Raw genomic sequence first — 57106 nt, 5'->3', positions numbered from 1 at the left:
CCGAACTTGATGAAGATAGGCCCCAAATCCTGCAACGCCAAGCGCAGGCTGGCGCCACGGCTCAACGGCGACGGCTTGCGGGGCAACCAGCGCCACGGCAGCACATAACGCACCGCCAGCAGGAACCACGGCAAGGGCAGGGCAAACAGCAGGTCATCGAGACGGTAGCGGATTACGACGCGCTGGATACGAAACAAACGGCGGACGGCGAGCAGCTTCATGCGTTATCGCTTGGATCAAGGGAACGGCTCAAGCGCTCGAAGCGGGCCTCGAGGCGTTCCAGGTCGATTTTGGCCTTGTCGAGCTCGCGAAAGCGCGCTTGCGCTTCCCGTTGCCCGACCAGGGTGCGCGATTCTTCGCTCAGGTATTCGGCAAGGTTCTGGTTGAGGCTGGCGAACCCTTGCTGGTACCAGCGCGAGCGGCTGCGCAGGTGCCCGCTGATCAACTGGGTGGCGACGGGGCCGATCCAGCGCGACAGTTCATATTCCCAGTCCAGCTCCAGGTCTTGCAGCACGGCGGCCAAGTCCATCAGCACCGCACTGTCGCCTTCCAGCTCCACCTCGGGGCTGTGGAGGATGGCGGTCTTGTTGCGGCTCAGTGCCAGGTGCAACAGGCTTGAGGCTGGTGCACGCAGGGTGCAGTCGGCTTCAGCGGCCCATTGGGTGGCGAGCAGCAGGCCTTCATCGCTGGGCAGGATAAACAGCTGCACTGCGGGGCTGCGGCAATCAACGGCAATGACTTTGCCGGTCAGGTGCGCGAGCCGCGCCAGGGCGGTGCTGTCCAGGCGCAGTACACGGTTGATACCGTGCTCAACGCTGGCGAGAAGACCTTGCAGCAGCATCAGGGCTTGATGCCGCGGTGTAGGGCAACGATGCCGGACGTCATGTTGTGGTAGGTCACGCGGTCGAAACCGGCCTCCACCATCATCGACTTCAGGGTTTCCTGGTCCGGGTGCATGCGGATCGACTCGGCCAGGTAGCGGTAGCTCTCGGCGTCGTTGGTGATCAGCTTGCCCATCAGTGGCATGAAGGCGAACGAATAGGTGTCGTAGACCTTGGACATCAGCGCGTTGGTCGGCTTGGAGAATTCCAGCACCAGCAGGCGGCCACCCGGCTTGAGTACGCGCAGCATCGAGCGGATCGCGTCTTCCTTGTGAGTCACGTTACGCAGGCCGAACGCGATGGTCACGCAGTCGAAATGGTTGTCGGGGAACGGCAGCTTCTCGGCATCGGCCTGGACGAACTCGATATTGCCGGCCACGCCTTTGTCGAGCAGTCGGTCGCGGCCAACCTTGAGCATCGAGCCGTTGATATCGGCCAATACCACCTGGCCGGTGGGGCCAACCAGCTTGGAGAACTTGGCCGCCAGGTCGCCTGTGCCACCGGCGATGTCCAGCACCCGGTTGCCGGTGCGTACGCCCGACAACTCGATGGTGAAGCGCTTCCACAGGCGGTGCATGCCGCCGGAGAGCACGTCGTTCATCAGGTCGTACTTGGCTGCCACGGAGTGGAACACCTCAGCGACTTTTTCCGCCTTTTGGCTTTCCGGGACGTTCTTGAAGCCGAAGTGAGTGGTGGGTTCGGCATCGCTGCCTTTGCGCTGATCAGTCATATCGCTGTCACCAAAAGAGAATGCGGGACATGATAATCCCCAAGGCCTGCTTTGTCTTGGCAAGGCTGCAGGTAAGATAGACGCTCATCGAGACCTTTTGCCGCATGGCGGGTGTTCTGAGTCGTTATAAAGAGGAGTCATTGCAATGGCCCGTATTACCGTTGAGCGTGAACATACCCTGGGAAAAGAACAGGCGCGGGCCAAGGCGGAGCAATTGGCGCGCAAACTCGAGGATAAATATGGGGTGGAGTCTTCGTGGGCTGGCGACACCCTGAAGCTCAAGCGCTCCGGGGTTAAAGGCACGGTATTGGTGGCCGATGATTCGCTGCGCATTGATGTGGAACTTGGCCTGCTGATGTCGGCCATGAGTGGCACGATCAAGTCCGAAATCGAAAAGGCCCTGGATAAGGCCCTGGCTTGATACGGCTGTGCTTAGGGTGCCGATTCTAATTTTAAACCTTACTTTGTGCCCAAGCCCTCAACTCTTGCGGGCCGTCCGCCACCCAATTCTGTGTGAGGTGCACCATGGCCAAAGTTATTTTGAAGAAAAAAATCGACGTTCAGACCACTCCCCTGAGTGAGGTTAAAAGCTACGCCCGCAAGATCTGGCTGGCGGGTCTTGGCGCCTATGCCAAGGTCGGCAGCGAAGGCGGCGAGTACTTCAAAGAACTCGTTAGAAGCGGTCAACGTGTTGAAAGTAAAGGTAAAAAAGTTGTAGTTGAACAACTTGATGCCGCCAACAGTCAGATTGACCAAGTAAAGAGTAACGTCTCCGGCGTCAAAGGCCTGGTCGAAGTTCAACTGGATAAAGTTGAAAAAGCTTTTGATACTCGTGTCGGCAGTGCCTTGAATCGGATCGGCATTGCGTCTAAACATGACGTGGAGACACTCTCTGCTAAGCTCGAAGAGCTGACGGCATTGCTCGAACGTGTCGCGCGTAAACACTAAGGAGACATCGGGATGGCTGTTAAAAAGACTACTCAGAAAGAAGGCAGCTCGTGGGTCGGGAAAGTTGAAGAATATTCCCGCAAAATCTGGCTCGCTGGTTTAGGCGTGTACTCGAAGATCGACAGTGACGGCAGCAAACTCTTCGAGACCTTGGTCAAAGACGGCGAGAAGGCCGAGAAGTTGACCAAGAGCACGGTCGGTAAAAAAGTCGACGCTGCCAAGGCGAGTGCGGGTTCCGCCAAATCGAGTATTTCGGATACTTGGGGCAAGTTGGAAGAAACGTTCGACAAGCGCCTCAACAGTGCTATTTCGCGACTGGGCGTACCGAGCAAGGCTGAGTTGAAGGCGCTGCATAGCAAGGTTGATACCTTGACCAAGCAAATCGAAAAGCTCACCGGCGCCAAAGCGGCTCCCGCCAAGACCGCCGCGGCCAAGCCTGCAGCAAAACCGGCGGCCAAACCTGCGGCTAAAACCGCCGCTGCAAAACCCACCGCCAAAACTGCCGCCAAGCCTCTGGTTAAAGCCGCCGCCAAGCCAGCTGCCAAACCCGCTGCCAAAGCGCCGGCCAAAGCCGCGGCGAAACCTGCGGCCAAGCCAGCGGCTAAAACTGCTGCCGCCAAACCGGCTACCAAGCCTGCCGCTAAGCCAGTGGCCGCTAAAGCCGCCGCGAAACCTGCGGCTAAACCGGCTGCCAAACCTGCGGCTAAACCGGCTGCCAAACCTGCGGCTAAAACCGCTGCCGCTAAACCTGCTGCCAAGCCCGCCGCTGCGAAACCAGCTGCCAAGCCTGCAGCGGCCAAAAAGCCTGCGGTAGCGAAAAAACCGGCAGCCGCAAAGCCTGCCGCGGCGGCCAAGCCAGCCACGGCACCAGCACCGGCCGCTTCTACCGCCAATTCGGTGTCCGCGCCGACGCATGCGGCTGCTACCCCGACTGCAACGCCGGTTACCCCGACGCCATCCAGTCAGTCCTGATTTTTACGGGACACATAAAACGCCCGGTCTGCGAAGATTGGGCGTTTTTTATGCAAGCCTCAAAAACGCCGCATTCCCCATTTTGTAGGAGCGAGCTTGCTCGCGAAAAACTCAAAGACGCCGCGTTTATTCAGGAGGGACTCGTTATCGTTGACGTTTTTCGCGAGCAAGCTCGCTCCTACATGTTTAATCGGTGTCATCCAGGTACTTCAAGGCGAACCGCTCGGTCGCCTGCCGCGCCGTTGGCAGCAGATGCGGCGCCACCAGCATCATGATCTGGTACACCACCACCCGTACCTCACCTTCACGGTCTAGAATCCGTTGGTAATCCAACGAAAACAGCAAGGTCAGGGTGATCTGCTCCACCAGTTGCCCCAACGCCTGGGTATCACTGACCAGTTGCCCCGCCGCCTTCAAGCGCGCGAGCAATGACGCCAGTGTGCGCTTGAGCGCCGTGAGCAAGTGGCGGATCCCCTTGGCCAGCTTGGGCAAGCGCCCCGCCAGGTTCGACAAGTCCTGGAACAGGAACCGATAGTGGGCCATGCGCTCGACAATCAGGTGCAAAAACAGCCAGTAGTCCTCAGCTTCCAGTTGCGCATCCGCAGGAGGGTCCAGCAGTGGCGCCAGCTCACACTGAAAACGCTCGAACAGCCCCAGCACCAACGGCTCCTTGCCATGGAAGTGATAGTAGAGGTTGCCGGGGCTGATCCCCATTTCATTGGCCACCTCCATGGTCGATACGTTCGGTTCGCCCTTGTGGTTGAACAACTGCAGGGCGCATTCAAGGATACGGTCGCGAGTCTTCATCCAGTCTTCTTAAAGTTGATTGCTGAGCTCAGCGCACACGCACGTAAGTACCCGGCGCCGCTTCCATCGGTGGGTAATTCTGGTTGCCCAGGGCGGTGAGGGTTTCGCGTTGTACGCCGGAGCGTTTTTGTACCCACTCCAGCCATTGTGGCCACCAACTGCCTTCGACGTGCTGGGCGTCGTAATACCAGGCCCGTGGGTCGCTGCTCAGCTTGAGGTTCTCGACATAGTTGGCCTTGGGGTTGCCCGGTGGGTTGAGGATGCTCTGGATATGCCCGCTGTTGGAGAGCACAAAGCGTCGCTCGCCGCCCAGCAGTTGCGTGGAGCGGTACACCGCGTCCCACGGCGTAATGTGGTCATTGATGCCGGCCACGCTGAAGCTGTCCACCGAGACCTTGCGCAAGTCGATGGGCGTGCCGCATACCTCCAGGCCACCGGGATGGCTCAGGGGGTTGTGCTTGAAGAAGTCCAGCAGGTCGCCGTGCAGGGCGGCGGGCAGACGCGTGTTGTCGTTGTTCCAGTACAGGATGTCGAACGCCGGTGGTTCCTTGCCCAGCAGGTAATTATTGATCCAGTAATTCCAGATCAGGTCGTTGGGGCGCATCCAGGCAAATATCTTGGCCATGTCGCGGCCATCCAGCACGCCTTGCTGGTAGGAGCGGCGCTTGGCGGCTTCCAGGGTCTGTTCATCGGCGAACAATGTAGCGGGGCTGTCGATCTGGCTGTCCAGCAGGCTCACCAGGTAACTGGCGCTGGAGATGCGCCGCAACTGGCGCTTGGCTTGCAGGTGGCCTTGCAGGGCGGCGATGGTCAGGCCGCCGGCGCAGGCGCCCATCAGGTTGACCTCGCGGGCGCCAGTGATGGCCCGGCATACGTTGAGCGCTTCTTCCAGCGCCGCCACGTAGGTGGACAGGCCCCATTCGCGATGCCGCACGTCCGGGTTGCGCCAGCTGACCATAAAGGTCTGCAGGCCGTTTTTCAGTGCGTATTGCACAAAGCTGTTGGCCGGGCTCAGGTCGAAGATGTAGTACTTGTTGATTTGCGGCGGCACTACCAGCAGCGGCTTGGCGTATTGTTTTTCGCTCATGGGCTTGTACTGGATCAGCTCCAGCAGTTCGTTGCGAAACACCACCGAACCGGGCGTGGTCGCCACGGTCTTGCCCACTTCAAAGGCGTGCTTGCTGACCTGGCGCGGCAAACCGTTGTTGTGCAGCAGGTCTTCGAACAAGTTGCTCACGCCGCGCACCACGCTGTTGCCGCCGGAGTTGAGCAGCTCCTTGATCGCCAGCGGGTTGAGCAGGGTGTTGGAAGGGGAGACAGCATCGTTGAGCAGGGCGAAGGCAAACTGCGCGCGGGCGCGATCATCGTCACTGAGGGTGCTGTCGTCGATCCACTGCCGTGTCTGTTTTTGCCAGCTCAGATAGGCTTGCAGGCTGCGCCGGTACAGCGGGTTGAGCTTCCAGGTGGGGTCGCTGAAGCGATGGTCCCTGGGGTTGGGTTCGTGCACGGTCTCACCCAGCAGCACGCGGCCCAGCTGGCCGCCCAGGGCCAGGGCGTGGCGGGCAGCGTGCACCGGGTTGCGCAGGCCGTGCGCGGCGACGGTACGCAGGGTCGACAGCAAGTCCCGGCCGCGCAGGCCGGTGATCGCATTTTGCGCGTTGATGAACGCAGCGGGGGTGGGCGCCGGGTTCGTCACGGGTCTTTCTCGCATGAGCCAACACTCCTTCGTCAAGTCATCAAGCAGGCACGCCAATCCAGAACCATAGTCGGTTCCTGGCAAGTTGCGCGGTGGTGTGTTCCTTCACACCGCCGGTCGCGGATGTATCACGGCGCGCAGGCGCTCCTCCTCCAGAAACTTCATGATGATCGGCGCCACGGCTTCGGCCCGGGTGATCAGGAACAGGTGGCCGTCATCGATGATGTGCAACTGTGCATTGGGGATGCGCCAGGCGAGCATGCGCATGTTGACCAGCGGGATCAGCGGGTCATCGTCCCCGGCCAGCACCAGGGTGGGCTGGCGGATCTTGTGCAGCCAATGAATGCTGGTCCAGCCCAGCCCGGCAAACAGTTGCCAGTAGTAGCCCAGCTTGCCGGCCGAGCGCACTTTGCTGGCGTGCTCGGCGGCCAGTTTGGAATCACGGCGGAACGAACCGCCATAAATCATCGGTGCAATGCGCACCACGTGGGACGGCTGGATATAACGCCTGGGGCTTGCCATCAGCCACAAGACCTTCGGTTTGCCCGGCACCATGAAGGCCCCGGCCGCGGTGGCCGCGAGGATCAATTTCTTGCAGCGCTCGGGGTAGTCATACGCAAATTGCTGGGCCAGCGCTCCGCCCCAGGACACGCCCACGGCGTTCACTTGGCCATAGTCGAGGTAATCGAGCATACGCGCGGTGAGTTTGGCCAGACCGGGGAAGCGATAGGGTCGGTTCGGCGTCGAGGAGCCGCCCACGCCGGGCACGTCGAAGGCGATCACTTCCAGGTCCGGGTCCAGGGCCTGGACGAACGGAAACACCAGCTCAAGGTTGGCGCCGATGCCGTTGAAGATCAGCAGCGGGGTCAAGTGCGGCTTGCCCGGGCGTACCGCCGTGCGGATGGTCTGGCCATCCAGGTCGATGGTGCGGAAGATGAACGGTTGCGCCATGCTCAAGCCCTGTGAAGTGGTGCTATTGGTCTGTAGGAACTCGGTCAGTGTGGGAGCTGACTTGCCTGCGATGGCATTCTTTCAGGCCGCGATTAGTGAGCAGGCCCATCGCTATCGCAGGCAAGCCAGCTCCCACATCTGATCTCATTTCAATCACAAGAATGCCTAGCGTTCATGTACATAGGTACCCGGCGCCGCTTCAGCGGCTGCATAGGTTTTATTGCCTAATGTCGTCGGGGCTTTTTTCAGTTTTCCCGCCCGCTCCGCCTGCCACACCTGCCAGTGCAGCCACCACGAATCGGTGTGCTTGGTCGCATTCTCCTGCCACTCCAACGCACTTCCGGCCAGGCCCTCACTGGTCTGGTAGCGTGCCTTGGGGTTGCCCGGCGGGTTGAGGATGCTCTGGATATGCCCACTGCTGGACAGCACAAACTCGACCTTGCCGCCGAACAACTGCGCTGATTTGTAGCAGGACTGCCACGGCGTGATGTGGTCGTTGGTACCGGCCAGAGAGTAGATATCGGCGGTGACCTGCTTGAGGTCGATGGGCGTGCCGCACACTTCCAGGGCGTTGGCGCGTACCAGTGGGTTGTTTTTGAACAGTTCGATCAGGTCGCCATGGAACGCGGCCGGCAAGCGTGTGGTGTCGTTGTTCCAGAACAGGATGTCGAACACCGGCGGCTCGTTGCCCAGCAGGTAGTTGTTGACCCAATAGTTCCAGATCAGATCGTTGGGGCGCATCCAGGCAAATACCTTGGCCATGTCGCGGCCTTCCAGCACGCCGGCCTGGTAGGAATGGCGCTTGGCCGCTTCCAGAGTCTGCTCGTCGACAAACAGCGCCACCTGGGTGTCCAGGGTGGTATCCAGCACGCTCACCAGCAGCGTCAGGGCGTTGACTTTCTTCTCGCCCAGCGCCGCGTAGTGGCCCAACAGTGCGGTGCAGGTGATGCCGCCGGAGCAGGCACCGAGCATATTCACATCCTTGCTGCCCGTAATCGCCGTGACCACATCCACTGCTTCCTTGAGCGCCTCGATATAAGTCGACAGGCCCCATTCGCGTTGGGCCTTGGTGGGGTTGCGCCAACTGACGATAAAGGTCTGCTGGCCATTGCGCAGGCAGAAGCGCGCCAGGCTTTTATCCGGGCACAGGTCGAAGACGTAGAATTTGTTGATCTGCGGCGGCACCACCAGCAGCGGGCGCTCATGCACCTGCTCGGTAATGGGCTTGTACTGGATCAGCTCCAGCACATCGTTGCGAAACACCACCGCGCCTTCGCTGGTGCCCAGGGTCTTGCCGACTTCAAAGGCGCCCATGTTGACCTGGCTGGGCATACCGCCGTTGTGCACCATGTCCTTGGCCAGGTGGGAAAGGCCGTCGAGCAGGCTTTTGCCGCCGGTTTCAAAGAAGCGTTTGACCGCCGCCGGGTTGGCCGCGCTGTTGGTGGGGGCCATGGCTTCGGTCATCAGGTTGATCACGAAGTGGCCGCGGCTGATGTCTTGTGCCGACAGGTTGCTGTCGTCGATCCAGTCGTGAAGCTCCTTGCGCCACGCCAGGTAAGTCTGCAAATAACGTTTGTAGAGCGGGTTCTGGCTCCAGGCCGGGTCGTTGAAGCGACGGTCGTCGCCCTCGGGCACCAGCGCGGATTTGCCGAACATCACATTCTTCAATTCAACGCCAAAGTGGGCGACGTGCTTGACGCTGTGCAACGGTTGCTTGATGGCTTGGGTCAGCACCATCTTGGCCGAGGCCAATAAATCCTTTTTGCGTAACGCGATGATCGGGTTCAACCCCAGGGTGTTTTCCGAGGCCTGGCGTTTCAAGTCATCGTTATTCTTGTTACTCATCTACGACGCTCCATTGTCCGAAAGACGAGTACCGGCGATTGCTGCGCACCCAATTTCGATACACGACACCAGCCTGGTACTGCGACTCGGGTGACCGTTGATACCGCATCGTCAAATGCAGGGAACTTGCCAGCTCCATTGGTTACCCGAGTTTATTTTTTTTCGCAAGCGGGCCAATCGTTGGCCACGCGACAGGGCATTCAAGCAGATGAAATTAGAAAATGCGCTCTAAACAGCAAGACCCCTGTGCTAGAGCATCAGCCGCACGACCGACTCACTCGGATCGCGGGTTTTTCCAGCGGCTTTGAGCTCGTCCAGGTAGTCGGCCCATAGCGCGTCCTGACGTACGGCTAATTGGTAGAGGTAGTCCCAGGTGAACAGTCCGCTGTCATGGCCGTCGTCGAAGGTCAATTTCAGTGCGTACTGGCCGGCGGGTTCCAGCTTGATCAACCGGACGTTGAGCTTGCCGAATTGCAGGATGGGTTTGCCGTGGCCCTGGACCTCGGCAGAAGGGGAGTGCACCCGCAGGAATTCGGCGGGCAACTGGTAGGTTTCGTCCGGCCCGTAGGTCAGGCCGAGGGTGTTGGAGGTTTTGTGCAGGTTTACTGCGGTAGGAAATTTCGACATTGGAGATAACCCTGAAGGAACCGGCCCAAAATGTGGAAGGGACCAACGTGGGAGCCGGGCTTGCCCGCGATGCAGGCACCTCGGTGTTTCAGGAACACTGAAGTGATGCTATCGCAGGCAAGCCAGCTCCCACACAAGCCACTCCCACATTGAGTGAGGCTTACAGGATATAACGAGACAAGTCTTCGTTCTGCGCCAATTCGCCCAAGTGGCTGTTGACGTAGTCAGCATCGATCTTGATCGCTTCGCCATTCTGCGCACCGGCCATGTCGCCGGCGCTGAAAGACACTTCCTCAAGCAGGCGCTCAAGCAAGGTATGCAGGCGACGGGCACCGATGTTCTCGGTCTTCTCGTTGACCTGCCAGGCGATCTCCGCCAGGCGCTTGATACCGTCAGCCTGGAATTCGATACCCAGCCCTTCGGTTTTCAGCAGCTCGCGGTACTGCTCGGTGAGCGAGGCATGCGGTTCGCTGAGGATGCGCTCGAAGTCGCCCGGCGTCAGTGCCTTGAGCTCCACCCGAATCGGCAGGCGGCCTTGCAGCTCGGGCACCAGGTCGCTCGGCTTGCTCAGGTGGAAGGCACCGGAGGCGATAAACAGGATGTGGTCAGTCTTGACCATGCCCAGCTTGGTGTTGACCGTGCACCCTTCGATCAGCGGCAGCAAATCGCGCTGCACGCCTTCGCGGGAGACATCCACGCCGCCGGAGTTACCACGCTTGGCCACCTTGTCGATCTCATCGATAAACACAATGCCATGTTGCTCGACCGCTTCCAGGGCCTTGGCCTTGAGTTCTTCCTCATTGACCAGGCGCCCGGCTTCTTCGTCGCGCACCAGCTTGAGCGCATCCTTGACCTTGAGCTTGCGGCTTTTCTTCTTGCCCTTGCCCATGTTGGCGAACAGGTTTTGCAACTGGCTGGTCATTTCTTCCATGCCAGGCGGGGCAGAGATATCCACGCCGGACACTTCGGCCACTTCGATCTCGATTTCCTTGTCATCCAACTGGCCTTCACGCAGGCGCTTGCGGAACAGCTGACGGGTGTTGGAATCCGACGAAGGTGCGGCGTCTTCGTTGAAACCCATGCGTGCCGGTGGCAGCAGGGCGTCGAGGATGCGCTCTTCAGCGGCGTCTTCGGCGCGATGGCTGACCTTGGTCACTTCCTGTTCGCGCAGCATCTTCAGGGCGGCGTCAGCCAGGTCGCGAATGATCGACTCGACATCGCGGCCCACATAACCGACTTCGGTGAATTTGGTCGCTTCGACCTTGATGAACGGTGCATTGGCCAATTTGGCCAGCCGCCGAGCGATCTCGGTCTTGCCGACGCCGGTAGGGCCGATCATCAGGATGTTCTTGGGCGTTACTTCAACGCGCAGTTCTTCCGGCAGTTGCATCCGGCGCCAGCGGTTACGCAGCGCAATGGCAACGGCGCGCTTGGCATCGTCCTGGCCGATGATATGGCGGTTGAGTTCATGGACGATTTCGCGGGGAGTCATGGACATAGTGTTTGGCGGCCTCAAGCCTGAATAAGCCCAGGGCTTATTCGGCGAGGTCCTGCTCCTCAATGGTCTGATTGTGGTTGGTGAACACGCAGATATCGCCAGCGATACCCAGGGCGGTCTCGACGATTTCACGGGCCGACAGGTCGGTTTTCTTCAGCAGCGCGCTGGCCGCAGCCTGGGCGTAGCCGCCACCTGAACCCATGGCGATCAGGCCATGCTCGGGTTCAACCACGTCGCCGTTGCCGGTGATGATCAGGGAAGCGTCTTTGTTCGCAACCGCGAGCATGGCCTCCAGGCGGCTGAGGGAGCGGTCGGTGCGCCATTCTTTGGCAAGTTCCACAGCGGCGCGCACCAGGTGGCCCTGGTGTTTCTCAAGCTGGCCTTCGAAACGCTCGAACAGGGTAAAGGCGTCGGCGGTTGCGCCTGCGAAGCCGGCAAGCACCTGGCCGTGGTACAGGCGGCGCACTTTCTTGGCGTTGCCTTTCATCACGGTGTTGCCCAGGGAAACCTGGCCGTCGCCGCCCATGACAACTTTGCCGTGGCGACGTACTGAAACGATGGTGGTCAAGGGGAGAGTCTCCACGCAGCGGGGCGAAAATGCCCTGATGGAAACTCATATGGGGGTGGCGAGGGGGATTTCAACCGTAGGAAGGCAGGGCAGACGAGTGGTGATCGTTCCCACGCTCCGCGTGGTAATGCCGCCTTGACGCTCTGCGCCTGCTCTGTGACGCAGAGCGTCAAGGGACACGTTCCCACGCGGAGCGTGGGAACGATCAGTGAGTATGAGTCAGCGGCTCTGGCGTTGTTGTAACAACAGGTTGCTAAACCCGGCGCCGGCCAATTGCTTTTGCGCCACGGTCAGCTGTTCGCGGTTGCTGAACGGCCCCACCAATACGCGATACCAGGTCGCGTCCTTCACCGTGCCGGACTCAACCGATACCGATTGGCCCAACAGAATGATCTGTGCGCGTACACGGTCCGCATCCGCCTGTTTCGGGAACGAGCCCGCTTGCAGGAAGAACTTGGTCACCGGCGCAGCCTTGGTGGCTGCCACTGGCGGTGCTGGCGGCGGCGTGATACCGGCCAGCGCGGCCTGGGCGCGCGCCGTGTCGATTTTTGCCGCTTCCGCTGGGGTTACCGGCGTGGTCGGCACTTGTGGCGTCGGCAGGGTTTTTTCCGGCACGGCGTCAGGCGGCACGATCACTTCCGATTCCGGCAGCAGCGTGTAGAAGTCGTACTTGGGCTTTACCGGTGCGGTCGGGCTCGGCGCGGTCTTGTTGGCTTCGGCGATTTTCGTGGCCTTTTGCTGCTCCTGTTTGACGCGCTTGACGTCATCGCCCTGGCCGGGCTCCAGCTTCATCAGAAACACGATAAATGCGCCGACCGTAAGGCCGATGGCCATCCACAGCCAACCCGGAATCGGTTGCTTCGCCGGGGCCTGGTAGCGGCTGGCGCCGCGCTTGGGTGCAGGTTTTTTCTTGGCAGCCAACTTACATACGCTCCAGAGTTTCCAGGCCCAAGAGTTCCAGGCCTTGCTTGAGGGTGCGTCCAGCCAAAGCGGCAAGGCGCAGGCGACTTTGTTTCTGGGCTTCGTCGTCGGCGGTCAGGATCGGGCAGTTCTCGTAGAAACTGGAGAACAGGCCGGCCACTTCGTACAAATAGGTGCACAGGATATGCGGCGTGCCTTTTTCGCCAACGCTGTTGAGCACCTCGCCAAATTGCGCGAGCTTGGCCGCCAGTTCCTGTTCATGGACGGCGTCCAGCGCGATCTGGCCTTCGACTTCGCTGAAGTCCTTGCCCAGCTTGCGGAACACCCCGGCCACGCGGGTGTAGGCGTACAGCAGGTACGGTGCGGTGTTGCCTTCGAAGTTGAGCATCAGGTCGAAGTTGAAGCTGTAGTCGCTGGTGCGGTGCTTGGACAGATCGGCGTATTTCACCGCGCCAATGCCCACCACGCGGGCGATGTTGCGCAGGTCGGCCTCGGCCAGCTCCGGGTTCTTTTCCTTCACCAGGTTGTAGGCACGTTCCTGGGCTTCGGTCAGCAGGTCGATCAGCTTCACGGTGCCGCCGTCGCGGGTCTTGAAGGGGCGGCCATCGGCGCCGTTCATGGTGCCAAAGCCCATGTGCTCCATGTGCATCGGGTGGGTGACGAAACCGGCGCGACGCGCCACTTCGAACACCTGCTGGAAGTGCAGGGCCTGGCGCTGGTCGACGAAGTACAGCGCACGGTCAGCCTTGAGCACGCCACTGCGGTAACGCACGGCGGCCAGGTCAGTGGTGGCGTAGAGGTAGCCGCCATCGGCCTTGACGATGATCACCGGCAGCGGCTCGCCGTCGGCGGTCTTGAATTCTTCGAGGAACACGCACTGGGCGCCGTTGCTTTCGACCAGCAGGCCCTTGGCCTTGAGGTCGTTGACCACGTTGATCAGGTCGTCGTTGTAGGCGCTTTCGCCCATCACGTCGGCCATGGTCAGTTTCACATTGAGCAGCTCGTAGATTTCCTGGCAATGAGACAGGGAAATTTCACGGAAGCGGTTCCACAGCGCCAGGCATTCTTCGTCGCCGGCTTGCAGCTTGACCACCAGGCCGCGGGCGCGGTCAGCGAACTCTTCGGATTCATCGAAACGCTTTTTGGCAGCACGGTAGAAATTTTCCAGGTCGGCCAGCTCGTTGCTGGTGATCGGGTTTTCCTGCAGATAGGCCATCAGCATGCCGAACTGGGTACCCCAGTCGCCCACGTGGTTCTGGCGGATCACGGTGTCGCCGAGGAATTCCAGCACCCGTGCCACGCCATCGCCAATGATAGTGGAGCGCAGGTGGCCCACGTGCATTTCCTTGGCCAGGTTCGGTGCCGACAGGTCGATGACCACGCGCTGGCTGTCGCCGGCCTTGCGTGCACCGATGCGCGCATCGGCCAGGGCGGCATCCAGGCGTGACGCCAGGGCCTGGGTGTTCTGGAAGAAGTTGATAAAGCCTGGGCCGGCGATTTCGGCCTTGGTGACACTGGCGTCAGCCGGCAGGGCTGCGATGATTTTTTCTGCCAGGTCACGCGGCTTCATGCCGGCCGGCTTGGACAGCATCATCGCGATGTTGCTGGCGAAGTCGCCATGGGTCTTGTCGCGGGTGTTCTCCACCTGGATCGCCGGCGACAGGCCTTCAGGCAACACACCTTCGTTGACGAGTTGGGTGAGGGCTTGTTGGATCAGCTGGCGAATGGTGTCTTTCATGGTGTTCTCTTTCGACCGCAAGCGGCGGCGCGCGATGCGCAGGTGGAAAAACTGGGCATTATCCGTGGCGAGGGCGGGCTTGCCAACCGTTCAGACTATATGGCGGACCTGCGGGCCTCTTCGCGGGCAAGCCCGCTCCCACATTTAAGGGTATTCACATTTCATAATGTGCGAGCTGGCTTGCCTGCGATGACGTAATTACCCTCAATACAAATCTACCGGGTCTACATCCAACGACCATCGCACCTGCCGACCGCTGGGCAGTTGCTCCAGCTCAAGCATCCAGCGACTTAATAGCCGATGCAGCGGGGCGCGGGAGGTTGCCTGCAAGAGTAGCTGAGCGCGATAACGTCCGGCGCGCCGCTCCATGGGCGCTGGCACCGGGCCGAGTAGTTCGATGCCACTGAGGGCCAGTTCGCCCAATAAACGTTCGGCGGCGCTGCAGGCCTCATCAAGAAAGCCTTCGGCCTGCCCGGGTTTGTGGGCTTCGGCACGCAGCAGCGCCAGGTGCGCAAAGGGCGGGAGGCCGGCGGCGCGGCGTTCGCTCAAGGCCTGTTCGGCGAAGGCAAAGTAGCCTTGTTCCGTCAGTTGAATCAGCAGCGGGTGGTCGGCCAGGTGCGTCTGGATAATCACCCTGCCTGGCTCTTCGGCCCGCCCGGCGCGTCCTGCCACCTGCACGATCAACTGCGCCATGCGTTCGCTGGCGCGAAAATCCCCGGAGAACAACCCGCCATCGGCATCCAGGATCGACACCAGGGTCACCCGTGGGAAGTGATGCCCCTTGGCAAGCATCTGCGTGCCCACCAGGATGCACGGTTGGCCTTTGTGGATGGTGGCGAACAGTTGGTTCATGGCGTCTTTGCGCGACGTGCTGTCGCGGTCCACCCGTAGCACCGGGTAGTCCGGGAACAGGATGCCGAGGCGTTCTTCGGCGCGCTCGGTGCCGGCGCCCACGGGCCGCAGGTCCACCTTGCCGCACTGCGGGCAATGGCGCGGTACCCGTTCCACATGGCCGCAGTGATGGCAGCGTAACTCGCCGTGGCGCTGATGCACCGTCATGCGCGCATCGCAGCGCTCGCACCCGGACATCCAGCCGCAGTCATGGCACAGCAACGTCGGGGCAAAGCCGCGGCGGTTGAGAAATACCAATACTTGCTGGCCGGCGGCCAGGGTCTGGCCAATCGCCTGTTGCATCGGGCCGGAAATACCGCTGTCCAGCGGGCGGCTTTTCACGTCCAGGCGCAGGAAGCGCGGTTGTTTGGCGCCGCCAGCACGCTCGTTCAGGCGCAGCAGCCCGTAACGGCCGGTGTAGGCGTTGTGCAGGCTTTCCAGGGACGGCGTGGCCGAGCCCAGCACAATCGGGATGTCTTCCTGGCGGGCGCGTACCAGCGCGAGGTCGCGGGCGTGGTAGCGCAAACCTTCCTGCTGTTTATAGGAGCCATCGTGCTCCTCGTCGACGATGATCAGCCCGGGGTTTTTCATCGGCGTGAACAGTGCTGAGCGCGTGCCGATAATAATGTCGGCCTCGCCATCCCGCGCCGCGAGCCACGACTCCAGGCGTTCACGGTCATTGACTGCCGAGTGCACCAAGGCGATCCGGGCATTGAAGCGTTGCTCGAAACGCGCCACGGTCTGCGGGCCCAGGTTGATCTCGGGGATCAGCACCAGTGCCTGCTTGCCCGCCTGCAGGGTTTCGCGGATCAGCTGCAAATAGACTTCGGTCTTGCCGCTGCCGGTGACGCCGGCCAGCAGGAATGCATGGAAACTGTCGAAACCGGCGCGAATCGCCTCATACGCGGCGCGTTGCTCGGGGTTCAGCGGCAACTCCGGCTGGGCCAGCCAGTGTTCGTGGCGCGGGTCCGGAGCGTGTTTGCGGATTTCCACCTGCACCAGGCCCTTGGCCAGCAACAGGTCGAGGCTGTCTTTGCTCAGCATCAGTTTGCTTAATAGCTGATGGGCCACGCCGTGGGGGTGCTGCGCCAAGGTGGCCAGGGCCTCACGCTGGCGCGGGGCGCGGGCGATGCGCGGGTCGTCGAGGCGTGCGCCCGGCACCATCGACCAGAAACGCTCCTGGCGCGCTTCGGCCAGTTCGCCCTGGCGCAGCAGCACCGGCAGCGCCCAGCTCAAGGTATCGCCCAGGCTGTGTTGGTAATACTGCGCGGTCCACAGGCACAGCTTGAACAGCGCGGGCGGCAGCGGTGGTGTGGCGTCGAGCAGGGCAATTGCCCGCTTGAGCTTTTCGGCAGGCACTTCGCTGTGGTCGGTGACTTCCACCAGAATGCCGATCATTTCCCGGCGTCCGAACGGCACGCGCACGCGCATGCCCGGTTGCAACTGCGCACGCGACACGCCGGGCGGGGCCCGGTAATCGAACAGGCGGCGCAGGGGCGAGGGCAGGGCTAGGCGCAAAATGGCGTCGGGCACGCGAGGATTCTCATCAATAAAGGCAAGCGGTGGCGCAGGGGCGCGAGCCTAGCAGACCGGGGGTGTCCCGTCTTCAGTACTGGAATCGGATCTTGCGGGAGCTGGCTTGCCTGCGAAAGCGCTAGTGCAGTAACAGATGCAGTGACTGACACACCGCCTTCGCGGGCAAGCCCGGCTCCCACATTGACGGCGGTGTGTGAGGAATATCTGATGAAAGGAAGTTTTCGACCACTACCGCCGCTTGCGTGATTAAAAAGGTCTGGTAGAATCCGCGGCCTAATTACGTGCGGTATTCGACAATAGTGTCGAGTGGCGGCACGCTAGCCCGAGGAAGTGCCATGAAAGCCGATATCCATCCAGCGTACGAAACCATCGAAGTCACCTGCAGCTGCGGCAACAAGTTCGAAACTCGTTCGAACCTGTGCAAGCCACTGGGTACTGACGTATGCAACGAGTGCCACCCGTTCTACACCGGTAAGCAGAAAACTCTGGACACCGGCGGCCGCGTACAGCGCTTCGCAGATCGCTTTGGTGCTTTCGGCAAGAAGCCTGCTGCTACTCCAGCAGAGTAAGGTTCAAGAGCCTTATGGGCTTTTACCTGCTGTTGAAAAAGGCGTCCCTTGTGGGCGCCTTTTTTGTGCCTGGGATTTGGCTGGCGACCGCTCAGGCCAACCCCTTCTGCCCCGCCCCGGCGGCCGTCGTGCGTGTGGAGGTACAGCGTGTGGTGGATGGCGACACGGTACGCCTCAAGGACGGTCGCAGCGTGCGCATGATCGGCCTCAACGCGCCGGAAACCAGCAAGAAGGGTCGCCCTGACGAGCCATTCGCTGTCGCCGCCCGCCAGCGCCTGCAGGCGTTGGTCAAGGCCAGCGATGGGCGTGTCGGCCTGGTGGTGGGGCGCGAAGGCAAAGATCATTACGGGCGCACCCTGGCTCACCTCTACGGAGCCAATGGCGAGAACCTGGAGGCGCAACTGCTGGCCGAGGGCCTGGGGTACCAAGTGGGCGTGGCGCCGAATGTGGACCTGGTTGCCTGCCAGCAGGCGGCCGAAAACAGCGCCCGCCAGGCACGGCTCGGCCTGTGGCGCCAATCGCCAGTGCACAGCGTGGCGAATCTCAAGCGCTCCGGGTTTGCCCTGGTGGCCGGTCGGGTCAGCAAGATCGAGCGCAATCGCGGTGGAATCTGGATTGAACTGCAGGGTTCACTGGTATTGCGTATTGCGCCCGAGCTGATCAGCCAGTTCGATACGGCCATGCTCGATGGTCTGCAAGGCCGCACCATTGAGGCGCGCGGTTGGGTGCAGGATCGAGCCCGCCGTGGCGGCCTGAAAAAAGGCCAAGCGCGCTGGCTGTTGCCAATAACCGACCCCGGCATGCTGAAATCGGCGCTTTGAATAAAAAAATTGTAGACATTTTTTATTTCGATTGTGAACAGTTGAGCCCTTGTATCCCGTGGCTCTTGGCCAAAAGTCGTAGCGCAGGGCCCTTGACACCTGTGACTGCCCAGTCTTGTAGGGACTTTACGACACGCGTATCCTCGGCGGTCCGTCGACCAACAGTAAAAGCGGAATGCCGATATGTCTGATTTGAAAACTGCCGCTCTCGAATACCATGCCAATCCTCGTCCAGGAAAGCTGAGTGTAGAGCTCACCAAAGCCACTGCCACTGCCCGCGACCTGTCGCTGGCCTACAGCCCTGGTGTTGCCGAACCCGTACGTGAAATCGCCCGTGACCCAGAGCTGGCGTACAAGTACACCGGCAAAGGCAACCTGGTTGCAGTGATTTCCGATGGCACCGCGATTCTGGGCCTGGGTAACCTCGGCCCATTGGCTTCCAAGCCAGTCATGGAAGGCAAGGGCGTGCTGTTCAAGCGCTTTGCCGGCATCGACGTTTTCGACATCGAAGTCGATTCCGAAAGCCCGCAGGCGTTCATCGACACCGTCAAGCGCATTTCCATCACGTTCGGTGGCATCAACCTGGAAGACATCAAGGCACCTGAGTGCTTCGAGATCGAAAAGGCCCTGATCGAGCAGTGCGACATTCCGGTATTCCACGATGACCAGCACGGTACCGCGATCGTTACCGCAGCCGGCATGATCAACGCTCTGGAAATTGCTGGCAAAACCCTGGGCGAGGCGAAAATCGTCTGCCTGGGCGCCGGTGCCGCGGCCATTTCCTGCATGAAGCTGATCATCAGCATGGGCGCCAAGCTGGAAAACATCTACATGGTCGACAGCAAGGGCGTGATTCAGTCCGAGCGTACCGACCTGAACCAGTACAAGGCGATGTTTGCCCATCCGTCCTCCAAGCGCACCCTGGCTGACGCTCTCGACGGTGCTGACGTGTTCGTTGGCCTGTCCGGCCCGAACCTGCTGAGCGCTGAAGGCCTCAAATCCATGGCGCCGAACCCTATCGTGTTCGCCTGCTCCAACCCGGATCCGGAAATCTCTCCTGAGCTGGCCCACGCCACTCGCAGCGACGTGATCATGGCCACCGGCCGTTCGGACTACCCGAACCAGGTCAACAACGTATTGGGCTTCCCGTTCATCTTCCGTGGTGCCCTGGACGTTCGCGCCAAGCGCATCAACGAAGAAATGAAAGTGGCCGCTGCCAACGCCCTGCGTGAACTGGCCAAACTGCCGGTACCTCAGGACGTGTGCGACGCCTACGGTGGTGCCAAGCTGGAATTCGGTCGTGAGTACATCATTCCGAAACCAATGGACAAGCGCCTGATCACCCTAATCTCCGATGCCGTGGCCAAGGCCGCTATCGAGACTGGTGTGGCTACCCTGCCGTATCCAAAGAACTACCCGCTGCAAAGCGTGGATGATGTGTTCAACGGCTAAGCCGTTGTAGACACACCCGCAAAAAAAGCCCCGACTGAGTGATCAGTCGGGGCTTTTTTGTGGCTGATTGTCCCGTGGCTGATCGTTCCCACGCTCTGCGTGGGAGCGCCCACCTGGACGCTCCGCGTCTGCTTTTAAGGTCGTGACGCAGAGCGTCACAGGATGCATTCCCACGCGGAGCGTGGGAACGATCGGCCGATCAGCGTGATCAGGTCAGAACAAATCGATCGGCGCGCCTTCATCCGCCGGCAGCGGGCTGCCCGGCACTGCGCCGTTGCCCAGTTCGTTGACCGATGGCGGTGTGTCTTCGCTCTTGAACAGCTCGAAGTACGCATTCGGCGTGCTCGGTGAAGCTGCGCGGCCACTGATCGGGTCGATGCGCAGGCTGAGGATGCCTTCTGGCTCTGGCTGGGTGTGCAGCGGCTTGTCCTTGAGCGCTGCGCCCATGTAGCTCATCCAGATCGGCAGGGCGACGGTGCCACCAAACTCGCGGCGGCCCAGGCTTTCAGGCTGGTCATAGCCGGTCCACACGGTGGTCACGTAGTCGCCGTTGTAGCCGGAGAACCACGCGTCCTTGGACTCGTTGGTGGTACCGGTCTTGCCAGCGATATCCGCACGGCCCAGAGCCAGTGCGCGGCGGCCGGTGCCCTTCTTGATCACGTCTTGCAGGATGCTGTTGAGGATGTAGGTAGTGCGGCCGTCCACGATGCGCTCGGCAACCGCTGGCGCTTGCGGTTCGGCCGGTGCGCCGGCGTTTGCGGCCGACGGTGTGCCTGGCGTCGCCTCGATGGTGATACCGCCGTTGCTCGGTACCGCAAGCCCGTCGGTCGCGGCCACACCATTGACCACATCGCCGGGTACCCGTGGCGGGTTGGCGGTGAACAGGGTGTCGCCATTGCGGCTTTCGATCTTGTCGATCAGGTACGGCGCGATCTTGTAGCCGCCGTTGGCAAAGGTGCTCCAGCCGGTGGCGATTTCCATCGGCGTGAGGGTCGCGGTACCCAGGGCCAGGGACAGGTTTGGCGGCAGGTCCGACTTGGCGAAGCCAAAGCGCGTCATATAGTCGATGGTCTTGCCTACGCCCATCGCCTGCAACAGGCGGATCGACACCAGGTTGCGTGACTTGTACAGCGCCTCGCGGATACGGATCGGGCCGAGGAACGTGTTGGTGTCATTCTTCGGGCGCCAGACCTTGTCCAGATATTCATCGACGAACACGATTGGCGCGTCGTTGACCAGGCTGGCGGCGGTGTAGCCGTTGTCCAGCGCGGCACTGTAGACAAACGGCTTGAAACTGGAGCCCGGCTGGCGCTTGGCCTGGGTAGCGCGGTTGTAGTTGCTCTGCTCGAAGGCAAAGCCGCCGACCAGTGCGCGGATCGCACCGTTCTGCGGGTCCAGGGACACCAGGGCGCCCTGGGCGAGCGGCACCTGGCTGAATTTGAGGCTGTCATCCTTTTGGCGTTGCACGCGGATCAAATCACCCACCTGGGCCACGTCGGATGGCTGCTTGGGCATCGGGCCCATGCTGTTGGTGTTCAGGAACGGGCGTGCCCACTTCATGCTGTCCCAGGCTACATGGGCTTCGCCAGAGCGGGTCAGCACTTGGATGCCGTCCTTGGTTACCTGGGTGACGATGGCCGGGTCCAGGCCGCTGATCGAACGCTGTTTGCCCAATTCGGTGGTCCAGGCACTCAGGGTCTTGCCCGGCAGGCGCGACTCGGGGCCACGGTAGCCGTGACGCTGGTCATAAGTGATCAGGCCTTCATGTACCGAATGGTTGGCGATTTCCTGCAAGTTGCTCGGCACCGTCGTGGTGACGCGGAAACCTTCGGTGTAGGCCTCGCTGCCATAACGGCCAACCATCTCGGCGCGGGCCATTTCGGCGATATAGGGTGCATTCACTTCTGGGGTCGGCACGTGATAGCTGGCGTTCAGCGGCTCGGCTACGGCACTTTCATAAGCGGCCTGGTCGATCTTGCCCAGTTTGTACATGCGGCCCAGGATCCAGTCACGGCGTTCTTTACTGCGCGCCGGGTTGGCCAGCGGGTTGAAGCGCGACGGTGCCTTGGGCAGGCCGGCGATCATCGCCATTTGCGCCAGGCTGGCGTCACGAATCGACTTGCCATAGTAGACCTGGGACGCGGCCTCGATGCCGTAGGCGCGGTTGCCCAAGTAGATCTTGTTGACGTACAGCTCGAGGATTTCATCCTTGGTCAACTGGCGTTCGATCTGCAGCGCCAGCAGGATTTCGGTGGCCTTGCGGGAAAAGCTGCGTTCGCTGGTGAGGAAGAAGTTCTTCGCCACCTGCATGGTGATGGTGCTGCCACCCGATTGAATGTGTCCACTTTTTACCAATTGCGTGGCTGCACGCACCAGGCTGCTGGGGTCTACGCCGTAGTGGTTGGCGAAATTATCGTCTTCGGCAGACAACAAAGCGCTGATGAAATTGGGTGGAATGTCGGCGAAACGGATCGGTGTGCGGCGCATTTCGCCGAACTCCGCGATCAGTTTTTCATCGCTGCTGTAGACCCGCAAAGGAATCTGCAACTGGATACTTCTGAGGGCCTCTACGGAGGGCAAACCCGGACTAAGGTAGAGGTAGGCCCCGCTGAGTACGAGCAGCAGCCCGCAAACGATGGCGACAATGGAGTACCCGAAAAACTTCAGCAGACGAATCAAGGCTTTTGGATTTCCAGAGAAAAGAATGAGTTACGCGTCGGGGATGCATGGCAAACGATGGATCGACCCGGGCAGCAGATAAAAAGCGGGAAAAAACGCTGGGCATTAAAGCATTTTTCAGCTTGGGGCGTCATTCGCGAGCCTTGAACAAGCCGACCGAATGCAAGGTGCCTGGCAGCAATCAGGCGAGATGACAGCCGGTATGACAGGGAAAGTTTTGGGGAGTTTTATGGGAAAGGGATTTTTCAGGCGAAAAGTCGACACGGTGTTGGGGGTCGATATCAATGACAGCGGCATCAAGCTGATCGAACTGGGCCGTTCATCAGGCGGTTTCAGCGTCCAGGGCTACGTTATGCAAATTCTGCCGCCCCAGGCGGTGGTGGACGGCACCTTGCTGGACCTTGAGGGTGTGGGCCGTATGCTGCAACAGGCACTGTCGCGCCTGGGTACCTCGGCCCGGTACGCCGCCGTGGCGGTTGCGGGCCCGTCGGTAATTACCCGGCTGATTGACATGGACGCCGGCCTCAGTGATGAGGAAATGGCCTGGAAGATCCAGATGGAAGCCGACCAGTTCATCCCCTATCCATTGGACGAGGTGGCCATCGACTTTCAGGTTCAAGGGCCATCGGCTCAAGGCCCGCAGTGGGTAGAGGTGATGCTGGCGGCGTGCCTGCGTGAGCAGGTCGAAGCGCGCGAGGCGGTTTTGGCCCTGGCGGGGCTGGTGCCGCGGGTGGTCGATGTAGAAGGGTTTGCATTGGAGCGCGCTTGCCTTCAGGATTTTGCCAGCTTCACGCCGGGTAATAGAGTCGATGGTGCACAATGGGCCTTGGATGCCCAAGGGATGGGAGTGGCTTGCGGGCTGGCCCTTAGGAGTTTCGCTGGATGACACGAATCAATCTTTTGCCTTGGCGCCAGGCCCTCGCGGAGCGCAGGCGCAAATACCTGTTGGTGCTATTGCTGGCGTTTGCCTGCGTGGCGCTCGCGGCACTGTGGTTGGCTGATCAAGTGATCGACCAGGCGATAGACCGGCAGGTAAGCCGCAACAGCCGCCTGGAAGAGCACATCGCTACCCAGGACTCGCGGATCAGGACTATCGACGACTTGCAGGCGCGAAGCCAGCAACTGGCCGAACGCATGAAGGTGGTTCAGGACCTGCACGATGCCCGCTCTTCCGGTGCCCGATTGTTCGAGCAATTGGCTCGCTCGGTGCCTGAAGGTGTCCATCTGCATGAGGTGGTTGCGAACGGCGACACCATCAGCATTCGCGGCACGGCAGAAAGCAACCAGGATATCGCCCGTTTGATGCAGCAACTCAAGCCAATCCACGGCTCCAGTTCGACCCGTCTGCAGCGCGTGCAAACCGAAGGTGCACGCGGCGAAAGTGAATTCCAGCTGATGGTGCGCCAGGGAGAGTCCAGCGGGGCGCAACCATGAGCCTGCCCAGGCTCGATTTTTCCACGCTCTCTTACAACGCTGCCAAATGGTCCCTGCCGGGCAAGGTGCTGCTTGGCTGTGCGCTGGCCGGCATGGTGTTAGTGCTAGGCGAGGTTTCGCATGGGGGGCCGCAGCGGGAGCGATTGCACGGGCTTGAGGCGCGGGAGCAGGCGCTGCAGCAGCAACTCACAGAAAAGATCGGCCTGGCCGCGAGCCTTGAGCTGCGCACCCGGCAAGTCCGGAGCATGGAAGACAATCTCGCCAGCCTTCTAGGGCAATTGCCCGGCGAGTCCGAGGTGCCTGCCGTGCTGGAAGACATCGCCCGGCTGGCGGCTGTTCATGGGGTGTGGGTCGAAGGCATCACCGTGCTGGATGAAGCGCCTCGGCAGCTTTATATCGAACAACCCATGCAGATAAGCGCGTCCGGGGTTTACCACGACCTGGCGACGTTTGTCAGTGCCTTGGGTGGGTTGCCACGGGTCGTTACCGTGCAGGATATTGCGCTCGGGCATCAGGGCGCCTTGTTGCGTCTGAACATGCTCGCCAAGACCTATCGCAGCAACCTGCAAAACGGCAAGGCCCGTCAGGTGCTCGACCCAGGGCCGCAATTTGTCTACGAACCCTCGTCCTTGCGCGACCCGTTCACGCCGCCCGCCTTGCAGGCACCGCACGTTCCGGGCCGCCCGGCCCTTGCCCCGGATTTCACCCGGCCACGGGGACTGTTGGAGGGTATGCGCCTCGATCAGTTCGAAATGGTCGGCACGTTGTCCCGTGGTGCGCAGGCCTTTGCCTTGTTGCGGGCTGGGGCCAGGGTGTATCGGCTGGCGGTGGGTGATTACCTGGGGCCGGACCATGGCCAGGTCACGGCCATTCAAGACGCTGCTGTCGAGCTGGTGGAGCTGTTTCCCGATGGACAGGGCGCCTGGCTGGAACGCCCGCGAACCCTTGTGCTGAACGTCAACTCATAACGGAATCAAACAATGAAAAGGACCTTCTCGTCCTTCGGTGTGGCGCTATGGATAGCGTTGACGGCACCGATGGCTGCTGCTGTGCCCAATCGCCTGGACCTTATCCAACTGCCGCCGCCCGACAGTGCCCAGCCGTTCAGCTATACAGGCGCCAAGCTGACCCTGAATTTCCAGGACATCGACCTGCGCGCGGTCTTGCAGCAAATTGCCGATGTCGCCGGGCTCAACCTGGTGACCAGCGATGATGTGCAGGGCTCGATCACCCTGCGGCTCAAGGATGTGCCCTGGGACCAGGCTCTGGACCTGGTACTGCAAACCAAGGGCTTGGACAAGCGAGTCAAGGCGGGCGTGTTGCTGGTGGCGCCCGCCGATGAATTGGCTGCTCGCGAGCTGTTGATGCTGGAGTCGCGCAAGCAGATGGCCGAGCTGGCTCCCTTGCGTCGGGAGCTGCTGCAGGTCAATTACGCCAAGGCCGCCGACCTGGCCAAGCTGTTTCAGTCGGTGACCGGCTTTGAGGGCTCCACCGATGAGCGCGGTTCGGTGGCGGTGGATGACCGCACCAACAACATCATCGCCTACCAGACTGGCGAGCGGCTCGAAGAGCTGCGGCGCATCGTGGCGCAACTGGATATCCCGGTACGCCAGGTCATGATCGAGGCGCGGATTGTGGAGGCCAATGTCGACTACGACAAAAGCCTGGGTGTGCGCTGGGGTGGGCGGCTCACCCGCGGCAACAGCGGGGTTGGCGGTATTGGCAAGCCGCTGGCGGAGGGTGCCGAGCCGCCGCAAAACCCACCCAGTTCACCCTTTGTCGACTTGGGGTCGCTGGCCGGAACCTCGGGCCTGGGGATCGCCTATATCACCGACAACCTGTTGCTGGACCTTGAGCTGACCGCCATGGAAAAAACCGGCAACGGTGAGATCGTCTCGCAGCCCAAGGTCGTCACCTCCGACAAAGAGACTGCACGCATCCTCAAAGGCACCGAGATTCCTTATCAGGAATCCACCTCCCAGGGTGCCACCTCGGTATCGTTCAAAGAGGCCTCGCTGTCGCTTGAAGTCACGCCGCAAATCACTCCCGACGACCATGTGATCATGGCGGTCAAGGTCACCAAGGATGAGCCCGACTACCTGAACCGACTCAATGACGTGCCGCCGATCAAGAAAAACGAGGTCAACGCCAAGGTTCTGGTCAGGGATGGCGAGACCATCGTCATTGGCGGGGTTTTCTCCAACACCCAAAGCAAAGTGGTAGATAAAGTGCCATTTTTGGGCGATGTGCCGTATCTTGGCCGCCTTTTCCGGCGCGATGTGCTGGCGGAGAAAAAATCCGAGCTGCTGGTATTCCTGACTCCGCGTATCATGAATAACCAGGCGATTGCTGTGAGTCGTTGATTCTGTGCGAAATTTGATTCTTGTAGGGCCGATGGGGGCTGGAAAAAGCACCATCGGCCGTTTGCTGGCCAAAGAGCTGCGCCTGCCGTTCAAAGATTCCGACAAGGAAATTGAATTGCGCACGGGTGCCAATATCCCATGGATCTTCGATAAAGAAGGCGAGCTGGGCTTTCGTGACCGCGAGCAGGCGATGATTGCCGAGCTGTGCGGCTGCGATGGCGTGGTATTGGCGACCGGCGGTGGCGCCGTCATGCGCGATGAAAACCGTCGGGCGCTGCATGCCGGTGGTCGGGTGGTGTATTTGCACGCGTCGGTCGAACAGCAGGTGGGCCGTACCGCCCGTGATCGCAATCGCCCGTTGCTGCGCACCGCCGACCCGGCGAAAACCCTGCGGGACCTGCTGGCGCTGCGCGATCCGCTGTATCGGGAAATCGCCGATCTGGTGGTGGAAACCGATGAGCGGCCACCTCGGATGGTCGTACTTGACATCCTTGAGCGCCTGCAACGGTTGCCACCCCGTTAAAGCCTGGCCCGAAATGCGCTATTCTCGGCGGCGCGCCATGACCTTATAAGGTATGGCGTAGAGCCACCAGGCGGTGTCGAGATGTCGACAGTGCCGGTCGTTAATACATCTTCAACGCGGGGACACATGCAGACACTTAAGGTCGATCTAGGCGAGCGCAGCTACCCGATCCACATTGGCGCAGGTCTGTTGGACCAGCCCGAACTGCTTGCGCCGCATATTGCCGGCCGACAGGTGGCAATCATCTCCAACGAAACGGTCGCGCCGCTGTACCTTGAGCGTCTGAGCCGCAGCCTGGCGGCGTACTCGGTGATCTCCGTGGTGTTGCCTGACGGCGAAGCCCACAAAAACTGGGAAACCCTGCAACTGATCTTTGATGGCCTGCTGACTGCGCGCCATGACCGTCGAACCACTGTGGTCGCCCTGGGCGGCGGTGTGATTGGCGACATGGCCGGGTTTGCCGCGGCCTGCTACCAGCGCGGCGTGGATTTCATCCAGGTGCCGACCACCTTGCTGTCCCAGGTCGATTCGTCGGTGGGCGGCAAGACCGGCATCAACCACCCGCTGGGCAAGAACATGGTCGGCGCGTTCTACCAGCCTCAGGCTGTGCTGATCGACACCGCTACCCTCAACACCTTGCCGCCGCGCGAGCTGTCGGCGGGTCTGGCGGAAGTCATCAAGTACGGCCTGATTTGCGATGAGCCGTTCCTGACCTGGCTGGAAGAACACATGGACGCCTTGCGCGCCCTCGATCAGGTAGCCCTGACCGAAGCGATTTCCCGCTCCTGCGCGGCCAAGGCGCTGGTGGTCAACGCCGACGAGCGTGAGTCCGGCGTGCGGGCCACGCTGAACCTGGGCCACACCTTCGGCCATGCGATCGAAACGCACATGGGCTATGGTGTGTGGTTGCATGGGGAAGCCGTAGCGGCTGGCACCGTGATGGCATTGGATATGTCGCAGCGCCTGGGCTGGATCAGCGCCCAAGAGCGCGATCGCGGTATCCGCCTGTTCCAGCGTGCCGGTTTGCCGGTTGTTCCGCCCACGGAGATGACCGAGGCGGATTTCCTTGAACATATGGCGATAGACAAGAAAGTGATCGACGGTCGACTTCGACTGGTACTGCTGCGCCACATCGGCGATGCCGTGGTGACCGACGATTATCCAAAAGAGATTCTACAGGCCACGCTGGGAGCGGATTACCGCGCCCTGGCCCAGCTCAAAGGTTAATAAGACCCGATGACTAGTTTGCATGCCGACGAGGCGTTCCTCGGCCATTATCACTTGAGCCACGACCCCTTCGCACCACGGGTGCCGGGTTTCAAGTTCTTCCCCGCCCAGCGCAAGCCGGTACTTGGGCAGTTGCATCACCTTGCGCGCTACAGCCAGTTGCTGCTGGTGGTGACCGGCCCTCTGGGCAGCGGCAAGACCTTGCTGCGCCAGGCGCTGGTGGCCAGTACCAACAAACAATCGGTGCAGAGCGTGGTGGTATCTGCCCGCGGTGCCGGTGATGCGGCTGGCGTACTGCGCGAGGTGGCGCAAGCGTTGAACGTCTCCAACGCCGAGCCGAACGCGATTCTCAAGCAGGTGGTGCAATTGGGCCTGACCGGCCAGGAAGTCTACCTGTTGGTAGACGACGCCGAGCAGCTCGACGAATCGGCCCTGGAAGCCTTGCTGGCGCTGGCAGCGGGTACGCCGGAAGGTCGCCCGCATGTGTTCCTGTTCGGTGAGTCGTCGTTGATCGCCGATCTGGAGCAGATCAGCGGTGAGCAGGAGCTGTTTCACGTCATCGAGTTGCAGCCGTACGAAGAGGAAGAAACCCGCGAATACCTTGCACAACGTCTTGAAGGCGCAGGGGCGGGTATCGAACTTTTCACCGCTGCGCAGATCTCTGATATTCACGAAAGCTCCGATGGCTGGCCTGGAAATATCAACCAGGTTGCCCGCGATGCCATGATCGAAGCCATGATTGCCAGCCGCTCTGCGGTCAAGCGTCCAAAGATGGGGTTCACTATGCCTAAGAAGCACGTATTGGCTATTTCCGCCGTTGTCGTGGTCGCTGTTGCCGCCGCCTGGTTGATCCCGGGCCGCAACAAAGCACCGACAACCACTGGCGCGCCAACCGAACAGGCGCAGTTGCCACTGGGCAAGCCCACGCCAAACGTCGAATTTGCCAACTCCGGCCAACCGACCAACCTGCCGATGGTCGGCCAACCTGTGATGCGCGGCCCTCTGGCCGAAGAAGCCGGTGGCATCTCCGAAGGTGACGACGGTGTGCCGGTGGAAGGCTCCAGCGCCACGCCGCCGACCGTGACCACCACCGCGCCACCTGCAGGCGTACCGGCCGGTGTGCCAGCGACACCGGTTGCTCCGGTCGCCAAGCCGACTCCGACGCCGGCGCCCACCGTTGCTACCGCCAAGCCTGCTCCGGTGACCAAGCCTGTCGCACCAGCGCCAGCCGCCAAACCAGCCCCGGCCGCCAAGCCTGCGGAAAAACCAGCCGCCACCGTTGCCAAGGCCGGCGCTGCTGGCAGCAGCTGGTACAGCAGCCAGCCTACCGGTAACTTTGTGGTGCAAATCCTCGGCACCAGCTCCGAAGCCAACGCCCAGGCGTTCGTCAAAGAGCAGGGCGGCCAGTACCGTTATTTCAAGAAAGTGCTCAACGGCAAGCCTCTCTACGTGATCACCTACGGCAGCTTCCCAAGCCGCGCCGCAGCCGATTCTGCCATCAAGGCCTTGCCAGCGAAGGTTCAGGCTGGTAAACCTTGGCCTCGCACTGTTGCCAGCGTTCAACAAGAACTGGCAGCAACTCGCTGAAGATCCGGCGGCCTTACCCAGGCCGCCCTCCCGGCACCTCAAAAAAATCCGCAAGTGCGTGCAGTCTCCCGAGACCGCGCGCTTTGTGGTGTCTGCGTCACAGTGGCTTTTGAGTCGTAGCGGTCAGAATTAAAAAAGTTTTGACTAGCACAGCATATCGCTTTAAACCTTTCATAAATGCGACATAGATTTGCGACATTTCGTCGCTAAATTTGTGAGCGTCTGTGTCGGTGTGTACAATGACCTCCCTTTTGCCCCCGCTAAGCCGGCGTACGTTCGGCGTGGAAGGTAACCGGTTGAATTGAAAAGAAATTTGCCTCGGTAAAAGAGGCAGCCTGGTGAGAAAGTGTCTATGAAAGCAGGTCTGTACCAACCCGATGAATTCAAGGATAACTGCGGTTTCGGCCTGATAGCCCACATGCAGGGCGAACCCAGTCATACCCTTTTGCAAACGGCCATCGAGGCCCTGACCTGCATGACCCACCGCGGTGGGATCAACGCCGACGGCAAGACCGGTGACGGCTGTGGCTTGCTGATTCAAAAGCCCGACCAGTTCCTGCGCGCTGTCGCCAAAGAGCAATTCGCGGTCGAACTGCCCAAGCAGTACGCCGTGGGCATGGTGTTTTTCAACCAGGACCCGGTAAAAGCCGAAGCCGCTCGCGAGAACATGAACCGCGAGATCGCCGCCGCCGGCCTGCAAATTGTCGGATGGCGCAAAGTGCCCATCGACACCAGCGTACTCGGCCGCCTGGCCCTGGAGCGCCTGCCGCAGATCGAACAAGTATTCATCGCAGGCGATGGCCTGAGCGACCAGGACATGGCGATCAAGCTGTTCACGTCCCGTCGTCGTTCGTCGGTGCTCAACGCCGCCGACACCGACCATTACATCTGCAGCTTTTCCCACAAGACCATCATTTATAAAGGCCTGATGATGCCGGCGGACCTCACCGCCTTCTATCCAGACCTTAGCGATGAGCGCCTGCAAACCGCAATCTGCGTGTTCCACCAGCGCTTTTCCACCAATACCCTGCCGAAATGGCCGCTGGCCCAGCCATTCCGCTTCCTCGCCCACAACGGCGAGATCAATACCATCACTGGCAACCGCAACTGGGCCCAGGCCCGTCGCACCAAGTTCGCCAACGATTTGATGGACCTCGAAGAGCTCGGCCCGCTGGTCAATCGCGTGGGTTCCGACTCCTCCAGCATGGACAACATGCTCGAACTGATGGTCACCGGCGGCATCGACCTGTTCCGTGGCGTGCGCATGATCATTCCGCCAGCGTGGCAGAACGTCGAGACGATGGACCCGGACCTGCGTGCGTTCTACGAGTACAACTCGATGCACATGGAACCGTGGGACGGCCCGGCCGGCGTGGTCATGACCGACGGCCGCTATGCGGTGTGCCTGCTCGACCGTAACGGCCTGCGCCCGGCGCGTTGGGTGACCACCACCAACGGTTTCATCACCCTCGCCTCGGAAATCGGCGTGTGGGACTACAAGCCTGAAGACGTGATCGCCAAAGGCCGTGTGGGCCCTGGCCAGATCCTGGCCGTGGACACCGAGACCGGGCAGATCCTCGACACCGACGCCATCGACAACCGCTTGAAGTCCCGTCACCCGTACAAGCAATGGCTGCGCAAGAACGCCCTGCGCATCCAGGCGACCATGGAAGACAACGACCACGGTTCGGCTTTCTATGACGTGGACCAGCTCAAGCAGTACATGAAGATGTACCAGGTCACGTTCGAAGAGCGCGACCAGGTGCTGCGTCCGCTCGGTGAGCAAGGCTACGAGGCCGTCGGCTCCATGGGCGATGACACGCCAATGGCCGTGCTGTCCCAGCGCGTACGCACGCCGTACGACTACTTCCGCCAGCAGTTCGCCCAGGTGACCAACCCGCCGATCGACCCGCTGCGTGAAGCCATCGTGATGTCCTTGGAAGTGTGCCTCGGCGCCGAGCGCAACATCTTCCAGGAATCGCCTGAGCATGCCTCCCGCGTGATCCTCAGCTCGCCGGTCATTTCCCCGGCCAAATGGCGCTCGCTGATGACCCTGGAGCGTCCGGGCTTCGATCGTCAGATCATCGACCTGAACTACGACGAGAGCCTGGGCCTTGAAGCCGCAGTGCGTAACGTTGCTGACCAGGCTGAAGAAGCCGTGCGTGCCGGTCGTACCCAGATCGTACTGACCGACCGCCATATCGCGCCTGGCAAGTTGCCGATCCACGCGTCCCTGGCGACCGGTGCGGTGCACCACCGCCTGACCGAAAAAGGCCTGCGCTGCGACTCCAACATCCTCGTGGAAACCGCCACTGCCCGCGACCCGCATCACTTTGCGGTGCTGATCGGTTTCGGCGCTTCGGCGGTTTACCCGTTCCTCGCGTACGAAGTGCTGGGTGACCTGATCCGTACCGGTGAAGTGCTGGGCGACCTCTATGAGGTGTTCAAGAACTACCGCAAGGGCATCACCAAGGGCCTGCTGAAGATCCTGTCGAAGATGGGTATCTCCACCGTCACCTCCTACCGTGGCGCGCAGTTGTTCGAAGCCATCGGTCTGTCCGAAGAAGTCTGCGAGCTGAGTTTCCGTGGCGTACCGAGCCGCATCAAGGGTGCGCGTTTCGTCGACATCGAAGCCGAGCAAAAAGCCCTGGCCGCCGAAGCCTGGAGCGCGCGTAAGCCGATCCAGCAAGGTGGCCTGCTCAAGTTCGTGCACGGTGGCGAATACCATGCCTACAACCCGGACGTGGTCAACACCCTGCAAGCCGCTGTGCAGCAGGGCGACTACGCCAAGTTCAAGGAATACACGAGCCTGGTGGACAACCGCCCGGTGTCGATGATCCGCGATCTGTTCAAGGTGAAAACTCTGGACACGCCGATGGACATCGCCGAAGTCGAGCCGCTGGAGTCGATCCTCAAGCGCTTCGACTCCGCCGGTATTTCCCTGGGCGCCCTATCGCCCGAGGCTCACGAAGCCCTGGCCGAAGCCATGAACCGCCTGGGTGCGCGTTCCAACTCCGGCGAAGGCGGTGAAGACCCGGCGCGCTACGGCACGCTCAAAAGTTCGAAGATCAAGCAGGTGGCCACCGGTCGTTTCGGGGTGACCCCGGAGTACCTGGTGAATGCCGAGGTGCTGCAGATCAAGGTGGCCCAAGGCGCCAAGCCGGGTGAGGGTGGTCAACTGCCAGGCGGCAAGGTCAACGGTTTGATCGCCAAGCTGCGCTATGCGGTGCCGGGCGTGACGTTGATCTCGCCACCGCCGCACCACGACATTTACTCGATTGAAGACTTGTCGCAGCTGATTTTCGACTTGAAACAAGTCAACCCCCAGGCCCTGGTCTCGGTGAAACTGGTGGCAGAAGCCGGCGTCGGCACCATCGCCGCCGGTGTGGCCAAGGCCTATGCCGACCTGATCACCATCTCCGGCTACGACGGCGGCACCGGCGCTTCGCCGCTGACCTCGATCAAGTACGCCGGTGCACCGTGGGAGCTCGGCCTGGCCGAAACCCACCAGACCCTGCGCGGCAACGACCTGCGCGGCAAGGTGCGAGTACAGACCGACGGCGGCCTGAAAACCGGCCTCGATGTGATCAAGGCCGCGATCCTCGGCGCCGAAAGTTTCGGCTTCGGTACTGCGCCCATGATCGCCCTGGGCTGCAAATACCTGCGCATCTGCCACCTGAACAACTGCGCCACCGGCGTGGCGACTCAGAACGAAAAACTGCGCAAGGATCACTACATCGGCACCGTCGACATGGTGGTGAATTTCTTCACCTACGTCGCCGAAGAAACCCGTGAGTGGCTGGCCAAATTGGGCGTGCGTTCGCTGGAAGAGCTGATCGGTCGCACCGACCTGTTGGACATCCTCGAAGGCCAGACCGCCAAGCAACAACATCTGGACCTCAGCCCGCTGTTGGGCAGCGATCACATCCCGGCAGACAAGCCACAGTTCTGCCAGGTGGACCGCAACCCACCGTTCGACAAAGGCCTGTTGGCCGAGAAAATGGTCGAAATGGCCGGCTCCTCGATCAACGACGCCAGCGGTGGCGAATTCGCCCTGGATATCTGCAACTGCGACCGTTCCATCGGCGCACGCATCTCCGGCGAAATCGCACGCAAGCACGGCAACCAGGGCATGGCGAAAGCGCCGATCACCTTCCGCTTCAAGGGCACTGCGGGCCAGAGCTTCGGCGTGTGGAACGCCGGCGGCCTGCACATGTACCTGGAAGGCGACGCCAACGACTACGTGGGCAAGGGCATGACTGGCGGCAAACTGGTCATCGTTCCGCCGGCTGGCAGTGTGTACAAGACCCAGGACAGTGCCATCATCGGCAACACCTGCCTGTACGGCGCCACCGGTGGCAAGCTGTTTGCCGCAGGTACTGCCGGTGAGCGTTTCGCCGTGCGTAACTCCGGTGCTCACACCGTGGTGGAAGGCACTGGCGATCACTGCTGCGAGTACATGACCGGAGGCTTTGTCGCGGTACTGGGCAAGACCGGTTACAACTTCGGTTCGGGCATGACCGGCGGTTTCGCCTACGTGCTCGACCAGGACAACACCTTCGTCGACAAGGTCAACCACGAGTTGGTCGAGATCCAGCGCATCAGCGGCGAAGCCATGGAATCCTACCGGAACCACTTGCAGCACGTGCTGGACGAGTACGTCGAGGAAACCGGCAGCGAATGGGGTCGCAACCTCGCCGAAAACCTCGATGATTACCTGCGTCGTTTCTGGCTGGTCAAGCCCAAGGCTGCCAACCTGAAATCGTTGCTTTCCAGCATCCGTGCCAACCCGCAGTGATATGCGCCTGAACAGTTTGATGAGGTTTTAACATGGCTGAACGTCTGAATAACGACTTCCAGTTCATCGATGTCGGGCGCAAAGATCCGAAGAAGAAACTGTTGCGTCAACGCAAGAAAGAGTTCGTGGAAATCTACGAACCCTTCAAGCCCCAGCACTCGGCCGACCAGGCCCACCGCTGCCTGGGATGCGGTAACCCGTATTGCGAATGGAAGTGCCCGGTGCACAACTTCATTCCCAACTGGCTCAAACTGGTGGCCGAGGGCAACATCCTCGCCGCCGCCGAGCTGTCGCACCAGACCAACACCCTGCCGGAAGTCTGCGGCCGGGTGTGCCCGCAAGACCGTCTGTGTGAAGGTGCCTGCACCCTCAACGACGGCTTCGGCGCGGTGACCATCGGTTCGGTGGAGAAGTACATCACCGATACGGCGTTCGCCATGGGCTGGCGCCCGGACATGTCCAAGGTCAAGCCAACCGGCAAGCGCGTCGCGATCATCGGCGCGGGCCCTGCTGGCCTGGGGTGTGCCGACGTGCTGGTGCGTGGCGGCGTGACTCCGGTGGTGTTCGACAAGAACCCGGAAATCGGTGGCCTGCTGACCTTCGGTATCCCTGAATTCAAGCTGGAAAAAACCGTACTCAGCCACCGTCGTGAAGTGTTCACTGGCATGGGTATCGAGTTCCGCCTCAATACCGAAATCGGCAAAGACATCACCATGGAGCAACTGCTCGCCGAATACGATGCGGTGTTCATGGGCATGGGCACCTACACCTACATGAAGGGCGGCTTTGCCGGTGAGGACTTGCCCGGCGTGTATGACGCGCTCGACTTCCTGATCGCCAACGTCAACCGCAACCTGGGCTTTGAAAAGTCGCCGGAAGATTTCGTCGACATGAAGGGCAAGAAGGTCGTGGTGCTGGGCGGTGGCGACACCGCGATGGATTGCAACCGCACCTCGATCCGCCAGGGCGCCAAGTCGGTGACCTGCGCTTATCGCCGTGACGAAGCCAACATGCCCGGCTCGCGCAAAGAGGTGAAGAACGCCAAGGAAGAAGGCGTGAAATTCCTCTACAACCGCCAGCCGATCGCCATCGTCGGTGAAGACCGTGTGGAAGGTGTGAAGGTGGTCGAGACCCGTCTCGGCGAACCGGACGCCCGTGGCCGTCGCAGCCCCGAGCCGATCCCGGGTTCCGAAGAAATCATCCCGGCCGACGCCGTGGTCATCGCCTTCGGTTTCCGCCCAAGCCCGGCGTCGTGGTTCGAGCAGTTCGAAATCCAGACCGACAGCCAGGGCCGCGTCGTGGCCCCGGAACAAGGCCAGTACAAGCACCAGACCAGCAACCCGAAGATCTTCGCCGGTGGCGACATGGTGCGTGGGTCGGACCTTGTGGTCACCGCGATCTTCGAAGGCCGTAACGCCGCCGAAGGCATCCTGGACTACCTGCAAGTCTGATGATCGTTCCCACGCTCTGCGTGGGAATGCCGCCAGGACGCTCCGCGTCCCGAACAGCATGACGCGGAGCGTGGGAGCGATCCTGCGGCGGCATTGCCGCGACAAATTGACCCGATAGACAAAAGGCACGGTGCATTCCGTGCCTTTTGCGTCGCGCTCTGAGAAAATGCCCGCACTTTTTTTGCGGATGCCGACATGACTGCCCTCAAGAACGACCGTTTCCTTCGTGCCCTGCTCAAGCAACCCGTAGACGTCACCCCGGTGTGGATGATGCGTCAAGCCGGTCGCTATCTGCCGGAATACCGCGCCAGTCGCGCCAACGCCGGTGATTTCATGAGCCTGTGCATGAACCCGGAGTTCGCCTGCGAAGTCACGATGCAGCCGCTGGACCGCTACCCACAACTGGATGCGGCCATCCTCTTCTCCGATATCCTCACCATCCCGGACGCCATGGGCCAAGGCCTGTACTTCGAAACCGGCGAAGGCCCGCGCTTCAAGAAAGTCGTCAGCACCCTGGCCGATATCGAAGCCCTGCCGATCCCTGACCCACACAAAGACCTGGGCTACGTGATGGATGCTGTGAGCACCATCCGCCGCGAGCTCAACGGCCGCGTGCCGCTGATCGGTTTCTCCGGCAGCCCCTGGACCCTGGCCACCTACATGGTTGAAGGCGGCTCGTCGAAAGACTTCCGCAAGACCAAAGCCATGCTCTACGACAACCCGCAAGCCATGCACCTGTTGCTGGACAAGCTGGCGCAGTCGGTCACGTCCTACCTCAACGGCCAGATCATGGCGGGTGCCCAAGCGGTACAGATTTTCGACACCTGGGGTGGCAACCTGTCGGCGGCGGCGTACCAGGAGTTCTCCCTGGCCTACATGCGCAAGATCGTCAGCGGCCTGATCCGTGAGCACGAAGGCCGCAAGGTTCCGGTGATCATGTTCACCAAAGGCGGCGGCCTGTGGCTGGAAAGCATCGCTGACGCGGGCGCCGATGCATTGGGCCTGGACTGGACCTGCGACCTCGGCGAAGCGCGCCGTCGCGTCGGCAACCAGGTTGCCCTGCAAGGCAACATGGACCCGACCGTGCTGTACGCCAAGCCAGAAGCGATCCGCGCCGAAGTCGGACGCATCCTGGCCAGCTATGGCAAGGGCAGTGGCCACGTGTTCAACCTTGGCCACGGCATCACACCGGAAGTGAACCCGGAGCACGCGGGTGCGTTCTTGCGCGCAGTGCACGAACTATCGGCGCAATACCACGAGTAAAACGCAAAACAAAATGTGGGAGCTGGCTTGTCGGGTCGCCGCATCGCTGCGATGGCGGCGGCGAATTCAACACCGCTATCGCAGGCAAGCCAGCTCCCACATAAAGCCAGTCGCCTCAGGCTTTCACATGGCCCAGTGGCGGCAACTTCGCCAGCTTCAACGCCACCAGCAACGCGCCAACCAACAGAGCGACGATGAACGCGCCAATCCCGTTCCACCCGGCAAAGTGCCAGAAAAACCCACCCGCCGTCCCGGCAATGCTCGACCCGACGTAATAGCAGAACAGGTACAGCGACGACGCCTGCCCCTTGGCCTTCACTGCGCGGCGGCCGATCCAGCTGCTGGCGACCGAGTGGGCGCCGAAGAAGCCGAAGGTGAACACCAGCATGCCCGGTACCACCAGCCACAAAGGCGTGAACAGCGTCAGGGCCATGCCGGCGAGCATCAGCACGATGGTGCCCCATAGTACGCGGCGGCGGCCGAGGCGGTCGGCCAGGGAGCCGATTTTCGCCGAGCTGTAGATGCCCGAGAGGTACACCACTGACAGCAAACCGACCACCGCCTGGCTCAACTCGTAGGGGGAGGCCAGCAGGCGATAGCCGATGTAGTTGAACATCGTCACGAACGCGCCCATCAGCAGGAAGGCTTCAAGGAACAGCCACGGCAGGCCGGCGTCCTTGAAGTGCATGACAAAGCCGTCCACCAGGCTGCGTGGCTTGAGGCTGCTGGCGCGGAAGTTGCGCGATTCGGGGAGGATCTTCCAGAACACCGTGGCAGCGATCAACGCCAGGGCGCCGATGATCAGCATTGCGGTGTGCCAGCTGACGAAGTCGATCAACACGCCGATGATCAGGCGCCCGCTCATGCCCCCAATCGCGTTGCCGCCGATGTACAGGCCCATGGCCAGGCCGATGTGCTGCGGGTGGATCTCTTCGCTGAGGTAGGTCATGGCCACGGCGGCCAGGCCGCTCAAGGACAAGCCCACCAGTGCACGCATCAACAGGATGCCCTCCCAGCTCGGCATCAAGCCGCTGGCGATGGTGGCCAGCGCCGCACAGAACAACGCAGCGACCATCACCGGCTTGCGCCCCAGCCTGTCGGATATCGGCCCGGTGATCAGCAGGCCGCAGGCGAGCATGGCGGTCGCGACGGACAAAATCAGGCTGCTTTGCGCCGCATTGATGGAAAACTCGTGGGACAGCGCCGGCATCATCGGCTGCACGCAATACAACAGCGCAAAGGTGGCGAAGCCGCCGGAGAACAGCGCCAGCACGGTGCGCATGAACATCGGCGTGCCTTTTTCGATGTACGCGTCGTTGAGCTGCGCCACCACGTCATCAAGGGCTGAGGGCGGGGTGTGTTGGGCAAGTGGAGCAACAGCAGGATTCACGAGGGACCTCGGGGAGGAAAGTCTGCCAGGACTGACAATACGAAAAAGCATATAGCTGGCTAATGATTCTTTCCAATATATTGTTCGACCTGTTTGATAGCTTTTACGACCTAATGAGGCTTGCATGGAATTTCGCCATTTGCGCTACTTCATCGCCGTTGCCGAAGAACTGCACTTCGGCCGCGCCGCGCAGGTGCTGGGCATCTCGCAGCCGCCCCTGAGCCAGCAGATCCAGGCGCTGGAACACGAGCTGGGCGCACGCTTGTTCGAGCGTACCAATCGTCGGGTCGAGCTGAGCGAGGCCGGGCGTTTGTTCTTGCAAGAGGCACGGTTGGTGCTGGCCCAGGTCGACAAGGCGGCAGATGTGGCGCGGCGTGCGCAGTTGGGGGAACTGGGTGAATTGAAGATCGGCTTCACCTCGTCTGCGCCGTTCAACGCCAGCATTCCCCAGGCGATCTTTGCCTTCCGCCAGGCATTCCCGGCGGTGCATCTGAACCTGCAAGAAATGAGCAGCACCCAAGTAGCCGAGTCGCTGGTGGACGAGTCGATTCAGGTTGGGTTGATGCGGCCTTTGCCCTTGCCCGACTCACTGAACGTGATCGAGTTGATGCGCGAACCCTTGGTCGCGGTATTGAGCGCCGGCCACCCGTTGGCGCAAGGCAGTGAGCGCGGCTTGCATCTGGAGCAATTGGCCGAGGAGCCTTTCGTGTTCTTCCCGCGCAGTTACGGCAGCGGCTTGTACGCGCAGTTGCTCAACCTCGCTCGCGACGCCGGGTTCAGCCCGCACTTTGCTCAGGAAGCAGGGGAAGCAATGACCATCATCGGCCTTGTGGCGGCGGGGTTGGGGGTGTCGGTGCTGCCGGCGTCTTACCAGCGCATCCGCATTGATGGCGTGGTCTATCGCACCTTGCTCGACCCGCAGGCAGTGACGGCGGTGTGGCTGGTGCAGCGCAAGGGCGCGCAAACGCCAATGGCGAAAGGGTTTGTGGAGTTGTTGACGCGTAAGGCCGCTCAATAACCTGTGGCGAGGGAGCTTGCTCCCGCTGGGTCGCGTAGCGGCCCTAAAAAATGGGCCTGCTGCGCAGTCCAGCGGGAGCAAGGGGGTCAGTTTTGGGGCGAAGTATTTGCTTCATTCACGCTGTAAGTACGCAACCCCGCCAGAATATCCCGATCCAGCATGCTCACCCAACGGTTGTAGTTGCGATGGATCTTACCGTCCTTGTAGCCCAGGTCGCGGCTGTCGCGGTAGGTGATGGCGTAGCTGTTGCGGGTGTAGCGGATGTCGATTGCGGCGTAGAACTGGCCGCGCACGGTGATCTCGGCCTGCACCAGTTGCGGGCTCAGGCGTTGTACCGTCCACTCGCGTTTTTGCAGGGCGGCGACGATCACCTGTTTCATTTTTTCTTCGCTGACCTGGCTCGTGGCCGGCAACTCGTGCTGGGTGTTGAGCACCGGTTTGCTGGTGCAGCCAGCCGTGGTCAGCAGGGCCAGCGTGATCAGGGTAGCGCGTAGCAGGGAAGACATTCCGTTTTCTCCAGTCGATTAAAAAGTCAGCTCCAGCGGCGGAAGATCAACGAGGTGTTGACGCCGCCGAAGGCAAAGTTGTTGTTCATCACGTAGTCGTTGTGCATCTGGCGAAAGCCACCTTGCAGGTAGTCCAGCTCGCCGCATTGCGGGTCGACCGCGTCCAGGTTGAAGGTGTGCACGTACTGGTCGCGGTTCATCATCTCGATGCTGAACCACGATTCCAGCGCGCCGCAGGCACCCAGGGTGTGGCCGAGGAAACTCTTCTGTGAACTGATCGGCATGCGGCTGCCAAACAGGCTGCTGGTGGCCAGGGTTTCAGCGATGTCGCCCTGATCGGTCGCCGTGCCGTGGCCGTTCACGTAGCCGATGGCGGATGGTTCAAGACCCGCGTCTTCCAGGGCCAGCTCCATGGCGCGGCGCATGGTTTTCTGTTCCGGGCGGGTGGTGTGCTGGCCGTCGGCATTGCTGCCGAAGCCAACCAGTTCAGCGTGAATATGCGCGCCCCGCGCCAACGCGTGCTCCAATTCTTCCAGCACCAGCATGCCGCCACCTTCACCGATCACCAGGCCGTCGCGGCCGCTGTCGTAGGGACGCGGGCTGGTTTGCGGCGCATCGTTCTTCAGGCTGGTGGCGTAGAGCGCATCGAAGACCATGGCTTCGGTGGGGCACAGCTCTTCTGCGCCGCCCGCGAGCATCAACGGCAGGCGCCCGAACTTGATTGCCTCATAGGCGTAGCCGATGCCCTGGCTGCCGCTGGTGCAGGCGCTGGAGGTAGGAATCAGCCGGCCCGTGAGGCCAAAGAAGATGCTGATATTCGCTGCCGTGGTGTGGGGCATCATGCGCACATAGGAGTTGGCATTGAGCCCCTCGGCCACCGAGTTGAGCAGCATATTGCCAAACGCCTTGATCTCATCGGTGCTGCCGGTGGACGAGCCACAGGCCACGCCCATGCGTCCGTCCTTGATCGACTCGTCGCCGAGCAGGCCGGCGTCTTGCAACGCCTGCTCCGCAGCCCACACGGCCAGGCGCGAGACGCGGCCCATGCTGCGCAGTTGTTTGCGCGTCCAGTGAGCGGGCACGACGAAATCGTCGATAGGGCCGGCCAGGCGCGTGTTCAGTTCGGTGAAACGGTCCCACTCATCCATGCGCCGGATGCCGCTGCGGTTGGCGCGAAAGTTCGCGGCGATGGTGTCCCAGTCGCTGCCCAGGGAGGTCACGCCGGCCATGCCGGTGACGACAACGCGCTTCATCAGCACAGGCCCCCGTTCACGGCCAGCACCTGGCGCGTGATATAGCCGGCTTCGGCGGACATCAGGAAGTTCACGGCGCCGGCGACTTCTTCCGGCGTGCCCATGCGTTGGGCCGGGATCATTTTCATCAGTTCTTCTACCGGCACGTTTTCATCCAGCATCGCGGTGTCGATCAGGCCCGGCGCCACGCAGTTGACGGTGATCTTGCGCTTGCCCAGCTCGATGGCCAGCGCCTTGGCCGCGCCGATCAAGCCGGCTTTGGAGGCGCTGTAGTTGACCTGGCCGCGGTTGCCGATCAGCCCGGACACCGAGGTGATGCACACGATACGCCCGGCGGCGCGGCGCCGAATCATCGGCATCATCACCGGGTGCAGCACGTTGTAGAAACCATCCAGGTTGGTGCGCATCACCACATCCCAATCGTCTTCCGACAGAGCAGGAAAGGCGCCGTCGCGGGTCAGGCCGGCATTGAGCACCACGCCGTAATAGGCGCCATGCTGCTCCACATCGGCCTCAAGGATCTCTTTGCACGCAGCGCGATCCGCCACGTCGAACTGCAGCACGCGTGCCTCGCGCCCCAGGGCTTGGACCTCGAGCTGTACCGCGTCGGCTTCGGCACGACCGCTGCGGCAATGCAGCACAATGTCATGGCCGGCCTGGGCCAGGCGCAGGGCAATGGCGCGGCCGATACCACGGCTGGAGCCGGTGACCAGTACGGATTCAGTCATGGCGTATCGTCCTTCGATTCATCTAAATAGTTGGCCGCCTGGGGCGGTCGAAATACGTTTAGGCGCGCGCTGGCCTGGATACCGTCGCCGGTGAGGTGGCATTCGAACACACCCATGCCGTTGTCGTCTTCCAGGGAGCGCAGGCCGTGGATATTCAGCTCGGCACCGGCCGGGAAGTGCTCCACGTTGCACTCGAACTTACGTGTGCCCAACAGGAAACCGAGTTCCACGGCCTTGCCTTGCTGGCGTGCATGGCAACCGGCATACGCGGCGACGCTTTGCGCCATCAGCTCGATGCCGACCCAGGCTGGCAGGCTACCGTCAGCACGGTTGAACAGGCCGCCGGGCTTGACGGTGACGCGGGTGTGGATCTGCTCTTCATCGAACGACAGCACCTGGTCGATCAGGATCATGTCGCCCGCATGGGGCAGCAGTTCAGCAAGTGGCCAATCGATCATGGGGCCTCTGCGATTATCAGGCTGACATTGTTACCGCCGAAGGCAAACGAGTTGCTCATCAGGCAGGTTTTTTTCAAGCTGTCGCCGCTGCGCACCCATTGCAACGCGGGCAGCGCCGGGTCGGGATGGCCGTCCCATACGTGGGGTGGCAGCAGGCGATGGGTCAGGCTCAGCCAGCAGAACGCGGCTTCCAGTGCCCCGGCAGCGCCGAGGGTGTGGCCGGTCATGGGCTTGGTCGATGAGCAGGCGACGCCGCCGGGAAACAGGCTGGCGACCGCCAGGCTTTCCATGGCGTCGTTGTGTTGGGTCGCGGTGCCGTGCAGGTTCAGGTAGCCGATCTGCTCGGGCGAAAGCTTCGCGCAGGCTAAGGCCTTGCGCATGGCCAGCAACGCGCCCTTGCCACTGGGCTCGGGCGCAGAGATATGGTGCGCGTCGCAACTGGCGCCGCTGCCCAGCAAGGCGATGGGGGCCGGCTCGCGGCTCATCAGGAACAGCACCGCCGCTTCACCGATATTGATGCCGTTGCGGTTCACCGAGAACGGATTACAGCGCTCGGCAGACACTGCTTCCAGCGCGGTAAACCCGTTCAGCGTCAGCTTGCACAGGCTGTCCACGCCGCCGCAGATCACCGCATCGCACACCCCCAGGTCCAACAGGCGCTGGGCGCTCATCAATGCTCGGGCGCTGGAGGTGCAGGCGGTGGAAATCACATAGGCCGGGCCGCTTACTTTCAACCAGTCGGCGAGGAAGTTGGCCGGGGCGCTGAGTTCCTGTTGCTGGTAATCGTAGTCAGCGGGGAACTGCGTGTTCTGCAGGTAATGGGCAATGCCACGGCTGGCTTCGTCAATGCCCGAGGTGCTGGTGCCCAGCACAACCCCGACCCGGTCAGGGCCATAGGTTTGGATGGCCAGACGAATCTGATCTTCAATTTGCAGCGCCGCTTCCAGCAGCAACTGGTTATTGCGACTGCTTTGCTGGGCCAGTTCCGGGGGCAGGCTCGCCAGTTCGCCGTGTACGGCGGCCACCGGCACTACGCGTTCCGGCACCCAGCCGCTTTCGGCACGCATGCCCGAACAGTCGCCGGCAAACAGCTTGCGGCTGACTTGCGCCTGGCCACGGCCAAGGGCGCAGATCACGCCAAGGGCGTTGAGGTAGGCGGTCATCGGCTCACACCCAGCGGGCTGATGCGGTAACTCAGCGGCGGGTCGGCCATGTTCACGCTGAACACCTCCGAAGACTGGTAGACGATCTGCCAGTGGCCCGGCAGCGTGCGCGTCAGGTCCATGGCCTGGGCAGTGGGATACAACGCCGGTACGTCACCGGGCGCGGTCAGGGCAAACAGCAGCGCGGCAAATAGCGTGCGCGCCTGGGGGTTGGGCGGCAGCAAGCCGTCTGCCTGCCACTGCCCATCAAGCAGTTTTTGCCGGGCCAGGGGAATGCCCAGCGGGTCCATCATCGACCAGCGAATCGCGCGGCCTTCGCGCTGGATCACCAGCAGCCAGTCCTGGCTCTGGCCGTCTGCCAGGCGCTGCACATGCAATTGCATCGGCAAGGCCAGGGCCGGCATTTTTTCCGGCAGCGGCGCCTGGCTGGCACAGGCGCTGAGCAGCAACAGGCAACTTATCAACAGCAGGCGCATCATGGGGCCGCATTCTCCACAGGTTTACGGGCCACGCAGTTGACCAGGGTTTCCTCGCGCTGACCCACCGGCGGTGCCTTGCGCAGGCCCCAACGTTCCAGCAGGCCGAAGTCACTGGAACGGCTCCACCACAAGTAAGGGTACGAAATGTTCTGAGCAGCGAACTCAAAGCCCTGCTCGCGCAGCATCTCCAGGTACTCTTCGGCGCTTTTCTGCACATGCATCGGGTGGCGGAACAGCCAGCGAATCACCCAGGTGTCGATGTAGGCTTCGGTGGATTCGGCAAACAGCAGATAGCCGCCCGGCTTGAGCACCCGATAGAACTCCTTGAGTGCGCGATGTTGTTCCACCAGATGATGGAAGGTCTGGTGGCAGAACAGGATATCGACGCTGGCATCCGCTAGGTTGAGGGTCGCGCAGTCGCTGCCGATCAACTCGACGTCCAGGCCCAGCCGCGCGGCTTCTTCACGGCTCAGTGCCAGGCTGTGAGGGTCGGCATCCAGGCCGATCAGGCGCGAAGGCGCGAACACCTGATGCAGCAACTGGAAGGATTTGCCCTGGCCGCAACCGGCATCCAGCAACACCGGCGCCACCGGCAGCGGCTCGCTGAACAGGCTGCGCAGGTCATTGATCGCCACGCGCAATACGTGATGCTGCCAGGTATGGCTGCGCAGGAACCAGAAGCCGAACTTGGTTTCTTCGACGTAGTTTTGACTCAGGTAGTTTTTTTCAACGCCAGGGCTGCTCATACCGCTTCACTCGCACAAATATCCGACAACATCCGCAAGCGCCGTTTCGGCTCGCTGACAAACGGGTTGCGTTCATCCCAGGCGTAACCGGCCAGGATAGAGCTGATCATGCGGCGAATCTCCGGTGAACTGCCAGGATGGAAAATCACGTCCTGGAACGTGCCCGCGTACCAGCCCTCGACGTAGCAACGGAAGGTATCGACACCGCGCTTGAGCGGTTCGGCGAACTCGGTTTGCCAGTCCACCGTTTCTCCGCTCAATTGGCGGTGCAGCACTCCTGCGGCCATGCTGGCCGAACGCATGGCAATGGTCACGCCGGAAGAGAACACCGGGTCGAGGAATTCCGCCGCATTGCCCAGTAGCGCAAAGCCTGGGCCGTGCAGGGTTTTGACGTTGGCCGAGTAGCCGCCGATGGTGCGCGCCGGGGTATCCCAGACGGCATTTTGCAGCACGGCGGACAGGCTTGGGGTTTGCTCGATAAAGCCGCGCAGGCAGGCGTCGAGGTCGCTGTCGGCACCCTCGAAATGCTCTTTGGCTGCGACCACGCCTACCGAGCAACGGCCGTTACTGAACGGGATGGTCCAGAACCAGATATCGCGCTTGGTCGGGTGAGTGGTCACCAGGATTTTGCTGCGGTCAAAGCCTGGGTGTTCGATACGGTCTTCGACGTGGGTGAATACGGCCTGGCGCAGCGGGAAATTCGACGGTGCTTCCAGGTCCAGCAGGCGTGGCAACACACGGCCGTAGCCGCTGGCATCGAGCACGAACCTGGCCTTGAGGTGGTACTCGCTGCCATTCTGGCGGCGCACATGCAAATACCGGCTCTCGGCAGAAAAATCCACGCCGACAATGGTTTGGCCGTAGCGGATTTCCACGCCTTGCAACGCCGCCTGGTCGGCCAGCAATTTGTCGAACTCGCCGCGCTGCACCTGGAAGGTGGTGGGCTTGCCGTTGCTGAAGGTGTCGCTGAAATCAAAGGCACTGTAGCGCTCGCCCCAAGCGAATGCGGCGCCGGTTTTTACCTGGAAGCCTGCAGCTTGCACAGCGTCGAGCATGCCGGCTTCTTCGATGAAGTCGATGCAGTGCGACAGCAGGCTTTCGCCAATCGAGAAACGCGGGAAATGCTCGCGCTCGATGATCAATACATCATGCCCTTTGCGCTTTAACAGCGCGGCCGCGATGGCACCGGAAGGCCCGGCACCGATCACCACCACCTGGCGACGTTCCATTTCAACTGTGGGCACGAGGGCTCCTTGCCGCATGGGCGCTAATCACATTCATAAGGCGTGGTTCTGGCGGCTGGCCCAGGGTGCCAGCATAAAGCTGAACGCCAGGCCCAGGCTGACCGACAAGCCGAAATTGCTCACGGCCGGTGTACTGGAGACGGCCAGCAGGCCGAACGACAACCAGGTCGTCAGCGCCGCCAGCAGCGTTCCCAACAGGCTGACGGCAGGGCCGCCGATCTGCTCGCGCATTAAAATCGCATAGTCGACGCTGATGGCCGTGACCAGCAGCAGGCCAAACAGGCTGAACAAAGTCAGCGGCTGGCCCAGCCAACCGAGGCTGGCCAGGCTGCACAACGCAGCCAGCAGCGGCAAGGCAACGATACGTAAGGCGCCGCCAAAGCCGAAGGGCGCAATCAGCAATAGCACGATCAGCACGCAAGACAGCAACTTCAATTCGGCAGCGCTGATCTGCGTGTCGGCAAACACCCGGTTCAAGTCACCCAAGCGATCCACCAACTGCACGCCGGGCAAGTCCAGTGCCTGCACCCGCAGCAGCGCCGGGTTGTTCAAGCCTTGGAGGCTGACCATGGCCGCCACGCCACCGTCCACCGGGCCGAGCCACAGCGTGCGCCACGGCTCGGCCAGCGGGCCTTGCAATGCGGCGTCGATGTCTGCGGTGGGCAGCGCCTGCAACTGCGCCACTTCGGCTTGCAGGGCGCTGAGGGGCACGCCGAGGTCCAGTAGCGGTTGCCAGTGTGGCGCCAGGTTGTTCAGCGCCTCGCGCAGCTGTTGTTGCTCGCCGGGAAGGTTGACCAGTTGATTGAGCGCCAGGTAGCCCTGGAGCTTGTCCATCTGCACCAACTGGTCCAAGCGTTTGCCCAAGGCGGCCTGGCGCTCCAGCAACTGCTGCTGATTGTCCGCTCGCACCAGGAAAAACTGGCTGGTGGGCTGGAACCCGGTGATGCGCGCCACGGCCTGGGCTTCCTGCAGCAACTGCGGCGGCGCACCGATCCATTGGCGGATATCGTTTTTAGTGTTCAGTTGCCACAGGCCCGCAGCGCAGAACAGCAGCACCCACACCAGCAGTACCGAACTGGGTACGCGTTTGAGCAGTGCCGTGCGCAGTTGCCATAGGCTTTGGGCGACACGCAGCGGCCATTGCGCCGGGCGCAGTTCCACGCCCCTGAGCAGCGCGGGCAACAGGCACACGGCACACAAATAGGCACCGACCAAACCAGCAGCCGAAAACACCGCAATCTGGGTCAGCGCCGGGAACGGCGTCCAGGCCAGCGCCAGGTAGCCGATAGCGCTGGTGGCCAGGCTCAGACTCAGCCCTGGCAGGGTCAGGCGCAACGCCGGCCAACTGCGCCACGGCTGCAGGCTCCAGCTTTTGGACAGGTAATGCAGCGGGTAATCCACTGCCACGCCGATCAGGCTGGAACCCAGCACCAGGGTCATCACATGCATATGCCCAAACAGCGCCACACATGCCACCGCGCCAAACAGCATGCCCACCAGTACCGGCACGAACGCCAGCAGCACCCGCCAGCGTCGGAACGCCAGCAGCAGCAATAACAGGGTGCCCAGGGTAGCGCCGCCGCCGACCCAGGTCATTTCCCGCGTGGCCTGCTGTTGCCCGTTGGCCGCATAGAGCAAACCGCTGGCGGCGAGCAGTTGCGCGCCGTGTGCGCTGGCTTGCTCGCGGCTGGCCTTCAGCAAGTCCGCCACTTGCAGCGGCAGCTTCATGTCGAAGGCGTTGCCGGTAGTGCGCGCTCGCAGTAGCACCCAACTCTTGCCGTCGGCATCGGCGATCAAGGCGCCGCTGCCGATGTCCATTTGCACCGCACCGTGTTGCGGCTGGCTGTTCTGGATGCGCCCGGTCAGGCCGAGCCAATCGTCCTGGCTTGGCACCAGGCTGAAGCCGGTGAAGGGGTCGAACAGCGATTGCACGCGTTGCTGGATGAACGCCTCAGGCTGCTGGATCAGTTGTTCGCGGTCCTTGGACGAGAGCATCGACAAACGCCCACGCAGCAGTTGTTCGCGCAACGCTGGCAAGTCGGCTTGCAGGTTCCACTGCACCTTTTCAAACAGGCCGCTGGCCTGCCAACGCTCACCCAGTTGCTGCGCCACGGCCACCGCTTGCTGGCGGTCGGCATGCCCCACCAGTACCAGCATTTCGCGGTTGAGCGGCTCTTGCATGCGCTGTTCGGCTTGCAGTTCCAGTGCGTCTGGCGTGCTGCCGGGCACCAGCTCCATCAGGTTGGCCGACAACGGCGCGCCATCACGCCACTGCCAGCCTGCCAGGGCCAGCACGGCCACCAGCAAGGTCAGGAACAGGCGCGGCAGCAGGCGCTCACTGGGCAAAGTCGTGTTGCTCCGCATTGCTCAACGGCTGGTCGGCGGTACTGTCCTGCATGCGCAACAGCGTGCTGTCGCCTTGGGTTTCCAGCAGTTCAATGGTGCGCACCAGTGCGCCGCCGTCGATATTGATCTGGGTGAAGACTTGCTTGAGCAGCAGTGAGCGTGGGGTCAGCGTGAGCTTCCATTGTTGGGCCTCGCCTTGCAGTTGCAGGTCGAAGTCGCGCTGCAGGCCACTGCTGTCGCCCTGCAGTACTGCCAGGAACAAACGATTCTGTTCGGCGCCGGCACTCTTGTTTGGCAGTAGTTGCCAGCCATTGGCATCGCGGCGGGCAATGCCCTGGGCTGTAATGCGGTAGTCCTGTTGCAGCGGGGTTTTCAACAGCCACAGCAGGCCGTGATCCTTGGCGAGCACGAAGGTGCCTTTGCTCACCAATGGCTGGGGCAGGGCGCGCAGGTGTTTTTCCTGGGTGAAGTTGCCGTGGATCACGGAGGGTTTGGCAAGCTGATCGCTCAACTGCTGCAAGTCAAAAGCCTGGGCGCTGAAGCTCAGCAACAACGCAGCCACCGTAGGAGCGAGCTTGCTCGCGAAAAACCTGAGGGCCCCACGGGGTGTCAGGCGCCCCGCGTTATCGTTGGCGATCTTCGCGAGCAAGCTCGCTCCTACAGGGGGTCTCATTCCAGGGCTCTCTCTACGGCGTCGGTAAAGACTTTGGGCGAGGCCAGCTGCATCTCGCGGCTGGCGATTTCCACCGCCACTTGCACTGTGCTGGCGCGGGTCAAACGCTCGCCGCTGGCCAGGTCGGTGATCAAATAATTGACCTTCAAACGATTCTCCCACTCCACCAGGCTGGCGCGCACGTTGATGGTCTGGCCGAAGGTCGCGCCGCGTACATAGCGTAGCTGCATGTCGATCACTGGCCAGGCGTAGCCGGCTTCGAGCATCGCCGTATAGTTATGGCCGATCTTGTCCAGCAACGCACAGCGCGCCACTTCCAGATACTTCACGTAATGCCCGTGCCACACCACGTTCATGGTGTCGATGTCGAAAAACGGCACGAGGATTTCAGTGTCGCTGTGCAACACGCCGGGGCTACGCATGCAGCCTCCAGTGTTGCGCGGCGATACGTTGCAGGCACAGGCGCAGTTCGCCTTCCAGGGCGCGGTCTTCGATGACCGGCGCAAAATCCTGGGCCAGTTCCGCGTGCATCGCGGCCAGTGCCGGTGGCAGTGGGCGGGCATCCTCGGCCTGGGCGCGCAGCCACACGCCCTGGTTCGCGGCGAGCAGGGTCGCGGCGGCCACCTGTTCGGTCAACTCCAGCACGCGGATCGCATCGCGGGCAGCGATGGTGCCCATGCTCACCTTGTCCTGGTTATGGCACTCGGTGGAGCGCGAGAACACGCTGGCCGGCATGGTGTTTTTCAGCGCTTCGGCGGTCCAGGCGCTGGTGCCGATCTGCACGGCCTTGAAGCCATGGTTAATCATGGCACGGTCAGCCGGGGCGCCCGACAGGTTGCTCGGCAGGCCATGGTTGTAGCGCACATCCACCAACAGTGCGAGCTGGCGGTCGAGCAGGTCGGCAACGTTGGCGACCAAGGTCTTGAGGCTGTCCATGGCGAAGGCGATATGCCCGCCGTAGAAGTGCCCGCCATGCAGCACGCGTTCTTCTTCGGCATCGATGATCGGGTTGTCGTTGGCGCTGTTCAGTTCGATCTCGATGAACGTGCGCAGCCAGTTCAGGCTGTCGGCCAATACACCGAGCACATGGGGCGCGCAGCGCAACGAATAACGGTCTTGCAGGCGATGCAGGGGGGCCGTGGGCGCGTCGATGGCCAGGTCCTTGCGCAGCCACGCGGCCACTTGCATCTGCCCTGGGTGCGGCTTGGCGGCGAACAGGCGCTCGTCGAAGTGTTCCGGGTTGCCTTGCAGGGCCACCACATTGAGCGCGGTGATGCGCGTCGCCAGGTGCAGCAGGTAGTCGGCGCGGGCGAAGGCCAGGCAGGCTAGGCCGGTCATCACGGCGGTGCCGTTCATCAGTGCCAGGGCTTCCTTGGGGCGCAGGACCAACGGCTCCCAGCCCAGCTCGCGGTGCACGTCGGCCGCCGGACGGCGTTCGCCACGGAATAGCACCTCGCGCTCGCCGGACAAGGTCGCGGCCACGTAGGACAGCGGCGTCAGATCACCACTGGCACCCACCGAGCCTTCTTCCGGGATCAGTGGCAGCACATCGTGTTCGAGGAAGGCGTGCAAGCGCTCCAGCAGCTCCACGCGTACGCCCGATACGCCATGGCACAGCGACTGCAAACGCGCCGCCAGCACGGCACGGGTGGCTTGGGCGTCGAGCAACTTGCCCAGGCCGCAACCGTGAAAGGTGTACAGGTGACGCGGCAGCGCTTCGACGTGTTCCAGCGGCACTGCCACCACGCAGGAGTCGCCGTAGCCGGTGGTCACGCCGTAGATCACGCCTTCCTTGTCCAGCAGCGAGTCGAGGAACTGCGCGCCCTTGGCGATGCGCTGGCGGTACGCGGCATCGTCCTGCAGGCGAGTTGGCACCTGGCGGTTGGCCAGGGCCAGCACGTCTTCGATGCGCAGGGGGCGTTCACCAAAGGTGATGGACTCAAGAGGCGTCGTCATCGGTCTTCCAGAAAGGGTAAAAGTTGAACCATTGTTGGGGCGCTTGCAGGCAGAACTGGCCCAAGCGTGCGGCGTAGCGGGCGGTCCACAGGGCGATGACCTGCTCGCGGGTACTGCGCTTCCACTCGATCAAATCGGCAAAGGGCTCGATAGTCAGGCGATAGCGGCCCTGGTGCTTAAGACACATCAGCAGATTGACCGGGCATTTGAGCAAGCCCGCCAGCAGCCATGGGCCTTGGGGAAATGCCGCCGTATGGCCGAGGAAGTCCACGCGCACCGTACGCCCGCCGTGCAGCGGGATGCGGTCGCCGGCAATCGCCAGCCACTCGCCATCGTCCAGGCGCTGGCTGAGCAGCAGCATGGTGGCCGGGTCCAATTCGCTGACCTGGATCAGGCGCAAATGGGTCGCGCCGGCCTCGCCCAGCAGACGGTTGAAACGCTCGGCGTGCTTGGTGTGCACCAGCACATTCATGGTGACCTGCTCACCAATCTCCGCGAGGGCGCGGCACACTTCCAGGTTACCCAGGTGCGCGCCCACCAGCATTTGCCCGCGCTCGCCACGCAGTTGGCTGCGTAACTGTGCCGGGTCGTTGATTTCGATTTGCTCCAGGCGCAGCTTGCCGTTCCACACGTCCAGCTTGTCGAGCAGCGAATCGGCGAAGGCCATGAACTGGGCAAAGACTGTGCGGTGGCTCGGCAGCAAGTCATCGCGCCCGCTCCATTGCGCCAGCCGCTGCTGGTATTGCCAGGCGCTGTGGCGTGCGGTGCGGCCGAACAGGAAGAAGTAAAAGACGATGCTGTAGAGCAACGGGCTCAATAGGCGACGGCCGAGGACTTTGACCGCGACCGCGGTGAATTTCATCAGCCAGAAGCTGCCGCGTTCCTCGCGGTCGGCCCAATGCTTGGTGCTGTCGTTCATGCTTGCCACCGTCGCCACAGGATCATCGGCGCGCGCACGAGCATGCCGAAGAACAACCGCGTGTGCATGGCGCTGATGCGCAGGTTGTCACGCAACAAGCGAAAGTGCGACAGGCCGTCGGTGGGGTAGTGCACCTGGGTGGGCAGCCAGCGCATCGGCTGGTTGCGCCAGGCCAGGCGTACCAGGATGTCCGAGTCGAAATCCATGTGCGTGCCAATGTAGGCCGAGTCCATCAGCGCCAGGGTCGGCGCCAGTGGGTACACGCGAAAGCCGCACATCGAGTCGCGAATCTCAAGCGACAGGGTATTGATCCACACCCACACGTGGGTCAGGTAACGTGCGTACAGGCGACCCTTGGGCACGCTGTCGTCGTATTCCGGGTAGCCGCAGATGACGGCGTCGGGGTGCTGGCGTGAGGTGTGGATAAAGGTCTGGACTTCGCGCAGGTCGTGCTGGCCATCGGCGTCCACTTGCAGAGCGTGGGTATAGCCCAGGCGCGCGGCTTCGCGAAAACCGGCCATCACGGCGGCGCCCTTGCCCTGGTTGCTGGGCAGGGTCAGCAGGGTGACGTTATCCAGCGTCGCCAACTGCGCCAGCACGGCTGCGCACGCGGCGCTGCTGCCATCGTCCACCAAGAGGCAGGGCAGGCCGCTCTTCAGCACACTGTGGACCACGGCCGGCACGGCGGCTTCGTGGTTGTATACCGGGATCAAAGCGCAGGGGTTATGCATATTCAAAGCCTGCGCAAACCCCGTGGCGAGGGAGCTTGCTCCCGCTGGGCTGCGAAGCAGCCCCAATGGAGGCGACCGAGATCATCCTGGGAGTGGGTGATGCCTGGGTTGGGAGCGCTTCGCACTCCAGCGGGAGCAAGCTCCCTCGCCACAAGAACAGGTTATGCATACGCGGCCTCCAGCACGATCCGCCCGCTTGAGCACGCTGCAACCCCATTGCGATAGGCGAAGTACAGTTTGCTACGCTCCCGATCAAAGCGCAGATGCAATTCGATGTGATCGCCCGGGCGCACCAGTTGCTGGAACTTGAGCACTTCCATGCCGGCGAACCGGGTTGGCAGGTCGAGCAATTGTTGGCCCAGGTTGAACGCCCATTCCACCTGCACCACCCCCGGCAATACCGGGGTGACCGGGAAGTGCCCGCTGAAATAGGCCAGGTCCGGTGGGATGCTCAGTTGCAAGGTCCATTCACCTTCGGTTTCGATTTGTGCCAACACCTCAGGCCCCTTGGGGCGAGGCGCCAGCAACAAGGCTTCGATATCGGCCTGGGGCAATTTGCCCTGGCTGTTCAGCGGCAGTTGGCGCAACAAGCGCCAGCGGCGTGGCAAGGCCAGGGCTTCGCAATGTTGGCTCAGGTGCTGGCGCAGGGTCTGGGTGAGCGTGCGGCGTCCCTGGTTGCGCAGGGCATGCAGCCCCGCGTCGGTGAGCACCACCACGGCACCCAGGAACGCACGGTTTTCCTGCACCACGCCCAGGCGGGTGTCGCACACCCATTCATGGGCGATCAGCGCTTGTTCCAACATCGGCAGGGAGATGCGTTTTTCTTCCAGCTTGACGATACGGTCCAGGCGGCCCAGCAACTCAAAACGGCCATCGGCATGAATGCGTGCAGCGTCGGCAGTCTGTTCGATGTGCCCTTCGGGCAGGTATTTTGATGCGATACGCAGAGCGCCGTCGGCATCCTGGCTCAGTTGCACATCGGCAAACGGCTGCCAGGGTTGCGCGCCCTGGCGCCAGGCGATGCCACCGGTTTCCGAGCTGCCGAGGATTTCTGTCGGCCATTGCTGCAAACGGTCGTAGAGGCTGCCGGCCGCATCAACCGGTAACGCGCCACCGGAGGAAAATACCCGTGCAACCTGGCTCAGTGCCGGCCAGTCGAGGTTGTCGCCCATGCGCTTGAGCAGCGCCGGGCTGGCCACCCAGGCAAATTGCGGGTGCTCACGGCTGGCGCGCTGCATGTCTTCGGGGAACGCCAGTTGCTTGCGTACAAAGGTGCGGCCGGCACACAGCGGCCACAACACGCGAAACAGCAAGCCGTAGATATGCTGGGTAGCGACGCTGCCGATGATGCAGGCGTCCTTGAGATCTTTGCCCCACAGGGCTTCCAGCGCCTCTACTTCGTTGGCCAGTTGGCGCAGTGACTTGTCGATGCGCTTGGGCTCGCCGCTGGAGCCGGAAGTGCACAGGCTCAGTTGGCAGTTGTCCAGGTCGAGAGCAGCGGCGCTCAAGGGCGCTTGATACAGCGCGTCCAGGTCGCTGGCGTCCACCAGCCAGGCATCCACGGCAGCGGCCCAGCGTTGTTGCGTCTGGGGTTGCAGGTCGGCGGGCAGCAGTACGCTCGCACCGGCCCGCCAGGCGCCCAGCAGCGCAATCGCCAGTAGGCCGGCGTCTTCCAGGTGTACGGCCAGGCGCCGGATACCCTGGGCCTGCAGGCCTGCGGCGAGGCTCAGGGATTGCTCGCACAGTTGCGCGTGATTCATGGCGGGCTCGGTAGTCACCCCGCGATCTTGCAGTGGCTCAAGCAGCAAGCGCTCAAGTTTCAACCCTTTCATACGCGGCCTCGAACCCTTTGTCGTACCAGCCATTCCACGGCAAACAACAGCCCCATCAGCCCGTAGGCGATCAGGCCGTTGTACAACGTCCACCAGCTCAGCGGCGCCCACAGGGTGAGCGCGGCGGCGAGCAGGCCATTACAGAGAAAAAACACACTCCACACCAGGGTGACCCGGCGGGTATACACCACCGCGTGGGGCGGCAGGTGCGGGTCGGTCATGCGTGCCAGGCGCTCGACCATCGGCGGGCCGTACTTCAGGCTCAGGCCGAACAGCGCCAGCATGAATCCGCTGACCAGGCTCGGGTACCAACGCAGCCACTGGGGGCTATCGAACCATGCCAGTGCCAGGCAAAACACGATCACCACCACCGCCATCCAGCGGCTGCCCGGGCGCCGCGCAGCGGTGAGCGCGCGCAACAGCCACAGGCTGCCCAGCAGCAAGCCGAACTGCCAAGGTGCAAAGTGCTCGGTGCCGTAATACACCGCGAAGGGGTACAGCAGCCCCGCCAATAACAGGCCAAGGCCGATCAGCCGGCTCATGCGGCGGGCTGGACCAGACGGTACACCGCCTCTACCACGTCGTTCACCGTGCGTACCGCCTTGAACTCTTCGGCGGCGATTTTCTTGCCGGTCTGGCGCTTGATGTGGTCGATCAGGTCCACGGCGTCGATGCTGTCGATTTCCAGGTCCTGGTACAGGTTGGCGTCGAGGGTGACGCGTTCCGGGGGCAGTTCAAACAGTTCCACCAAGGCGTCGCGCAGGGTGTTGAAGATATCGTCACGAGTTTGCATGGTACGGTCTCAAGCTGCCTGTCGGGCCGTGACGAACGCCGCAAGGCTGGCCACGTTGGTGAAGTGATTGCGGGTGTCCTTGGCGTCGGCATCGATTTTGATGCCGTATTTTTTCTGAATCGCCAGGCCCAATTCCAGCGCATCGACCGAATCCAGGCCCAGGCCTTCGCCAAACAGGGTCTGGTCGCTGCCAATATCGTCGGGGCTGATGTCTTCCAGGCCCAGGGCCTCGATGATCAGCGTCTTTATGTCGTGCTCAAGGCGGTGTTGGTCGCTCATCTTCGGCGAGCTCCTTAATGAAATAGTGATGCAGGTGATCGTTGAGCTTGCGTGAAGCCTGGGGCGCGGGCCCGACTGCGGCAAACGCTTGTGGCTCTATATCGGCGCCCACGCGCAAACTGAAGTGAAATCGACGGTGGGGGATGCGATACCAGGGTTCGGCCTTGGTCAGGGTGGTGGGGCTGACCGTGATCACCACTGGCGTGATGATTGTCGCACCGCGCAGCGCAATGGCCGCACCGCCGCGATGAAAGGCCGGCGCCGCGCCCGGCGTGGTGCGGGTGCCTTCGGGAAAGATGATCAGCGTCTGGCCGGCGCGCAGGGCATCGGCTGCGGCATCGAGCATATCGGCACTGCCGTCGTTGCTGATATAGCCGGCATCGCGTACCGGGCTGCGGGTGAACGGGTTCTGGAACAGGCTCTGCTTGACCACGCAGTTGGTCTGGCGCATCAGGCCGATCAGGAACACCACGTCGATCAGTGACGGGTGGTTGGCGACGATCATCTGGCCAGGGCGGCCAAGCTTTTCGGCACCCTCGACGCTGTAGGTGAGAATGCCCAGGCCCTTCATCAGGCGAATGAAAAACCAGAACAGGCAACTGATGGTGTGGCGTGCGCGCCGTTGGTGCTGGGTGGCGTCGCCCGGCAGGCAACTGAGCAGCGGAAACACCAGCAAACGCAGGCACAGCCCGCCGATGCCGAACAGGCAAAAGCTGAGGGCCGTGGCGAACAGGCGCCAATAATAGGCCTGCCGTGGCTTGTGGGTCAGGGCTTGCGTTGCCAGTTCCATACTCGGTTCTTCCAGGCATGTTGGCAGGCGCCCTGTTCGGTCAGCAGGGTGCGCAGCAGGTTCAGGGCGTGGGGCCACTGGGTTTGAGTGAGTTGGACAGTGCCAGTGGTGAGTTCCAGTTGCCACTCGTCGCCCGGCGTGAGCAACAGGCCGAGGGCATAGGGGAACGGCACATCCGTAATCCAGCTGGCGTAGGCGTGGGGCGGTTGTTCTTCAGTGATCACCAGCAATACGGCAGCGGCGCCTTCGTTGAGCAGAGCGGCGGCTTCGAGCAGGCCATGTTCGAGGCCATCGCCGGCGGCGGCGAGGGCGGTCATCTCGCTGGTTTCATTGCGCAGGATCGACCACAGGCCAATTACCGCGTTATGCACCGACAGGCTGAACTGAGTCGGCGACAGCGGCTGCTCGTTGGCCAGGTCGCTGAGGATGTCCAGCGTACGCGGGGTTTCGCCGTGGCGGGAAATAAACACCAGTGGCAGGTCTTCAAGGCCCTCGGCCAGCGGCCAGCCGACGCTGAATGCCATGCGCGCCAGCCGGCTCAGACGACGGCGCTGCATGGCTGGCAAAAATGACACATCGGGGGACGCTTCGCTGACAGGCGGCAACACCGGGTCCCGGCACCAGGCGTACCAGTCGTCCGCACTCGCAAGGCCAGGAGCCCAGGCGCGCCATTGGGCGATGTTGAAGTTGATCACTGAGAAGTTATCCCGCCCCTGCGGGCTTCCATGTGCGGCCAATGGCCCCGGATTCCGGGACAGGGAGCAATGGCCGTATGGCGCGCATTATCCCGGTGCCGTGGGGTTCTAGCAAATAGTGGTGAAAGTTTGTTCACTATTGATCACAAATAAGTTGGAAGAATTTACAGATTATCGGCGAGCGAAGGCCGGACTCGATCGGTGCGCGGTTTCCATTCATTTGTGAGCCAGGCAGCGCGTAAGGATGAACGAGGTAGCTAACCAGCGCTTTTGCGCTCTACACTCGGGGGATTCATTGATACACGGAGGTTTTTCCATGCGGCGCGTGGTG

Annotated in this window: 51 protein-coding genes and 1 pseudogene (1 of these 52 cut by a window edge); 17 read left to right on the top strand and 35 right to left on the bottom strand. The window is 61.9% G+C overall.

Annotated elements, in window-relative coordinates:
- The 3 genes in view from ubiB to ubiE are tightly spaced (each overlapping or abutting the next) and all read right to left on the bottom strand, a layout consistent with a single transcriptional unit that may run on beyond the window.
- Positions 1–221 carry the 5' portion of a ubiquinone biosynthesis regulatory protein kinase UbiB gene (gene ubiB, locus APH41_RS13630; RefSeq protein WP_054919469.1) on the bottom strand. 1384 nt of this gene lie to the left of the window's left edge, so only the first 221 of its 1605 coding nucleotides appear in the window; it begins with the start codon at positions 219–221; its stop codon lies off the left edge, out of view.
- On the bottom strand, positions 218–841 hold the full coding sequence (locus APH41_RS13625; RefSeq protein ID WP_054919467.1) for an SCP2 domain-containing protein: 624 nt from the start codon (positions 839–841) through the stop codon (positions 218–220). Before APH41_RS13625 ends, ubiB begins: the two co-directional genes overlap by 4 nt.
- Positions 841–1611 carry a bifunctional demethylmenaquinone methyltransferase/2-methoxy-6-polyprenyl-1,4-benzoquinol methylase UbiE gene (gene ubiE, locus APH41_RS13620; RefSeq protein ID WP_003171186.1) on the bottom strand — a complete coding sequence of 257 codons (771 nt, stop codon included), beginning with the start codon at positions 1609–1611 and terminating at the stop codon, positions 841–843. Before ubiE ends, APH41_RS13625 begins: the two co-directional genes overlap by 1 nt.
- A 145-nt stretch (positions 1612–1756) precedes the next feature.
- Between ubiE and APH41_RS13615 the strand changes: the two genes are divergently transcribed.
- The 3 genes from APH41_RS13615 to APH41_RS13605 all read left to right on the top strand — a co-directional run bounded on the left by APH41_RS13615 (position 1757) and on the right by APH41_RS13605 (position 3531).
- A complete protein-coding gene (locus APH41_RS13615; RefSeq protein ID WP_034125562.1) occupies positions 1757–2032 on the top strand; it encodes a polyhydroxyalkanoic acid system family protein in 276 nt (91 codons plus the stop codon).
- Positions 2033–2136: 104 nt separating this feature from the next.
- Positions 2137–2559 (top strand): phasin family protein, encoded by a 423-nt coding sequence (locus APH41_RS13610; RefSeq protein ID WP_034125563.1) that lies wholly within the window; start codon positions 2137–2139, stop codon positions 2557–2559.
- Positions 2560–2571: 12 nt separating this feature from the next.
- Positions 2572–3531 (top strand): phasin family protein, encoded by a 960-nt coding sequence (locus APH41_RS13605; RefSeq protein ID WP_054919464.1) that lies wholly within the window; start codon positions 2572–2574, stop codon positions 3529–3531.
- Positions 3532–3717: 186 nt separating this feature from the next.
- On the opposite strand, the gene APH41_RS13600 is transcribed toward APH41_RS13605, so the two are convergent.
- The 10 genes from APH41_RS13600 to APH41_RS13555 all read right to left on the bottom strand — a co-directional run bounded on the left by APH41_RS13600 (position 3718) and on the right by APH41_RS13555 (position 16606).
- Entirely contained in the window at positions 3718–4338 is a 621-nt protein-coding gene (locus APH41_RS13600; RefSeq protein ID WP_054919462.1) for a TetR/AcrR family transcriptional regulator, read from the bottom strand.
- 28 nt (positions 4339–4366) lie between these two features.
- Complete coding sequence (gene phaC, locus APH41_RS13595) at positions 4367–6049, bottom strand: class II poly(R)-hydroxyalkanoic acid synthase (RefSeq protein ID WP_054919459.1); 1683 nt, start codon at positions 6047–6049, stop codon at positions 4367–4369.
- Positions 6050–6139: 90 nt separating this feature from the next.
- On the bottom strand, positions 6140–6985 hold the full coding sequence (gene phaZ, locus APH41_RS13590; protein ID WP_019820034.1) for a poly(3-hydroxyalkanoate) depolymerase: 846 nt from the start codon (positions 6983–6985) through the stop codon (positions 6140–6142).
- A 165-nt stretch (positions 6986–7150) separates the two neighbouring features.
- Positions 7151–8830 carry a class II poly(R)-hydroxyalkanoic acid synthase gene (phaC, locus tag APH41_RS13585; protein ID WP_054896198.1) on the bottom strand — a complete coding sequence of 560 codons (1680 nt, stop codon included), beginning with the start codon at positions 8828–8830 and terminating at the stop codon, positions 7151–7153.
- A 249-nt stretch (positions 8831–9079) separates the two neighbouring features.
- On the bottom strand, positions 9080–9457 hold the full coding sequence (locus APH41_RS13580) for a gamma-butyrobetaine hydroxylase-like domain-containing protein (protein WP_054919456.1): 378 nt from the start codon (positions 9455–9457) through the stop codon (positions 9080–9082).
- 160 nt (positions 9458–9617) lie between these two features.
- Positions 9618–10955 (bottom strand): ATP-dependent protease ATPase subunit HslU, encoded by a 1338-nt coding sequence (gene hslU, locus APH41_RS13575; RefSeq protein WP_044270712.1) that lies wholly within the window; start codon positions 10953–10955, stop codon positions 9618–9620.
- A 37-nt stretch (positions 10956–10992) separates the two neighbouring features.
- Positions 10993–11523 carry an ATP-dependent protease subunit HslV gene (gene hslV, locus APH41_RS13570; RefSeq protein ID WP_003171209.1) on the bottom strand — a complete coding sequence of 177 codons (531 nt, stop codon included), beginning with the start codon at positions 11521–11523 and terminating at the stop codon, positions 10993–10995.
- Between the two features lie 219 nt (positions 11524–11742).
- Positions 11743–12444 (bottom strand): SPOR domain-containing protein, encoded by a 702-nt coding sequence (locus APH41_RS13565; RefSeq protein WP_003187899.1) that lies wholly within the window; start codon positions 12442–12444, stop codon positions 11743–11745.
- Position 12445: 1 nt separating this feature from the next.
- On the bottom strand, positions 12446–14182 hold the full coding sequence (gene argS, locus APH41_RS13560) for an arginine--tRNA ligase (RefSeq protein WP_034125570.1): 1737 nt from the start codon (positions 14180–14182) through the stop codon (positions 12446–12448).
- 204 nt (positions 14183–14386) lie between these two features.
- A complete protein-coding gene (locus APH41_RS13555) occupies positions 14387–16606 on the bottom strand; it encodes a primosomal protein N' (RefSeq protein WP_054919453.1) in 2220 nt (739 codons plus the stop codon).
- A gap of 338 nt (positions 16607–16944) precedes the next feature.
- On the opposite strand from APH41_RS13555, the gene rpmE reads away from it, so the two are divergent.
- The 3 genes from rpmE to APH41_RS13540 all read left to right on the top strand — a co-directional run bounded on the left by rpmE (position 16945) and on the right by APH41_RS13540 (position 19451).
- A complete protein-coding gene (gene rpmE / locus APH41_RS13550) occupies positions 16945–17178 on the top strand; it encodes a 50S ribosomal protein L31 (RefSeq protein ID WP_005784030.1) in 234 nt (77 codons plus the stop codon).
- Positions 17179–17192: 14 nt separating this feature from the next.
- On the top strand, positions 17193–17999 hold the full coding sequence (locus APH41_RS13545; RefSeq protein WP_054919449.1) for a thermonuclease family protein: 807 nt from the start codon (positions 17193–17195) through the stop codon (positions 17997–17999).
- Positions 18000–18182: 183 nt separating this feature from the next.
- Positions 18183–19451 (top strand): malic enzyme-like NAD(P)-binding protein, encoded by a 1269-nt coding sequence (locus APH41_RS13540; protein ID WP_014716577.1) that lies wholly within the window; start codon positions 18183–18185, stop codon positions 19449–19451.
- A 213-nt stretch (positions 19452–19664) separates the two neighbouring features.
- On the opposite strand, the gene APH41_RS13535 is transcribed toward APH41_RS13540, so the two are convergent.
- The gene (locus APH41_RS13535; protein ID WP_371262626.1) at positions 19665–22127 is read right to left on the bottom strand and encodes a penicillin-binding protein 1A; all 2463 of its coding nucleotides are present in this window, start codon (positions 22125–22127) and stop codon (positions 19665–19667) included.
- A gap of 232 nt (positions 22128–22359) precedes the next feature.
- On the opposite strand from APH41_RS13535, the gene pilM reads away from it, so the two are divergent.
- The 10 genes and pseudogenes from pilM to hemE all read left to right on the top strand — a co-directional run bounded on the left by pilM (position 22360) and on the right by hemE (position 36776).
- Positions 22360–23016: a type IV pilus biogenesis protein PilM gene (gene pilM / locus APH41_RS13530; protein ID WP_054919503.1), complete on the top strand. Its 657-nt coding sequence runs from the start codon at positions 22360–22362 to the stop codon at positions 23014–23016.
- Entirely contained in the window at positions 23013–23564 is a 552-nt protein-coding gene (locus tag APH41_RS13525) for a PilN domain-containing protein (RefSeq protein ID WP_054896202.1), read from the top strand. The genes pilM and APH41_RS13525 overlap by 4 nt, the downstream gene beginning before the upstream one ends.
- A complete protein-coding gene (locus APH41_RS13520) occupies positions 23561–24532 on the top strand; it encodes a pilus assembly protein PilP (RefSeq protein ID WP_054919447.1) in 972 nt (323 codons plus the stop codon). Before APH41_RS13525 ends, APH41_RS13520 begins: the two co-directional genes overlap by 4 nt.
- Positions 24533–24667: 135 nt before the next feature.
- A pseudogene (locus APH41_RS13515) lies at positions 24668–25927 on the top strand (type IV pilus secretin PilQ); the annotation flags it as partial.
- Positions 25928–25931: 4 nt separating this feature from the next.
- Positions 25932–26450, top strand: a complete 519-nt coding sequence (gene aroK, locus APH41_RS13510) for a shikimate kinase AroK (RefSeq protein ID WP_003187914.1) — start codon at positions 25932–25934, stop codon at positions 26448–26450.
- A gap of 126 nt (positions 26451–26576) precedes the next feature.
- Entirely contained in the window at positions 26577–27677 is a 1101-nt protein-coding gene (gene aroB / locus APH41_RS13505) for a 3-dehydroquinate synthase (RefSeq protein WP_054919444.1), read from the top strand.
- A gap of 9 nt (positions 27678–27686) precedes the next feature.
- A complete protein-coding gene (locus APH41_RS13500) occupies positions 27687–29264 on the top strand; it encodes an SPOR domain-containing protein (RefSeq protein ID WP_054896205.1) in 1578 nt (525 codons plus the stop codon).
- Between the two features lie 352 nt (positions 29265–29616).
- Entirely contained in the window at positions 29617–34062 is a 4446-nt protein-coding gene (gene gltB / locus APH41_RS13495) for a glutamate synthase large subunit (protein ID WP_054919442.1), read from the top strand.
- 32 nt (positions 34063–34094) lie between these two features.
- On the top strand, positions 34095–35513 hold the full coding sequence (locus APH41_RS13490) for an FAD-dependent oxidoreductase (RefSeq protein ID WP_046070563.1): 1419 nt from the start codon (positions 34095–34097) through the stop codon (positions 35511–35513).
- Between the two features lie 195 nt (positions 35514–35708).
- Positions 35709–36776, top strand: a complete 1068-nt coding sequence (gene hemE, locus APH41_RS13485; RefSeq protein WP_003187922.1) for a uroporphyrinogen decarboxylase — start codon at positions 35709–35711, stop codon at positions 36774–36776.
- Between the two features lie 115 nt (positions 36777–36891).
- On the opposite strand, the gene APH41_RS13480 is transcribed toward hemE, so the two are convergent.
- Positions 36892–38166: an MFS transporter gene (locus APH41_RS13480; RefSeq protein ID WP_054919437.1), complete on the bottom strand. Its 1275-nt coding sequence runs from the start codon at positions 38164–38166 to the stop codon at positions 36892–36894.
- A 124-nt stretch (positions 38167–38290) separates the two neighbouring features.
- On the opposite strand from APH41_RS13480, the gene APH41_RS13475 reads away from it, so the two are divergent.
- On the top strand, positions 38291–39184 hold the full coding sequence (locus APH41_RS13475) for a LysR family transcriptional regulator (protein WP_034125583.1): 894 nt from the start codon (positions 38291–38293) through the stop codon (positions 39182–39184).
- Between the two features lie 86 nt (positions 39185–39270).
- Here the strand turns inward: APH41_RS13475 and APH41_RS13470 are convergent, their stop codons facing one another.
- The 20 genes from APH41_RS13470 to APH41_RS13375 form a co-directional block, all read right to left on the bottom strand.
- Positions 39271–39690, bottom strand: a complete 420-nt coding sequence (locus APH41_RS13470; protein WP_003187927.1) for a hypothetical protein — start codon at positions 39688–39690, stop codon at positions 39271–39273.
- A 26-nt stretch (positions 39691–39716) separates the two neighbouring features.
- Entirely contained in the window at positions 39717–40943 is a 1227-nt protein-coding gene (locus tag APH41_RS13465; RefSeq protein WP_032893933.1) for a beta-ketoacyl-ACP synthase, read from the bottom strand.
- Positions 40943–41671 carry a 3-oxoacyl-ACP reductase FabG gene (gene fabG / locus APH41_RS13460; RefSeq protein ID WP_014716589.1) on the bottom strand — a complete coding sequence of 243 codons (729 nt, stop codon included), beginning with the start codon at positions 41669–41671 and terminating at the stop codon, positions 40943–40945. Before fabG ends, APH41_RS13465 begins: the two co-directional genes overlap by 1 nt.
- Positions 41668–42129: a hotdog family protein gene (locus APH41_RS13455; protein WP_054919435.1), complete on the bottom strand. Its 462-nt coding sequence runs from the start codon at positions 42127–42129 to the stop codon at positions 41668–41670. The genes fabG and APH41_RS13455 overlap by 4 nt, the downstream gene beginning before the upstream one ends.
- Positions 42126–43292 carry a beta-ketoacyl-[acyl-carrier-protein] synthase family protein gene (locus APH41_RS13450; protein WP_054919432.1) on the bottom strand — a complete coding sequence of 389 codons (1167 nt, stop codon included), beginning with the start codon at positions 43290–43292 and terminating at the stop codon, positions 42126–42128. Before APH41_RS13450 ends, APH41_RS13455 begins: the two co-directional genes overlap by 4 nt.
- Positions 43289–43771 (bottom strand): hypothetical protein, encoded by a 483-nt coding sequence (locus APH41_RS13445; RefSeq protein WP_054896213.1) that lies wholly within the window; start codon positions 43769–43771, stop codon positions 43289–43291. Before APH41_RS13445 ends, APH41_RS13450 begins: the two co-directional genes overlap by 4 nt.
- Positions 43768–44517 carry a class I SAM-dependent methyltransferase gene (locus APH41_RS13440; protein ID WP_014716593.1) on the bottom strand — a complete coding sequence of 250 codons (750 nt, stop codon included), beginning with the start codon at positions 44515–44517 and terminating at the stop codon, positions 43768–43770. The genes APH41_RS13445 and APH41_RS13440 overlap by 4 nt, the downstream gene beginning before the upstream one ends.
- Positions 44514–45761: an NAD(P)/FAD-dependent oxidoreductase gene (locus APH41_RS13435; protein WP_034125588.1), complete on the bottom strand. Its 1248-nt coding sequence runs from the start codon at positions 45759–45761 to the stop codon at positions 44514–44516. Before APH41_RS13435 ends, APH41_RS13440 begins: the two co-directional genes overlap by 4 nt.
- Positions 45762–45794: 33 nt before the next feature.
- Positions 45795–48125, bottom strand: a complete 2331-nt coding sequence (locus APH41_RS13430; RefSeq protein WP_054919429.1) for an MMPL family transporter — start codon at positions 48123–48125, stop codon at positions 45795–45797.
- On the bottom strand, positions 48097–48780 hold the full coding sequence (locus APH41_RS13425; RefSeq protein WP_054919427.1) for an outer membrane lipoprotein carrier protein LolA: 684 nt from the start codon (positions 48778–48780) through the stop codon (positions 48097–48099). The genes APH41_RS13430 and APH41_RS13425 overlap by 29 nt, the downstream gene beginning before the upstream one ends.
- Positions 48777–49202, bottom strand: a complete 426-nt coding sequence (locus APH41_RS13420) for a thioesterase family protein (RefSeq protein ID WP_054919425.1) — start codon at positions 49200–49202, stop codon at positions 48777–48779. Before APH41_RS13420 ends, APH41_RS13425 begins: the two co-directional genes overlap by 4 nt.
- Positions 49195–50736 (bottom strand): histidine ammonia-lyase, encoded by a 1542-nt coding sequence (gene hutH, locus APH41_RS13415; protein ID WP_054919423.1) that lies wholly within the window; start codon positions 50734–50736, stop codon positions 49195–49197. The genes APH41_RS13420 and hutH overlap by 8 nt, the downstream gene beginning before the upstream one ends.
- Positions 50720–51655 (bottom strand): glycosyl transferase, encoded by a 936-nt coding sequence (locus APH41_RS13410; protein WP_014716599.1) that lies wholly within the window; start codon positions 51653–51655, stop codon positions 50720–50722. Before APH41_RS13410 ends, hutH begins: the two co-directional genes overlap by 17 nt.
- Positions 51652–52386 (bottom strand): glycosyltransferase family 2 protein, encoded by a 735-nt coding sequence (locus APH41_RS13405; protein ID WP_054919420.1) that lies wholly within the window; start codon positions 52384–52386, stop codon positions 51652–51654. Before APH41_RS13405 ends, APH41_RS13410 begins: the two co-directional genes overlap by 4 nt.
- A 161-nt stretch (positions 52387–52547) precedes the next feature.
- The gene (locus tag APH41_RS13400; protein ID WP_054919418.1) at positions 52548–54218 is read right to left on the bottom strand and encodes an AMP-binding protein; all 1671 of its coding nucleotides are present in this window, start codon (positions 54216–54218) and stop codon (positions 52548–52550) included.
- Positions 54215–54760 carry a hypothetical protein gene (locus tag APH41_RS13395; RefSeq protein ID WP_054919416.1) on the bottom strand — a complete coding sequence of 182 codons (546 nt, stop codon included), beginning with the start codon at positions 54758–54760 and terminating at the stop codon, positions 54215–54217. Before APH41_RS13395 ends, APH41_RS13400 begins: the two co-directional genes overlap by 4 nt.
- Positions 54757–55011, bottom strand: a complete 255-nt coding sequence (locus tag APH41_RS13390) for an acyl carrier protein (protein ID WP_003187949.1) — start codon at positions 55009–55011, stop codon at positions 54757–54759. Before APH41_RS13390 ends, APH41_RS13395 begins: the two co-directional genes overlap by 4 nt.
- A 9-nt stretch (positions 55012–55020) precedes the next feature.
- Entirely contained in the window at positions 55021–55290 is a 270-nt protein-coding gene (locus APH41_RS13385) for a phosphopantetheine-binding protein (protein WP_034125597.1), read from the bottom strand.
- Positions 55268–56080: a 1-acyl-sn-glycerol-3-phosphate acyltransferase gene (locus APH41_RS13380; RefSeq protein WP_054919413.1), complete on the bottom strand. Its 813-nt coding sequence runs from the start codon at positions 56078–56080 to the stop codon at positions 55268–55270. The genes APH41_RS13385 and APH41_RS13380 overlap by 23 nt, the downstream gene beginning before the upstream one ends.
- On the bottom strand, positions 56056–56775 hold the full coding sequence (locus tag APH41_RS13375) for a beta-ketoacyl synthase chain length factor (RefSeq protein WP_054896224.1): 720 nt from the start codon (positions 56773–56775) through the stop codon (positions 56056–56058). The genes APH41_RS13380 and APH41_RS13375 overlap by 25 nt, the downstream gene beginning before the upstream one ends.
- Positions 56776–57106 lie beyond the last annotated feature (331 nt).

The sequence above is a fragment of the Pseudomonas sp. NBRC 111138 genome, from assembly GCF_001320835.1.
Lineage (GTDB): Bacteria > Pseudomonadota > Gammaproteobacteria > Pseudomonadales > Pseudomonadaceae > Aquipseudomonas > Aquipseudomonas paracarnis.
The sequence above is the reverse complement of the archived record's forward strand: the minus strand, read 5'-3'. Positions and strand labels throughout refer to the sequence as shown.

What these genes read in the sequence shown, in the direction of transcription:
- ubiE (WP_003171186.1), bottom strand. Translation starts at nt 1,611, where the DNA reads ATGACTGATCAGCGCAAAGGCAGCGATGCCGAACCCACCACTCACTTC.
- APH41_RS13400 (WP_054919418.1), bottom strand. Translation starts at nt 54,218, where the DNA reads ATGAAAGGGTTGAAACTTGAGCGCTTGCTGCTTGAGCCACTGCAAGAT.
- APH41_RS13615 (WP_034125562.1), top strand. Translation starts at nt 1,757, where the DNA reads ATGGCCCGTATTACCGTTGAGCGTGAACATACCCTGGGAAAAGAACAG.
- gltB (WP_054919442.1), top strand. Translation starts at nt 29,617, where the DNA reads ATGAAAGCAGGTCTGTACCAACCCGATGAATTCAAGGATAACTGCGGT.
- phaC (WP_054919459.1), bottom strand. Translation starts at nt 6,049, where the DNA reads ATGCGAGAAAGACCCGTGACGAACCCGGCGCCCACCCCCGCTGCGTTC.
- fabG (WP_014716589.1), bottom strand. Translation starts at nt 41,671, where the DNA reads ATGACTGAATCCGTACTGGTCACCGGCTCCAGCCGTGGTATCGGCCGC.
- APH41_RS13420 (WP_054919425.1), bottom strand. Translation starts at nt 49,202, where the DNA reads ATGCGTAGCCCCGGCGTGTTGCACAGCGACACTGAAATCCTCGTGCCG.
- rpmE (WP_005784030.1), top strand. Translation starts at nt 16,945, where the DNA reads ATGAAAGCCGATATCCATCCAGCGTACGAAACCATCGAAGTCACCTGC.
- aroB (WP_054919444.1), top strand. Translation starts at nt 26,577, where the DNA reads ATGCAGACACTTAAGGTCGATCTAGGCGAGCGCAGCTACCCGATCCAC.
- APH41_RS13410 (WP_014716599.1), bottom strand. Translation starts at nt 51,655, where the DNA reads ATGAACGACAGCACCAAGCATTGGGCCGACCGCGAGGAACGCGGCAGC.
- APH41_RS13470 (WP_003187927.1), bottom strand. Translation starts at nt 39,690, where the DNA reads ATGTCTTCCCTGCTACGCGCTACCCTGATCACGCTGGCCCTGCTGACC.
- hutH (WP_054919423.1), bottom strand. Translation starts at nt 50,736, where the DNA reads ATGACGACGCCTCTTGAGTCCATCACCTTTGGTGAACGCCCCCTGCGC.
- APH41_RS13600 (WP_054919462.1), bottom strand. Translation starts at nt 4,338, where the DNA reads ATGAAGACTCGCGACCGTATCCTTGAATGCGCCCTGCAGTTGTTCAAC.
- hslU (WP_044270712.1), bottom strand. Translation starts at nt 10,955, where the DNA reads ATGTCCATGACTCCCCGCGAAATCGTCCATGAACTCAACCGCCATATC.
- APH41_RS13380 (WP_054919413.1), bottom strand. Translation starts at nt 56,080, where the DNA reads ATGGAACTGGCAACGCAAGCCCTGACCCACAAGCCACGGCAGGCCTAT.
- APH41_RS13545 (WP_054919449.1), top strand. Translation starts at nt 17,193, where the DNA reads ATGGGCTTTTACCTGCTGTTGAAAAAGGCGTCCCTTGTGGGCGCCTTT.
- phaC (WP_054896198.1), bottom strand. Translation starts at nt 8,830, where the DNA reads ATGAGTAACAAGAATAACGATGACTTGAAACGCCAGGCCTCGGAAAAC.
- APH41_RS13385 (WP_034125597.1), bottom strand. Translation starts at nt 55,290, where the DNA reads ATGAGCGACCAACACCGCCTTGAGCACGACATAAAGACGCTGATCATC.
- APH41_RS13605 (WP_054919464.1), top strand. Translation starts at nt 2,572, where the DNA reads ATGGCTGTTAAAAAGACTACTCAGAAAGAAGGCAGCTCGTGGGTCGGG.
- APH41_RS13475 (WP_034125583.1), top strand. Translation starts at nt 38,291, where the DNA reads ATGGAATTTCGCCATTTGCGCTACTTCATCGCCGTTGCCGAAGAACTG.
- pilM (WP_054919503.1), top strand. Translation starts at nt 22,360, where the DNA reads ATGGGAAAGGGATTTTTCAGGCGAAAAGTCGACACGGTGTTGGGGGTC.
- APH41_RS13580 (WP_054919456.1), bottom strand. Translation starts at nt 9,457, where the DNA reads ATGTCGAAATTTCCTACCGCAGTAAACCTGCACAAAACCTCCAACACC.
- argS (WP_034125570.1), bottom strand. Translation starts at nt 14,182, where the DNA reads ATGAAAGACACCATTCGCCAGCTGATCCAACAAGCCCTCACCCAACTC.
- APH41_RS13405 (WP_054919420.1), bottom strand. Translation starts at nt 52,386, where the DNA reads ATGCATAACCCCTGCGCTTTGATCCCGGTATACAACCACGAAGCCGCC.
- APH41_RS13520 (WP_054919447.1), top strand. Translation starts at nt 23,561, where the DNA reads ATGAGCCTGCCCAGGCTCGATTTTTCCACGCTCTCTTACAACGCTGCC.
- APH41_RS13625 (WP_054919467.1), bottom strand. Translation starts at nt 841, where the DNA reads ATGCTGCTGCAAGGTCTTCTCGCCAGCGTTGAGCACGGTATCAACCGT.
- phaZ (WP_019820034.1), bottom strand. Translation starts at nt 6,985, where the DNA reads ATGGCGCAACCGTTCATCTTCCGCACCATCGACCTGGATGGCCAGACC.
- APH41_RS13440 (WP_014716593.1), bottom strand. Translation starts at nt 44,517, where the DNA reads ATGAGCAGCCCTGGCGTTGAAAAAAACTACCTGAGTCAAAACTACGTC.
- APH41_RS13455 (WP_054919435.1), bottom strand. Translation starts at nt 42,129, where the DNA reads ATGATCGATTGGCCACTTGCTGAACTGCTGCCCCATGCGGGCGACATG.
- APH41_RS13430 (WP_054919429.1), bottom strand. Translation starts at nt 48,125, where the DNA reads ATGCGGAGCAACACGACTTTGCCCAGTGAGCGCCTGCTGCCGCGCCTG.
- hemE (WP_003187922.1), top strand. Translation starts at nt 35,709, where the DNA reads ATGACTGCCCTCAAGAACGACCGTTTCCTTCGTGCCCTGCTCAAGCAA.
- APH41_RS13525 (WP_054896202.1), top strand. Translation starts at nt 23,013, where the DNA reads ATGACACGAATCAATCTTTTGCCTTGGCGCCAGGCCCTCGCGGAGCGC.
- APH41_RS13465 (WP_032893933.1), bottom strand. Translation starts at nt 40,943, where the DNA reads ATGAAGCGCGTTGTCGTCACCGGCATGGCCGGCGTGACCTCCCTGGGC.
- APH41_RS13445 (WP_054896213.1), bottom strand. Translation starts at nt 43,771, where the DNA reads ATGATGCGCCTGCTGTTGATAAGTTGCCTGTTGCTGCTCAGCGCCTGT.
- APH41_RS13500 (WP_054896205.1), top strand. Translation starts at nt 27,687, where the DNA reads ATGACTAGTTTGCATGCCGACGAGGCGTTCCTCGGCCATTATCACTTG.
- APH41_RS13450 (WP_054919432.1), bottom strand. Translation starts at nt 43,292, where the DNA reads ATGACCGCCTACCTCAACGCCCTTGGCGTGATCTGCGCCCTTGGCCGT.
- APH41_RS13390 (WP_003187949.1), bottom strand. Translation starts at nt 55,011, where the DNA reads ATGCAAACTCGTGACGATATCTTCAACACCCTGCGCGACGCCTTGGTG.
- APH41_RS13610 (WP_034125563.1), top strand. Translation starts at nt 2,137, where the DNA reads ATGGCCAAAGTTATTTTGAAGAAAAAAATCGACGTTCAGACCACTCCC.
- APH41_RS13425 (WP_054919427.1), bottom strand. Translation starts at nt 48,780, where the DNA reads ATGAGACCCCCTGTAGGAGCGAGCTTGCTCGCGAAGATCGCCAACGAT.
- APH41_RS13540 (WP_014716577.1), top strand. Translation starts at nt 18,183, where the DNA reads ATGTCTGATTTGAAAACTGCCGCTCTCGAATACCATGCCAATCCTCGT.
- APH41_RS13490 (WP_046070563.1), top strand. Translation starts at nt 34,095, where the DNA reads ATGGCTGAACGTCTGAATAACGACTTCCAGTTCATCGATGTCGGGCGC.
- APH41_RS13395 (WP_054919416.1), bottom strand. Translation starts at nt 54,760, where the DNA reads ATGAGCCGGCTGATCGGCCTTGGCCTGTTATTGGCGGGGCTGCTGTAC.